Genomic DNA, 57671 nt, shown 5'->3' on the forward strand with positions numbered 1-57671 from the left:
ATCACAGGTATCACGCGTGGAAAACGCATCGTAATCATTCCTCTCTAAAAATTAAATCAATCTCTATTCTTGCATAATATGGCAGGAGAAAAAACCTTCGGAAGTCCTAATCTGCTTTCATTATAGTAGATTTGGAGAGGAAACAGGGGTAAAATAAATAAATAATATAGATATAAATATAGATAAAGTAGGAGGCGGGAAGGTGGAGATTGAATCCGTACTATCTTTGGTTAAATCAATAAACCGGGCATTTCCCCCGGATGCTTCGATTGCGATTGCCGATCAGTCAAAATTTGTTTACTATCAGCCCAGCCTGAGGATTGATTTAAAAATCAAACCGGGCGATACGATACAGGAAGGGACATTAACCCGTCAGGCACTGGAGCGGGGAGCCGACGTGTCAAAATATGTTGATGAAACGGTTTTTGGTGTCCCCTATTATGCAACAAGTACACTCATTATCGATCGGAATGGAACGGAAGGATGCATCACGACGATTTTTCCTCCGGGGCATAGGGGAGACGAAGCCCGGCCCCTGCGTCATCAATTTTTAATCGGGAAAGGCGAGGACCGGTGGATTCCGATTCCTTTTCATGAAATCTTTTTTATCGAATCGCAAAACGGGAAGACGTTTCTTCATACAGAACGCGGTGTTTATATGAATAAATACAGCTTGCTGGAATTGGAGAGCGTCCTTCCTTTTGACCGGTTTATCCGCTGTCATAGAGCTTATTTGGTGAATGTTGGCGCCATCTTAGAAATCCATCCGGACTTTCACTCTACCTTTGTCATTATTACGGCGGACGAGAAGCGGAGCCGCGTGCCGGTAAGTCAGAAATACGCAAGTTCTTTTCGACGGTTCATGGGCTTTTAGGGAGGGGGCAGCAGCCCGCCTCCTTTTTTGTTGTTGTTTAATGTAAGGGCTTACCTTTCGAAAATGCTGTTTTATCCCTGATTTTTCTGCTTTATCGGGATTTAAAGGATGTGGGAAACATGTCATGATATTGTCATAATTATAAAAGTTTAATAAAGACAAGATATGGTCGGGAGGTTGTTTGCATGTTATCCAGACGTTTACGAGATAAAAGATTAGAGAATCGGATTGTATCAGCGGAAGAGGCGGCAGCCTGGATTAAAGACGGCATGACGCTTGGGCTTAGCGGTTTCACGCAGGCGGGGGATGCAAAGGCGGTGCCGCGGGCGCTTGTTGACCGCGTTAAAAAAGAAAATATACAACTTAAAGTGAACGTCTATACAGGGGCTTCCTTAGGATCAGAAATTGACGGCCTTATGGCGGAAGCGGGTATTATTAACAGACGCCTTCCTTTCCAGGCAGAGAAGAGAATGCGCGGAAAAATCAATCAGGGAGAAATCTTATATACGGACCAGCACTTATCCCACACTGCTGAACTCGTTCGTTCCGATGTATTGCTCCCTATTGATATTGCAATCGTGGAAGCGGTTGCAATTACGGAAGAGGGCGAGCTTGTTTTAAGCACGTCTGTTGGTAACACGACTGTGTTTGTGGAGAAGGCGAAAGAAGTAATCATTGAGTTAAATCTTGCTCAACCGGAAGCGTTTGAAGGTGTTCATGATTTGTATTTTCCGGGTCCACAGGGGGAACGCGGCCCCATCCCACTGCAAAAAGTTGATCAGAAAATTGGAAGCCAGACACTATCTGTTCCGGCGGAGAAAATTAAAGGAATTGTCATAACAGAAGAAAAGGACGTTACGTCGTCCATTGTTCCGCCTGATGAAGAAACGGCGATGATGGCTAAGCACCTTATCGGCTTTTTGCGTAACGAGGTTAAAGCGGGCAAGCTTACTAACAAACTCGCTCCTTTACAGTCAGGAATCGGTTCCATTGCAAATGCGGTATTACACGGGTTTCTCGATTCCGAGTTTACTGATTTAGAGGTATACTCTGAAGTGCTGCAAGATGCAGTGTTTGACCTGCTTGATGCTGGTAAAGTACGGTTCGCTTCCGGATGCTCCATTATCCTGTCGCCGGGCAAAATGAAGAGCGTCCTGCCTAATTTTGAGAAATATCGGGAACAGATTATCCTTCGTCCGCAGGAAATTACAAACCACCCGGAAATTATTCGCAGGCTTGGCTTAATCGCAATTAACACAGCGCTTGAAGTTGATATATATGGGAATGTGAATTCTACGCATGTCATGGGTTCAAATATGATGAACGGAATCGGCGGTTCCGGTGATTTTGCGCGGAACGCAAGGCTTGGAATTTTTGTAACGAAATCGATTGCCAAGAACGGAAACATTTCTAGCGTAGTGCCGTTTATCTCTCACGTCGATCATACGGAGCACGATGTGGATGTGATTGTGACAGAGCAAGGGATTGCTGATTTACGCGGCCTTGCACCGCGTGAACGCGCGGCGCTCATTATTAACAAGTGTGCCCACCCTTCGTATCGCCAGCAGCTGATGGAGTATTTTGAGGAGGCGTGCCAGCGAGGCGGACAAACGCCGCATGTACTTGAGAAAGCCCTTTCCTGGCATATCCAGTATGAAAAGGAAGGCACGATGCTTCAAAAACAGACGAGCTATTTAGGAGTATAATGAGTGACCCTGCCGGACGGCAGGGTTTTTTCTTTCTTGAACCGATGTTTAGCTGTTTTCCTTTACGGATGTTTCCTGTATAGTTGAAGGGATGCAAGCTTTCATAGGAGTTAGATATACAATGACAGAAAATAGAGAAGAAATCGAAGGAATTGGCCATGTTCCCCGCGGCGCGGGCCAGGCGGGAATTCCGCGCGCCGGTATCGCAGCCGATCTTACATCGGAACAACTGGTGCATGATGATGAGGCCGACGCCTTCTTCTTTCGCACCCTTGAGAAGAGAAACATCCGATTGAACGGTTCGCAAATTGACGCCGTTCGCTCCGTTGACGGCCCGGTTTTAATTAATGCGGGCGCGGGGAGCGGCAAGACGACTGTGCTCACGTGCCGAACCGCCTATCTTCTGCTCGTTAAACGGGTGCCTGCGAAGAATATTGTACTTGTCACGTTTACCCGGCAGGCGGCAAAGCAAATGAAGGACCGGCTTTTAATGATTCCGGGGATAAGCGAAGCGATGGTCCGGCAGATGATTATCGGAACGTTCCACTCCCTTGCCCGGACGATTTATTTTCATAAACTGGCGGAACCTCCCCGCATTATGAGCGAGAAACAGAAGGAATTCCTCATTGGGCAGATTACAAAAGAAATGGCGCTTGGGGAGCAGTACGAACCGGAAACACTGCTTGCCTTGCTTGCCCACCTTAAGAATCATTTGCTTATTGCAGGGGAAGAATGGGAAACAGAAGAAGTAGAGGGGCTAAAGGACGATGCCAGGCGTGTACTGCGCAAGTATGAGGCCTATAAACGAGCGAACCATTTAATCGATTATGAAGATTTAATTACAGGGTGCATTGAAACACTTGAGAAATATCCGGAATACCTCGCTGCCCTGCACCGGCGCATGGGCTACATACTGGTTGACGAATACCAGGATACAAACCATGCGCAATACCGGATGGTCCACATGCTGTCTTTGGAGTCGAATTTGTGCGTCGTAGGTGACCCGGATCAGGCCATTTATGGATGGCGCGGAGCGGATCCGTCGATTATTCTCCGGTTCCCGGATGAACACCCGGGCTGCAGCCGGATAACGCTTGATATTAATTATCGTTCACCTTCCGGGGTGGTTGGACTTGGAAATGAGGTCATTAAGCACAATAAAAACCGTTTTGAAAAGGAACTAAAGGTGCTGGACGGAGAAAAGAAGCTTCCGCTGTACTGGAATCCCCGCTCGGTTGAAAGAGAGGCGGAGGACGTTCTCGCACTCATCCGCGAGCTATCGAAGGAGTATGATTACCATAACATTGCCATCCTGTACAGAACGCACAGTACCGCGCGGACTCTATACGAAAAGCTTCTCATGAATGACATTCCATTTACGACGCACCGGGACGAGCCTACCTTTTATGAACTGGCTACCATCCGGCCGGTCATTGATTTTATGAAGCTATCGGTCGATCCGTACAATGAACAGGCACTTGAAAGCATTCTTCCGTGTCTTTATATCAGTAAAGCGCGTTACTTAAAGGAAATTCAAATTATAGCGATTCAAAAAGGAGTTTCGTACCTGGATGCCATAGAGTATCTGGATGCGCTCCCTTCCTTTCAAAGACGAAGAGTGAAAGAACAAATCTCCTGGCTGAAAAGCATTGGCCGTCTCTCCCCGCTGCAGGCGATAAAAGAAATCCGGAACGACGCAGGCGGCGGCTATGATAAGTTTCTGGGAAGCGAGCAGAACGGAGCCGTAACGTATCACAAAGAGCTTTTGCGGGATGATTTGTATGAGCTCGAAGAAGCAGTAAAGCCGTACAAAACGGTTCCGGAATTTCTTGCTTATGTACAGAAGATTATTGTCGAGAAAGAAATGCGCCGGCAGAGCAAGCAGCAGGTACAGGATGGGGTTGTTCTACAGACGATCCACAGCGCCAAAGGCCTGGAATATCCGGTCGTCATCCTCATCGGGGCGATTGACGGGGTCCTGCCGCATAGCATTGCGGTTACGCCAGAAGACAAGCCTGATTTCTGGCTTCATAAACCCCAGGATAACAAGCTTGAGGAGGCAATGGAAGAGGAGCGAAGGCTTTGCTATGTAGCGGTGACACGCGCGAAAAAGCAACTGTATGTCAGTTCGCCGCAATTTTTTCGCGGAAAACCCGTAGCGATCTCGCCGTTTATCCTTGATGCTTTTCGCCCCCAGCCGGAAACGTCGTCCCGTTTGTCGAATGCCAAATAAATACGTAGGAGGAAGGGCAGGATGAGCCTAGAAGCAGGCACGAAAGTGCAGATGAAAGTAGAACGGAAAGCACCGTTCGGTTATTTTTTATCGAGTGGAGACACGGATGTGCTCCTCCACGAGAGCGATACAGAAGGGGAAGTGGAAATCGGTGATACAATTGATGTGTACTTGTATCACGATCACCAGGACCGGTTAGCCGCAACCCAGCATACGCCGCATGTACTGCTCGGTGAGTTTTCCTGGCTTGAAGTTGTCGACATCCACCCGAGAATGGGGGCTTTCTTAAACAACGGAATGCGCAAAGATCTTCTTTTGCCGGCAGATCAGCTTCCCGAAATAAAAGACAAGTGGCCGCGCGCCGGGGACCGGGTATACGTCCAGCTCGAACACGATAAGCAGGGCCGCATGCTTGCCGTGCTGGGGAAAGAGGAGGATTTCGAGGAGATCACCCACCCTGCACCTGCTGACCTGTTTAATCAGGATGTCACGGGATATGTATATAAAATTATAAAAATCGGCGCTTTTTTGCTGACGGAAGGGCAGCACCTCGGCTTTCTCCACAAAGACGAAACGACGGAACCGCTTCGCGTGGGCCAGAAGGTAACTGCACGTGTTTCGCGGGTCCGGGAAGACGGGCGAATAAATCTGACGATGAAGCAGCGCAAGGAAGTGAGCTACAGCCAGGATGCGGAAACGATTTACGTGTACTTGCAAAACCGAAACGGACGGATGCCTTATACGGATAAAACAGAGCCGGATATTATTAAGCAGAAATTCGGGATTAGCAAGGCCGCATTTAAGCGGGCGCTCGGAAAGCTGATGAAAGAGAAAAAAGTATACCAGGAAGATGGCTGGACGATTATTACTGAGAATAAATAAAAGAGAAGCACCCATCTGCACAGTTCAAGTGTGCAGATGGGTGCTTTTTTTAATACTTTTTTGTAAGATAACAATATTTTTATGTTTGAAATACGACATAAAAGGGTAAAAAGCTACGAACGATATAGTGTGTAAAAGAAAGGGCGGTAAAATACATAGTACGGCAGAGGAGGAGAAACCTTGGCTCATAACGGTTATAACAAGATGAGGAAGTGGGAACGCCTGTCCAATCTTCAAACGCGGGTCCAACAAATGGAAGCGCTTCCCGGAGCGGAGAAAAGCGCGTCAGAGAAAACGATGCTTGACCTTTTACGGGAAGGGGAAACGGTTGACGTCCATTCTATCCATGTCGGTGTTTCCTGGAAACAGGCAGATGAATTGAACCGGGAGATTGTGCGTCTGTCAGCTTATGATGTATATAAATAAAGGAAGCCTGCGTAGAAACATGCGCAGGCTTTTTTTGTTGAGAAAGTGTATGTTTTTCTTATGGTTCAACAAAGGAAAAGCTGGGTAAATAGGGAGGGAAAACGTAGAAATTGAAGCAGAAGGGATAGATGAACATGATTCATGGGCGTTTACTTTACTTCAATAAACATTCCGTCGTCCCGCAGGAAGAGCGGTACGATAACTCCATGCAGCCAGGGGAAGTGATTACTTATACACTTTCTGAAAAAGAACTGGCTAAATACAGGCAGCTTCCGCCTGTCTCCGGTAAAAAAGCAATTTCTCTCCCTTACCGCAGAAAATAACGACTAATAAATAAAAAAGCCCTCTCTTCCAAGTTGGAAAACGAGGGCTTTTGTCATGCGATTCTGGATGAATTACGTTTTAATGCGAGCCGGAAAACAGCATTGGCTCAAGAAGATACAAAACAACGGTTGCAGCTGCCAGCGCGGTGCCCCAGGCAGTTAGCTTCATGTCTCGCTTGTTTCCTTTATTCGGTTGGGGCAGCAGCCCGAGGATGATGAGAATAAAAGACATGAGAGCAGCAACCGACAGAAATAAAAACAGGGTAGTTCCCGACATAGTAAAAACCCCTTTCGCCCTAGTGATAACTAATTATATTAAATATACCTATGGAAGAGTATGGATGTCAAAAAAGTTGTATGCTTTTTTTTCAAAAAATAGTGGAAATTTTTTTATGCATATACTAAAATAAATATCAGAACATTTCATATTCATTTTATTTTTTTTATTTAATATGAATGAGCATTCATTCAAGTGTGATTCGTTAGCGATCCATACAGAGCTTACATAAAAAAATATTCTTTCGCATCTCGCTCTATGATTGAATTTCTCGTTCATAAAATATAGGAAAATAAGGAGGTTGCATGATGGAGAGGAGTATTCAGAAAGCAGCTGTATTAGGCTCCGGAGTTATGGGAGCCGCTATTGCGGCCCACCTCGCGAACGCAGGCATTCAGACGTATTTGTTCGATATCGTTCCGAATGCCCTAACAGAGCAGGAAGAAAAGAAAGGGCTTACACTTGAACATCCGGCGGTACGCAGCCGTATTGCTGTAGAAGCAAAAGCCCGCCTTTTAAAAACAAAACCAAACCCGCTTTTTTCCAAAAAGAATGCTGACTTCATCATTCCGGGAAATCTTGAGGATGATTTATCCAGGCTAAAAGAAGTGGACTGGATTGTTGAAGCGATCGTAGAAAACCTGGAAATTAAGAAGCAGCTATGGGCGAAAGTAGAACAGAACTGGACGGAAGGCACAATTGTAAGCTCAAATACGTCGGGCGTTTCCATTAATAAAATGGTGGAGGACAGAGGCGAAGCGTTCCGCAAACATTTCCTTGGGACACACTTCTTTAACCCTCCGCGCTACATGAAGTTACTGGAGATTATCCCTGGAAATGATACGGACAAAAATGTTATCGCTTCCATAAAAGAGTTTGGCGAGAGAAAGCTTGGCAAAGGCGTTGTTCTTGCCAAGGATACGCCAAATTTCATTGCCAACCGCATCGGCACGTACGGCTTAATGGTTACGCTTGACGAAATGGTAAAAGGCGGCTGGACGACGGAAGAAGTAGACGCGATGACAGGTACTGTCATTGGCCGTCCGAAAAGCGCTACGTTCCGTACACTCGATATGGTTGGATTAGACACCTTCGTGCATGTGGCTGGAAACGTGTACGAGTCTGTTGAAGAATCCGAAGAGAAATCAACGTTTGCGATTCCGAATATGCTCAAGAAAATGGTAGAGAACCGCTGGCTGGGAGACAAAACGGGTCAGGGTTTCTATCAGAAGAAGAAAACAGCTGCAGGCAGAGAAATCCAGGCGCTTGATTATAATGAATTCACTTATGTTCCGCTGCAGAAAGTAAAGCTGGCGGCGGTCGAGCAGGCGAAAGCGGCGGGTGGCCTTAAGAAAAGGCTGCAGGCGTTAGCGTACAGCCCGACAAAGGAAGGCCAGTTCACCTGGAATGTGATAAAGAAAGTATTGATTTATTCAGCAAACAAAATTCCGGAGATTGCAGACGATGTAGTAAACGTCGACCGTGCGATGAAATGGGGCTTCAACTGGGAGCTTGGCCCGTTCGAAACGTGGGATGCGCTCGGTGTTGCCAAATCGGTTGAAAGAATGAAGCAGGAGGGAGACACCGTTCCGCAGTGGGTTGAAGATATGCTCGCCTCCGGAAAGACATCATTCTACGAACAGAACAATGGGATTACGTATTTCCACGCGTTAACAGGAGAGCGGCAGGAGGAAGAAACAGCCCGCCAGGTGTTGAAGCTGAAAACATTCAAGGAGCAAGGAAAAACGATCATTTCCAATTCCGGTGCCAGCCTCATTGATATCGGCGACGGAGTAGCCTGTCTGGAGTTCCACTCACCGAACAACGCAATTGGATTCGATATTGTAGACATGCTGTTTAAATCGCTTGAGGAAGTCGAAAAAAATTATCGCGGACTCGTCATTGGCAACGATGCGAAGAACTTCTGCGTTGGTGCGAACCTTATGATGATTCTTATGGAAGCACAGGATGACAACTGGGATGATATTAACTATCTCGTTAGTCGCTTCCAGCAGGCCTCCCTTGCTTTGAAATATTCGAAAAAGCCGGTTGTATCTGCACCGTTTGGCATGACGCTGGGCGGAGGTGCGGAAGTGTGCCTGCCTACAGCGAAAATTCAAGCGGCGGCGGAAACCTACATGGGCCTTGTCGAAGTTGGCGTCGGCGTTATCCCGGGTGGCGGCGGAACAAAAGAAGTCCTTCTGCGGGCCACCCAGGCAGCGGATGCTGTTGACCCGAAAGCGGATTTGCAGCCGTTCGTTAATAAGGCGTTTGAAGCGATTGCGATGGCAAAGGTGTCAACAAGCGGGGAAGAAGCCCGTGACCTCGGATACCTCCGGAGCGGTGACGCCATTTCTATGAATCGCGACCACCTTCTGTATGATGCGAAGCAGTCCGTCCTTGCGCTTGATATGGCCGGGTATGTACCACCGCCAAGGCAGGCGAAAGTCCGCGTCGTCGGTGCGGATGGAAAAGCGGTGCTGAAGCTTGGGGTGTATTCGATGAGACAGAGCGGATTTATCAGCGACCATGATCTTAAAATTGCAGGAAAACTCGCGCACGTACTCACAGGTGGGGATGTAACGCGAAACACATATGTAACGGAGCAATATCTCCTTGATTTGGAAAGGGAAGTCTTCCTAAGCTTATGCGGGGAACCAAAGAGCCAGGAAAGAATGCACCACATGCTGACCAAAGGAAAGCCATTACGCAATTAGGAGGGAGAGAACGAGATGAGAGAAGCGGTCATTGTATCAGCTGTGCGAACAGCTGTAGGGAAAGCGCCGAAAGGAATATTGAAAAATACAAGGCCTGAGGATCTGGGTGCGGCAGTAGTAAAAGAAGCTCTAAACCGTGCGCCCGGTCTCACGCCGGAAATGATTGAAGATGTAGTCATCGGCTGTGCCATGCCGGAAGGGGAGCAGGGCCTTAACGTTGCCCGGATTATTGCTATACATGCAGGGCTTCCTACAACGGTTCCGGGATTCACCATCAACCGGTTCTGCTCTTCCGGCCTGCAGTCGATTGCGATTGCAGCGGAGAAAATTATGTGCGGGTTTGCCGACGTTGTCATCGCAGGCGGTGTGGAAAGCATGAGCTATGTGCCGATGACCGGATACAAACCGGCTCCGCACCCGGATATTGTTGAGAATTATCCGGAGATTTATATTAGCATGGGGCATACGGCGGAAAATGTCGCCGAACGATTCAATGTGTCACGCGAAGATCAGGATAGCTTTGCTGTAGCGAGTCATCAGAAAGCGGCTCGCGCCATCCAGGAAGGCAAATTTAAGGAAGAAATTGTTCCGATTGCGGTCAAAGAAAAATACCTGGACGGCAAAGGGCGGCTGCAGGAAAAAGAGTTTATTTTTGATACCGATGAAGGGGTACGCCCGGAAACAACGGTAGAAGTGCTCGGCAAGCTGAAATCCCCGTTCCGCGTTGGCGGCAAGGTAACAGCAGGTAACGCATCCCAGACGAGTGATGGGGCGGCAGCTGTCGTTGTGATGTCAAGGGAAAAAGCAGAAGAGCTTGGCCTCAAGCCGCTTGCGATTTTCCGCTCCTTCACTGTCGGTGGCGTAGACCCTGATATTATGGGTGTCGGCCCGATCGTCGCGATTCCAAAAGCGCTCAAGCTTGCCGGTATTACACAGGATCAGGTTGATTTGTTTGAAATTAACGAAGCGTTCGCTTCCCAGGCTATCCAGGTAACACGCGAGCTTGGCATCAACATGGAGAAAGTCAATGTTAATGGGGGGGCGATTGCGCTCGGACATCCGCTTGGCTGTTCAGGCACGAAACTGACGGTATCGATTATCCATGAAGCAGCACGCCGCAAAGCTAAGTATGGCGTTGTGTCGATGTGTATCGGCGGCGGCATGGGGGCAGCCGGAGTATTTGAATTCGTTCACTAAGATTTCTATCTTTTTTAATAAATATAAGGAGGAAACAAGAATGAGCGTACAGAAAACAATGCCAAAAGGCGGACAATTTTTATTGGAAGAGACAGACGTAGATGCTGTATTCACCCCGGAGGATTTCAATGAAGAACAGCAAATGATTGCGAAAATGACAAAGGATTTCATTGAAGGGGAAGTCGCTCCCCACCATGAAGAAATTGAGAAGCTCGACTATGAGCTTACCGTAAAACTTCTTCGTCAGGCCGGTGAACTTGGCTTGTTGAGCGCCGACGTTCCGGAAGCGTTTGGCGGAGCAGCCCTTGATAAAATCAGTTCCAGCCTGATTGGGGAAAACATGGTTCGCGGCGGTTCATTCTCGCTCAGCCATGGGGCTCACGTTGGTATCGGAACCCTTCCGATTGTGTACTTCGGTACAAAGGAGCAAAAAGAAAAGTATTTACCGCTCCTGGCTACAGGGGAAAAGCTTGCGGCTTACTGCTTAACCGAGCCTTCCTCCGGTTCGGATGCTATGGGGGCAAAAACGACGGCCATTCTGAACGCGGAAGGCACCCACTACGTATTAAACGGAACCAAACAATTTATTACAAACGCAGGCTTTGCGGATATCTTTATTGTATATGCACAAATCGACGGAGATAAGTTCAGCGCCTTCATCGTTGAGAAGGAGCTCTCCGGCGTTAGCACAGGTCCGGAAGAGAAGAAAATGGGCATTAAAGGTTCTTCTACCCGCCCGCTTATCCTTGAAGACGTTCATGTTCCGGCAGAAAACCTGCTTGGCGAAATCGGCAAAGGCCACCAAATCGCTTTCAATATTTTAAACATCGGCCGCTACAAATTAGGGGTAGGTACAATCGGCGCTTCCAAGTGGGCGATTGAACTGGCAACCAAATATGCAAAAGAACGTAAACAGTTCAAAACGCCAATCGCCAGCTTCCCGCTCATTCGAAACAAAATTGCCGACATGGCGATTCGCACGTACGTAAATGAAGCGTTAACCTATCGTACAGGAGCATATCTGGATGCCGCGGTAGAACATTTAAACCTTGATGATTATGCGGGGCCAGAAGCTGCCAGGGTAATCGAAGAGCACGCTATCGAATACTCGATTGTAAAAGTGTTTGCTTCTGAAGCACTCGATTTTGTAGCGGACGAAGGAGTGCAAATTCATGGTGGATACGGTTATATTGCTGAATATCCGGTCGAGCAAATTTATCGTGATTCCCGCATTAACCGTATTTTTGAAGGAACAAATGAAATCAACCGCCTGTTAATTCCGGGTACACTGCTGAAGCGTGCAATGAAGGGACGCCTCCCGCTGATGGAGAAACTTCAGACGCTGCAGAAGGAATTGACCGGTTACATGCCTCCGATGGATTTGACAGAATCTACAGAAGTGCTTGAAACGGAGAGCAAAATGCTGGAGGCTGCGAAGAAAGCATTCCTGATGGTAGGTGGCACGGCTGTACAGAAATACATGAATAAAATCGAGCAAGAGCAGGAAATTCTAGAGAACCTCTCGAACATTATCATTGCTGTTTATGCAATGGAATCCGCGCTGCTTCGCGCTAAGAAAACAGCCTCCCGCAAAGGGGAAGCCGTTGCACAGCAGCAGATTGATATGACACGCGCTTACTTCCATGACGTGTGGTCAGACATTGAGAAATGGGCAAAAGAAGCGCTTGCTGCCACGAGTGAAGGCGACATGCTGCGCACACAGCTTTCCATCCTGAAGAAGCTGCTCCGCGTGAATCCGGTAAATACGATTGCGCTAAAACGCGAAATCGCAACCCGTATCATCGATGCGGAACAATACGTTGTAACTTCTAAATAACAATCAGGAGCGGACAGGCGAACCGTGTAACGCCAGTCCGCTTCTCCTTTTGTCATCGGTTCAAATTTTACAGGAAAAGGGTGGTAAGATGACATTAATCAAAAATTTGCAGCGTGGTGCCCGGCAGCATCCGGATGCAATCGCTTATTTGTTTGAAGATCAGTCGGCAACGTACGGCGAGTTTTACCAGTCTGTAAAAAACACGGCAGTCAATTTGGCCGGGCAGGGAATTGGAAAGGGAGACACGGTGGCCCTGCTGCTCGGGAACTCGCCGCACTTTCTCATTACATATTATGGAGCTCTTCTCGCGGGAGCAGCGGTTGTACCGATTAATCCGATTTATACGCCGCATGAAATTTCGTTTATCCTACAAAACAGCCGCACGAAATTAGCGGTGGCGGCGGCTCCTTTGCTTCCGGCTTTCGAAGCGCTTCACGGCAAGCTGCCTGATTTGCAGCGTGTTGTGCTCATTGGCGGAACATCAGAACACGATTGGACAATGCCGTATGAGGAATTGATAGCGCATTCAATTGCAGATTTCGAAGCGCCTGCCCTGGAAGAGGATGACATTGCTGTCATTCTATATACGTCCGGTACAACCGGGGTGCCAAAAGGCGCGATGCTAACGCACCAAAATCTTGCATCGAACGCCGATTCTATCGCCCAGTATCTGACGGTGAATGCCGAAGATCGTTTCGTGACGGTCCTGCCAATGTTTCATGTATTCTGCATGACTGTCTGCATGAATGCACCCATTGCCATTGGCGCATCCATGATTATTATTCCGCGATTCAGCCCAACAGAAGTCGTACGGATGATAAGAGAGAAGCATGCTACCGTATTCGTCGGCGTTCCTACGATGTATAATTTTATTTTACAAACACCGGGCGTTACACCCGCTGACTTAGATTCACTTCGGATTTGCATCTCCGGGGGAGCATCCCTCCCTGTGGCCCTGCTGCACAATTTCGAGGAGAAATTTAATAAGAAAATATCGGAAGGCTACGGTTTGTCTGAAGCTTCCCCGGTAACGGCGTTTAACCCGGTGGATGGTGTCAGAAAGCCAGGCTCGATCGGTGTTGATATTCCCGGTGTGAGAAATAAGATTGTAGACGAAGAAGGAGAAGAACTTCCGCGCGGACAGGTTGGCGAGCTTATCGTCCAGGGACCGAACGTGATGAAAGGATACCTCAACCTTCCGGAAGAAACAGCCATGACGCTGCAGAACGGATGGCTCCATACCGGTGATATGGCGTATATGGATGAGGACGGGTATATTTTTATCGTCGATCGCAAAAAAGACCTCATTATTGTCGGCGGTTACAACGTATACCCAAGAGAGGTTGAAGAGGTACTGTACCACCATCCGCAAGTCGTGGAGGCGGCGGTTATCGGCGCTCCTGACGAAAACCAGGGAGAAATCGTTCAGGCCTATGTTGTGAGGCAGGATGATTCCCTGACGGAGGAAGCGCTCCGGGAGCATTGCCGCAGCGAGCTGGCCAAGTACAAGGTACCGCATTCTATTGTGTTTATAAAGGAATTGCCTAAGAATACAACCGGCAAAATTCTTCGCCGCGCTCTCCGTGATGTTATTGCCAGGTAAAAGAAACAGAAAATAGAAAAACACCGCAAGCAGCGCTGCGGTGTTTTTCCGTGTTCAGAATTTAAATCTGTTGAAAAGCCTCTACGATTCGAGTATGTTCCGGATAATTGTCTGCAGTAAAGTGCTTTTCAACCCAGGCCATCATTTCATGGCGTCCGTTAAACACGAAAGTGTCCTCGCCCCATTGCGTAGAAATCTCACGGACCGTAATTTTTGCACCTTCCATTTCAGCCGTTATCATATTCCAATTGTCTTCTTTATAAATGGTAATTATTTTTGCCATCTGCTCGTTTCAAACCTTTCACGTACGGATATTTGTTCCTTATAAGTGTATCCATTGACGGGAGAAATTTCAACTGATACGATCAACAATATAGACAGCCATACTATTTTTAAAAAAGGTGAAATCCATTGGTCAACCACCCACCACGCGTCCATTATCAACAAGGTCAAACCCATGGCTATCATGATGTGAGGTGTTTTGTCTTCGCAAGGGACCATTATACTTGTCAATGGTGTAAAAAGAAAAACAAAATCCTGCAAACCCATCATATTGTTTATCAATCTAACGGAGGAACAGACCGGGCAGATAACTTGATTACCCTGTGTACGGATTGCCATACCCAGGAAAACCATCAACCGGGGCAAATCCTATGGAAATGGATGCAGGAAGGTAAAAAGCTTCCTGCTTACAAGGAAGGCACGTTTATGAATGTGTTTCGCAGGAGGGTATTTAAAAAATACCCACAAGCCAAAATAACCTATGGTTCAATAACAACACCCCATCGAAAAACATTAGGCTTAGAAAAAACGCATTTTAATGATGCCATTGCCATCACAGGCATTCAAAAGATAAAGGAGAACCCAAAAGGCCTTTTCTTGATCAAGCAATTCCGCAAGAAAAAACGTTCCCTGCATGAGGCGACAGCAAGGAAAGAAGGAGGGAGACTTCTTACTAAAGATGTTAAATAAAACCCAAATTCGCCGGGTGCTGGATACGTTTGCCGAAATGTTTCCGGATGCCCATTGCGAGCTGAACCACAGCAATCCATTCGAGCTTACCATCGCCGTTCTGCTGTCCGCACAGTGTACGGACGCGCTCGTAAACAAGGTTACCCCCCATCTGTTTGCGAAATATAAAACACCGGAAGATTACCTGTCCGTCCCGCTTGAAGAATTGGAACAGGATATTCGAAGCATCGGCCTGTACCGCAATAAAGCGAAAAATATTCAGAAGCTGGCCCGTATGATCATCGAAGAATACGGCCGCGAAGTTCCGCAGGAGTACGATGAACTTGTGAAACTGCCGGGTGTGGGAAGAAAGACGGCGAATGTTGTCGTGTCAACTGCATTTGGCGTTCCGGCCATTGCGGTCGACACCCACGTAGAAAGAGTGTCCAAAAGATTGGCAATCGCCCGGTGGAAAGACACGCCGCTTCAGGTTGAAGAACATTTGATGAGAAAAGTCCCGCGGGAGGAGTGGTCGATTACTCACCACCGCATGATTTTTTTCGGACGCTACCATTGCAAGGCCCAAAACCCGCAGTGTCCGGTGTGCCCCCTGCTCGACTTGTGCCGGGAAGGGCAAAAACGGATGAAAGGGAAATAATAAAGGTGACTTGTTAGAGCGGCAATCCATTGATATATAGGGGATTGGCGCTTTTTTGTGCCTCTTTGTTGTCATAAAAACGGGAAATGGCGAATAGGCTAGATTGTCCCAATAAACAAAAATGACAGGCAAGGAGGAAACAAAAACATGATGAAACCGATGAGTCTGAAAAAATACATATGGATGCTATGTGCGATTGTAACGGGGATATTATTCATTCTGCCGCCTGATAATGCTGCTGATATGGCTCTCCTTGAAGAAACGTATGCCAAAAATGTGGACAAGACTGTTTCGACGGACCGCACGGTGTTCTCTACTGTAGATTTAGCAAAAGAAATGGACAAGGAAAAGCGGCTCCAAAATTTATATAGTTTCGAAGAAAAGAAAAGAGCGGACGAGAAAAAAAGAAGAGAAGAGAAAAAAATAATGAGGCAGAAGAGCGGTGAACATTATTGGCTCGCAAAAATTATTGAAGCCGAAGCACAGAACCAGTCTTTCCGCGGCAAGGTGGCGGTGGGAAGCGTCGTGCTCAACCGTGTGAGAAGCGGAGAGTTTCCCAGGACAATAAAAGGCGTCATTTTTCAGCAGTATAGAGGGCACTATCAGTTCCAGCCGGTCGCAAACGGCCGGATTCACAGAGTCAGCGTATCGAAATCATCTGCGCTCGCCGCTGCTGAAGCACTTAACGGAGTGGATCCGACACATGGTTCGCTATATTTTTACAACCCAAAAATCGCGCGCAGTAAATGGATTCGGACACGTTCTGTAAAGATAAAGATTGGTGATCACAGTTTTGCGGGATAATCGGGAAGGGAATGTCGTTGCATTGGAAGAATGAAGAAGGTAAGGTGTTTTTGGGTAATATAAAATATAAAGTCAATGGAGGAGGAAAGTTATGAATTCAACAATCCCACAGCGGAACGAGATTCCAGAGGAATATAAATGGAATTTAGAAGCGATATACCCTGACGATTCTTCATGGGAACAGGACTTCCATAAAACCGAAGAGTTAAGCCGAAAAGTTAGCCAATTTAAAGGGAAGCTAGCCGAATCCCCACAACGGTTGCTCGAATGCTTGAATTTAGATACTGAAGTAAGCTGTCTTATGGAAAAGGTATATGTATATGCGGCTATGCGAAAAGACCAGGATACAAGGGATTCCAAGTACCAGGGGTTAGTACAGCGGGCAGGCAGCTTAAGTGTTAAAGTGAATGAGGCCACTTCATTTATCGTTCCGGGAATTCTGCAAATTCCAGACGAAACGCTGGAAAACTTCTATGAAAGCGAACCGGAGCTGCAATTTTATAAAAAATACCTGAATAAGATTTTGCGAAAGAAAGGTCATATTCTCTCAGCAGAACAAGAAGAGCTTCTTGCACGAACGGGTGAACTTGCTTCTGCACCACAAACGATATTCGGTATGATAGACAATGCGGATATGAAGTATGGAAAAGTAATTGTGGATGGGGAAGAAATTGAACTAACAAAAGGACGCTATGCCCAACTGTTAGAAAATCCGGAGCAAGAAGTACGGAAAAAAGCTTTTGAGACGTTGTACGAATCTTATAGCCGTCAAAAAAATACAATCGCAGCGACTTTAAATGCCAGCATCAAAAAAGATGTGTTTTATGCCCGGACAAGAAAGTACCCTTCAGCGCTAGAGGCGTCTTTGCTTGATGATAATATTCCTGTTTCTGTTTATACAAACCTGATTACGACGGTTAAATCCCGATTAGATTCTATGTTCGAATACCTTAAGCTTCGTAAAGAGATGCTGGGAGTCGAAGAATTACATATGTATGATATATTCGCCCCGTTAGTTTCGGAAACAAAAATGGAGATCCCTTATAAAGAGGCTTATGAAACCGTTAAGAAGGGTTTGGCTCCGCTGGGAGAAGAGTACTTAGCGGTATTGGATGAAGCCTATAACAGCAGATGGATTGACGTTTATGAGACGGAAGGGAAACGGAGCGGAGCTTATTCATGGGGCGCTTATGGGACACATCCTTATGTATTGCTCAATCATCAAGATACGTTAAATGACATGTTTACGCTGGCTCATGAACTCGGCCATTCGATGCATTCCTACCTTTCTGACAAGAACCAGCCTTATTTGTATGCTCAGTATACGATTTTTGTCGCAGAGGTTGCTTCTACTGTAAACGAAGCGTTATTGATGAGATACTTGCTCGAACATACGGATGATAAGAACACCAAGATGTACCTTATGACACATTTCCTAAATCAGTTCCGCAGCACTTTGATTCGTCAAACACAATTTGCCGAGTACGAGAAAATCACACATGAGATGGTTGAAAAGGGCGAATCGCTCACTGCCGAGGAATTCTCTGCTGAATATTTGAAGCTTAACCGCGAATATTACGGCGAAGGGATTATTCATGATGAGGAGATCGCACTTGAGTGGAGCCGCATCCCGCATTTTTACAACGCTTTTTATGTTTATAAATACGCAACTGGCTTTTCAGCGGCGATTGCTTTATCGAAAGCGATTTTGGAGGAAGGAAAACCCGCCGTGGAGCGTTATTTAGAGTTTCTGAAATCAGGGGGTTCCGATTATCCGCTTGAGTTGTTAAAGAAAGCAGGCGTGGATATGACTACGTCCAAACCAATTGAAGATGCACTCGATGTTTTTGCGCAGTACGTGGAAGAACTCAGAAAACTGCATCAAGAAAAGTAAAAGTAAAACAGAATAAGCCGCATCAGAAAGGCGTGTTCATCATGCCTTTCTTTTTTTGCGCCATTTTTGAAGAAAGATATACCAACATAGAAAAATAGTGCTAATGTCCGAAAACAATTCCATTTTCCTTGCGTCTAACCATGTTGAGTGAGTCCAAGCAAAAGCGCCGCAGTTAGTTTGCAATCCATCGGGAGGTAGGTGTGTCACAGGCAACTAGAGAAGCAAGGGAGCGAGGAAAAATAATGAAAAGAAAAAATCTACTGCTGTGGTCACTGCTCTTTATACTATGCTGGGTAGTGCCGACCGCGGTACAGGCTGCATCGGCTCCGATTAAGCTTGTTGTGAACGGAAGCTATGTAACGCCTGATGTCCCACCCCAGGTTGTGAAGGAGAGGACGATGGTGCCGATTTCTTTCCTGGGAAAAGCGTACGGTGTAGACGTCCAGTGGGATCAAACAGAGAAGACGGTAACAATTGACAATGGCAACGGAAAGAAAATCGTGATGAAACCAGGACAAACAAGTGCCTATGTAAATGGCAGCCCGATTACACTGGCTCAGGCTCCGCTTATTATCCAGCAGCGGACGTTTCTCCCGCTTCGTATTGTAGGAGAACTCCTCGATGCGACGATCGGATGGGAAAATACGACCAAGACGGTTGTCGTTAACCAACCGCAAAGCATGTCCATCAATGGAAGCACTTTGCCAAGTACTCCTATCTTTCAATTACCTGCAGGCTATTATGTGAACATTAATAACGTTGCAAAGCCTCTTGGGTATGAGGTTAAGCAGTCGGCAGGAAAATTAGTATTGGAGCAGGGTACGGAAAAATACACGATTAGCCAGGCGGCCGGCAACCAATCTGACGGTTACCGGATGATCGAGACTCAATATGCGATTTCTCCAGAGTATCTTTCACGAATGATTAATGCAACTTCCGGTTGGAATCAAAGCCATACTGCATTCGCTTTGGACAAGCTGCAGAAAATAACAGGCTTTACTCAGACGGATGATGAAATTACAATCCGTTCTGAAGGAAAGATGTCATATTCTCACTTTTATTTGGACGATGGGAACCATGTTGTTATTGACTTCAATCATGCGGTTAAGGATTCTTCTGTCCAGAATCAGGAGTTTACCTCTCCGCTGGTAAAGGGAATTCGTTTTGGCCAGCAGGAATCACCGGATCGGGTACGTGTAGTGCTCGATTTGACAAAGAAAGCGGGCTATACGATTTCCGCTGTAGATGGTGAAACGAAAATCACGGTGAAAGAAGAAATTTTAACACCAGTCCCAGCACCGGTTCCAGCGCCAGCGCCTGTTCCGCAGCCAGCGAACAGCGGGAAATTTGTCATCGTGCTTGACCCGGGACACGGCGGAAAAGATCCGGGAGCGAGCGGAACAATTGGAAACCATGAAAAAGATCTCGTTCTTGCGATTGCGAAGAAAACGGAAGCAATCTTGAGCCAGAACCCGAACTTTAAGGTTATTATGACGCGCACAGGCGATACGTACCCGACTCTCCAGGAGCGGGCTGCGCTGGCAAACAACTTGAAAGCCAATGTTTTTATGTCCTTCCACGCGAACGCTGGTCCTTCCACGGCCCATGGAACGGAAACGTATTACACAACTCCTCAAAGCAAGGAGTTTGCCTCCATTCTTCACAAGCATTTGCTTAAAGCAACCGGCTTCACGGATCGCCATTTGCGCACAGCGAATTACTACGTTATCAAGAACACAAAAATGCCATCCACTCTTATTGAGATCGGGTTCCTGACGAATTCGGCTGATAACGCAGCAATGTTAACTCCTGCCCTGCAGCAGCGGGTCGCTGAGGAAATGGCAGCCGGCATTACAGAATACTATAACAAGCACCACTAGCCTTAAAACAGGAAAGGTTCCTCGAAAAACGGGAGGAACCTTTCTTTTTTTTGTGTAATTGAATACTATAGAAGGGACGAACTGAATTGTGGAAGGAGCACCAGTAGATGATTTGGCAGCGGATACGCCCTTTTCTTTTTATTACGGTTGGCAGCTTTTTATATTCCATTGCCGTAAATATGTTTTTTGTAAGCAACCGGCTTGCCCAGGGCGGAGTAACAGGGATTTCCCTTTTGCTGCACTACCTGTTTAATACTCCTGTCGGATTGCTTATTATCTTAATGAACATTCCGATTTTTATACTTGGCCTTGTTGTGCTGGGCCGGGGGTTCCTCATCTTAAGTGCATACGGTATGCTTGCCACTTCTATCTTGATTGATCTCACTTCAAGCTGGAGCGTTCACCCATTCCAAAACGTAATTCTGGCACCCCTATACGGTGGAATCATTGCCGGTGCGGGCATTGGCCTGATTTTTCGGGTTGGCGGGACATCCGGCGGGGGCGACATTATCGCACGCGTGCTGCAGCGTAAGTTCCGCAATATCGACTTAGGCAAATTTCTGTTTGGAATTGATTTTACGATTATCGCGATTTCCGGCTATGTAGTCGGGATTGAGAAGGCGATGCTGACGATTGTTGCCGTCTATGTAAGCTCACGGGTCGTTGATTTGCTCTTATCCGGATTGCAAAAGCAAAGAAGCGTTATTATTATTTCCGGCAAGCCACAGGAAATCACGGCGGAAATTCAGCGAAAACTCGTCCGGGGTGTGACGATGCTCCGCTCGATGGGCGGGTATTCAAAACGGGAGGGAGAGGTTTTGCTCGTTGTTGTCCAATTATATGAGATGGACAAGGTGCGGCAAATCATCCGTGAAATTGACGACAGAGCTTTTATTTTGGCGCTGGAAACAAAAGAAGTACACGGAGAAGGGTTCAGCTTCCCATCGCCTGCGCGCAGCCATATTGAATCGTAAGAAGTTTCAACTGGCTCAATCGGTGGTATTATGTCGGAAGTTAGAAGTGCACCTTTTGCAGAAGCTCCTTGTTTTTCTCGCAAAATGCGATAAGATATACAATGGTGAACACAGGATTGAATAGTGGTTCATTATAGAATAAGGGAAAGGAAGACAGACTGTGTTATTTCCTAACTCAAAACAGATCGAGCAGGTACCTTATACGAAGATGTCTACGCCGACGGCAGCGCCATTGCTGCTGCCCCGTATTTCGAATCGCTGGGCCCGCGCTTGCCTGTGGACTGCCACCGTATTTTGCTTTCTTCTTTTTATTAGCCTTTTATGGTTTTATTTTACTCCACAGGGGACAAAGCTTCGCGGCATTGTAGCCGAAGCTGTGTATACTTCTAAGCAGACGAAATACACCTGGCTGCTCGTTGGGCCAAGCGGTGTGGCAAAAATCAAACAGAGCTACCAAAGGCAGGCCGAAACGAACCATCTCGTTAAACAGGATATGAGTCTCGTCCACATTGCCGCAGCGAAGCTGGGAGCACCGATGACCCCGTCTTCCCTCGTTAAGATTGAGGACATTAAAGGTCCAACCTACGTAGGAAAGGTGATGTATGTAAAGGACCCGCGCTATATTCATGTTGTGGCAAGCCATAGCCCTGACGGTGAAAAAGTCAGCAATATAGCGGCAAGAACCGGTGCGCTTGCGGCTGTAAACGGCGGCGGCTTCTTCCTCACAGAGAAGAAGGAGAACATGGCCGGGCCAGAATACGAAAATATAGAGCGTATCATGCACCCGTTCGGCCTCATTGTCAGCGAAGGAAAACTCGTCATCGGAGACCCGACAACACCGCAGGATATCGTTGGCTTTACAAAGCAGGGTGTGCTTATTAGCGGCCGTTACACCTATGAACAAATGAAGAAGCTTGATATTGCGGAAGCCGTCAGCTTTCTGCCCCGGCTGGTTGTGAACGGGAAGCGGATGATTACAGAAGGTGATGGGGGCTGGGGCGTTGCTCCACGAACCGCCATCGCCCAGAAGGCAGACGGAACGGTCATGGTGCTTGTCATTGACGGCAGGGCGATACACAGCTTTGGCGCAACCCTCAAAGATGTGCAGGAAGAGCTGTTAAAGCGGGGAGCGGTAAACGCGGTAAACTTAGATGGAGGTTCTTCCTCCAGCATGTACTATAAAGGAAAAATCATTACAACGCCTTCGGGGTTTGTCGGTGAGAAGCCGATACCGAATGCCTTTCTTATTTATAACCCGTACCTGGAGAAGGGTAACGTCGTATATAAGCCAGATGAGAGCCAGCCTCGTTCCTAACGCGGCTGGTTTTTCATTACCCAATTTTCAGGATAAGGGAAGGAGAGATTTTGATGAAAAACGGGACCTTGTTGTCAAAACTGCCGCTGCCCGCATCCCGAAACGATGTGGAGCTTTATCATATTACATATGCATCGCAAAACAAGATTGTGGCCGGGTATCTCGCTTTTCCAGCTGCACACAAGAAATGCCCCGTCATCGTCTATTGCCGGGGAGGGATACACAGGGTTGGCATGGTGCAGACGGATTGGATTGAACAGATGGCTTCCTGCGGCTTTGTTGTGCTTGCCCCTTCCTACAGGGGGAATGAAGGCGGGGAAGGGCACGAAGACTTTGGCGGAGAAGATCGCCATGACATATATGATATGATTCCTCTCGCTTCCACCCTGCCGAACGCGGATGAAAAGAAAATCGCGGCCGTCGGTTTTTCCAGAGGGGGAATCGGCGCTTTTCTTGCGGCGATTGAAACGCTTCACATTGGGGCGGTTGTCTCCTGGGGGGGAGTAACAGATTTGCATCTTACGTACGAAGAGAGGGTTGATTTAAGGAGAATGCTGAAGCGTGTGGTTGGCCACCCGGTGAAGGAGGCACACGCCTATCTTGCCCGCTCACCCATTCATTTTGCCGAGTCGATCCAGTGTCCGGTACTTTTTATTCACGGTAAAGAAGACGAACTAGTGAGCACCCGGCATGCGGATAGATTGGCGGCTCGTCTCGAAAGGCTGGAAAAGCCGTTCGAGTACTGGTATTATCCTCGCTTTGGACACCATTTTCCCGCGCCTTATCATTATGCAACGATTAATGAAATGTGCGGCTGGATTCATAAGAACTTAGAAGGTTGGCTGAACGTGGAAACCATCATGAATTAATGGAGCGAAAAGGGAGATACTATACAATGTACCAGTTGCAGCAGGGAACGGTTCTCAAAAACGCATAATATTACAACAATTACTGGTCGGAAAATTTGTGTGTTAAAATCCGCATTTCGGGGTAAATACTAATCATACCACACAGAATAGGAGGCAACAAGTTATGGGATTTCTTTGGTCATTAATTATTGGTGGATTAATCGGTTGGTTAGCGGGTGCAATCATGGGTCGGGACATTCCCGGTGGAATTATAGGTAATATTATCGCCGGCTTCATAGGTGCCTGGCTCGGTACAGCGATTCTGGGAGACTGGGGTCCGCACATAGCAAGGTTTGCGATTATACCCGCGATTATCGGTGCCGTTGTTCTCGTCTTCATCGTAAGCTTCATCATGCGAAGCATGGGACGCAACCGCAACCGCCACTAAAAATGTTTCACTTCTTCGTTGACAATTAAAGAAGGAAAATGAAGGGCGCCCAATCACAAATTATGTGGTTCGGCGCCCTTTTCCCGTCTTTATGAATGGACCTTTGTTTGTATATAATGAAACATTCCTTTGGCGTTCATTTGAATGTCAAACTCGAATGCCTGCCGCACCGGATGGTTTGACGGAACCCCCATTTTTTCTAATTCATAATGGAAGAACTCGCGCAGCCTGGCAGCCGTATGCTCCCATGTCGGTTCTTCAGCAAAGGCCTCCCTGGCGATGCGATCGTAGGCCGCTGTCCTCTCGATGTTTTTCTCAATGACTTTCCGCGCATCGCTGTGCCGGCCATAGTGGGTAATGAAAAGCTGTGTAAGATCGAGCTTTAAGAATTTATGAAGCGTTGCCAGCATCGCTTCTGGATTGAACTGCGTTGGGGAAGAGGAAGGTGCATAGAAGTCGAATCCAAGTTCCTTCTGCAGCTTCGGAAAAGAAATGCCGGCAGCATCGCCGCTAAAAAGTCCCTTGCTCTGTGGATCGTATACTGCATAATGGTGGTACGCGTGTCCGGGGCTGTCGATAAACAGCAATCTGCGGTTCGGGCCGATTTCTATCTCCATCCATCCCCGGCGATGATAACACGCTCGGCGGGAATTGGCACAATAGGAGCAAATAATGATTCGAACGCTTCGCCGTATACTTGTTTTGCGCTTGCGATTAATTTGGATGGATCAATTAGGTGCTTTGCCCCTTTCGGGTGTATAATAATTTTTGCGTTGGGCAATTTTTCAAGAAGCAGACCCGCACCGCCCGCATGATCCAGGTGGATGTGTGTTACGATAACATATGTAACTTCTTGATAGGCTACTCCTAGCTTATCAAGAGCAGAGAGAACGCAGGGGACCGAAACGCTTGCCCCCATTTCAACGACTGTTTTTTTATCGCTATTAATGAAGTAACCTGCCGAACGAGCATCCGTTTCATCGCTTACGAGTTCAACCTGGTAAATCTCATGGCCGAGAGAAACGATATCTTTTGTGTTCAATAGTTTATCCCTCGCTTTTTTGATTTTTCTAAAATTACTATAACATAATTAAGGAGCTACATATGAGTAAAGTTGAAATTATTGCGACCTCAACATTTGGCCTTGAAGCCGTAGTGGCGCGGGAAGTAAAGCAGCTTGGCTACGAGAATGCGAGCGTTGAGAACGGGAAAGTCACGTTCACCGCTGACAAGCTTGCCATCTGTCGCGCGAATCTATGGCTTCGGACCGCGGAACGAATCCGCCTGAAAATCGGGGAGTTTAAGGCGGTCACATTTGACGAGCTGTTCGAGAAAACAAAGGCGCTCCCGTGGGCGGAATGGCTTCCGGTCGATGCTGAATTTCCGGTCGAAGGGAAATCAGTGAAATCCACGCTGTTTTCTGTTTCCGATTGCCAGGCTATCGTCAAAAAGGCAGTTGTTGAGAGCTTGAAGAAAAGCTACAACAAATCGTGGTTTGACGAGAATGGCCCGCTTTTTAAAATCGAGGTTGCTTTGCATAAAGATATCGCCACGCTCACGATCGATACCTCAGGGGCCGGGCTGCACAAAAGGGGGTACAGGCGGTTAATTAGCGGTGCCCCGCTGAAGGAAACGATGGCTGCCGCCATGATTCAGCTCTCCTACTGGAATCCAGACCGGCCTCTGCACGATCCGTTTTGCGGTTCAGGGACCATTCCGATTGAAGCCGCTTTAATCGGGCGTAATATCGCTCCCGGGATGAACCGGGAGTTCGTGTCGGAGGACTGGCCGTCGATCCCGAAGAAGCTCTGGCAGGAGGCGCGGCGGGAAACACATGATCTGGCGAAATATGATCGGCCGCTTGAAATTACAGGCACAGATATCGACGGTGACATTATTATTGTTGCGAGAGAGAATGCCGAGGAAGCGATGATGGAGGACGCCGTCCGGTTCCGCAGGCTGCCGGTTTCCGGGCTGCGTGCAGACGAACAGTATGGCTGCATTATTTGCAATCCACCTTATGGGGAACGGCTTGGTGAGAAGAGGGAAATCGAGCAGCTTTATAGAATGATGGGCAAAACGTTCAGCGCGATGGATACGTGGTCGTATTATATCCTCACTTCGTATCCGGAGTTTGAAAGCCTGTTTGGGAAAAAAGCCGATAAAAACAGAAAGCTGTATAACGGAAATATTAAAAGCTACTATTATCAGTATTATGGTCCGCGGCCGCCGAGGAAAGAGGCCTGATAGCACGACCAGAATGGAACGTGAACCATACCCTGCACCCACTCTTTGGATTAACCCTAAAATAAAAAAGATTGATGACTTTACAATGGATGATTTTCAACTTGTTGAATATAAGTATCATCCTTCTATTAAAATGGAAGTGGCAATTTAACATCTGACAATAGTCAAAATATAAACAAAAACAGCCAGCTGGGTTTCATTTCAACTGGCTGTTTTGTATGTTTATTATTGTGGTGGCATTGCGGTTGAAGGATTTGCTTTAAGCGCATCAGCTAGATCTTTATCTTTAATATCAACTTTATCCTTCTTCACTAAATCATCTAAAATAGGTTGAAGTGGTTTTGCCTTTTGTCCCATCAGCTCACGACGGATATTTTTTTCCATATCGGCATATGGTGTTACACGTTTTTCGGTTACTTTAATGATATGGTAGCCGTATTTACTTTTCACAGGATCACTAATCTTTCCAATGGGAAGAGAAAATGCCACTTTTTCAAATTCAGGTACCATTTTACCCTTTCCAAAAAAACCAAGGTCTCCACCTTTTACTGCGCTTCCTGTGTCGATAGAATACTGCTTGGCAAGAGTTGCGAAATCTTGTCCACTTTTTAACTTTGCCTCAACTTCTTTGGCAGCTTTATCATATTTTATCAAGATATGAGAAGCGTGAACTTCATCTTTTCTCTCTTCATACAACTTTTTCACATCAGCATCTGCCACTGTCACATCTTTTGTAACTGCTTTGAACTGTAAGAGGTTTTGTCGAATTTGTTCTTTTAGCTGGTTTTCATCTTTTATTCCATGTTGAGTTAAAGCTTGTTTAAAAGCATCATCGCTTGGAAAGTTCTTTTTCACTCTCTGGACTTCATCGTTAACCTCTTGATCCGTAACCGGGAAATTTTTTTCAAGAACTTTTGTATAGATCATGTCCCGGAGTACCTGATTTCCATCCTTATTTTTAAGTTTGTTGTAAAGTTCATCCTTCGTAATCTGTCCAACGCTTGTATCTACAACTACATTGTTTCCACTTGCACTGGCTGTATCTGTGTTGTTTGTCCCACATGCTGTCAGCGAGAATACAGAACAAGCGGTTAGAATTAATAAAGTAACTTTTTTCATTTTTTCCTCCGCATTAATTGATCGTCTTCTTAAAAATACAGGATAGAAGTTGATTATAGAGGAAAAAAGTGAAAAATTGATGAGAAAAAATGAGATGGTTGAAAAAGGAAAAATCTATGTTTATCCCTCTTTTACCTTCCCTTCGGCACGCAGCCGATCCAGTTCATTTTCATTGACTGTAACTTCTTCTATTTTAGTTTTAACAATTGGGGTGACTGGCAATCCTTTTGTTCTATGACGTATAGATTTAGCAAGATTTTCGGCGTCCAATTTGGCCTGGTTCCTCGTAAACCAATATTGATTGGATTGCTCAACGATGCTTTCTTTTCCGTTCGGATAGATAGCGACTACAAAATACAAACGGGTGTACCACATAATACTCACTTCCTTCCGTTCAATCATCTACTCCGTTATATTTATCTTCAATATCACGACATTCTAATGCTCCCAATAAAAAATTTTACCATGAAGTGTCATGTTTTAGGGTATGCGGACGGCATCCGCTGCCTCTTTAGAGGAGAGAGGAGAGTCCGCTTTGCCTTTCCCCTGACTATAGCGAATCATCGCATACAAAAAGTGTGGCGTATCCCTGACCTTCTACTCCCAAAAGAAAGAGCTGCCCGCATTAAAAAAGGCATGTGAAGAGTATAAGACCGTTCATTCGCAGGTCCTGCAAAACGTGGTCGAACGTTTGGATAAGGCATATCAAGCCTTTTTCAGACGGGTAAAACGTGGCGAAAAGGCAGGATTTCCCCGCTTTAAGGGAAGGAATCGTTACCATAGTTTCACCTATCCTCAATCGGGTTTCTCCCTCGAAGGCAAATACATTACGCTATCCAAAGTCGGAACCATTCGCATCAAACTCCATCGCCAGGTGCAGGGTATCATCAAAACGTGCACAGTTCTCGCCAAAAATGGACGGTATTACGTTTGCTTGTCCTGTGAAGAAGAACCAAAAATACAAGCAACAGGCGGAAGTGTTGGCATTGATCTGGGCGTGCGTCACCTGGCCATCACATCCGATGGTGACTTTCATGATGCACCGAAATATCTGCGTAAAAGTGAACGGCAGCTAAAGAAATTACAGCGGATTGTATCCAGACGAAAGAAAGGGTCAAACCGTCGGAAAAAGGCAGTCGCATTGCTTGCGAAGAAGCATGAATACATTGCAAACCAACGCAGAAATAATGCGCATCGTTGTCCTTCCTGTGGCTTTGAATGTGACAGGGACATAAACGCCGCCAAAAACATTCTCAAGCGGGCAGTACAGCAACGGCAAAACGTGTCGTAAGACACGCCTGGCTAGGAACTAGCCTTCGTGGAGAGTACGGCGTTGGTCGGCTCGATGAAGCGAGAAGCTCTCCAATTTATTGGAGGGAGGTTCACTTTGTATCAAGGTTGTACTTCTTCAGGCGGTTATAAAGCGTAGCTCTCGATACACCAAGCAATTGAGCGGCTGCCGACTTGTTTCCATACGTTGTCTGCAACGCTTCGATTAACTGGTCGTATTCGCTCGCACCCGAGGCCGCAGGATAAGGCATAGCGGGCTTCGAAGGTTTAAATACAGGCTGGTGCACAAAGCCGTCCGGCAAATGTGAAGGTTCGATCCGTTCCTGATCGGTTAAGATGATGAGCCTTTCAATCATGTTGCGCAGCTGGCGGATATTTCCCGGCCACTGGTGCTGGAGAAACAGGAGGACGGTCTGGGAATCGAATTCCGGAACCGGCTTATTGTACTTGGCCGCGAACTCTTTTAGAAAAACCTGAATAAGCTCCGGAATATCCTCCCGCCTCTCCCGCAACGGGGGAACATGGACCGAGACGACATTCAATCGGTAGAACAAGTCCTGGCGAAATTCACCCGCCTGCACCATTTGCTCCAGGTTGCGGTTCGTTGCGGCGACGAACCGGACATTCGTCAGAACCGGCTCATGCCCTCCAACGCGGTAAAACTGCTTTTCCTGCAGGACGCGCAGCAGCTTTACCTGCTGATCGAGCGGCAATTCGCCAATCTCATCGAGAAACAGGGTGCCACCTTCGGCAACGTCAATTTTTCCTTTTTTTCCTTCACTTACAGCCCCTGTAAATGCTCCTTTTTTGTAGCCAAACAACTCGCTTTCAAACAGGGCGGCCGGGATTGCGCCGCAGTTGAGAGCGACAAAAGGCTTGTCCGCCCGGGGGCTTGCCTTATGAACGGCTTCTGCAAACAATTCCTTCCCAACCCCGCTTTCTCCGGTAATCAGAAGGGTAGCATCTGTACGCGCTACTTTTTGCGCCAACTGCACGGCGTGATAAATGGCGTTGCTGTGTCCTTTTATTTTGTGGAACGGCTGATCCTGTTGATCGGAATAAAACTCCTTTTCCAGGTCATGCAGGTGGGCTGTCGTATTGGAAAGCTCGTCGTGCAGGCGGACCACATCGCTAATATCTTTCTCCGCAGAAATACAGCCGACAATTTGCCCATCCCGCATGACGGGTGAAGTGTTAACAAGAACGTGTATCCCTTCGCGTGGCTGATTGTAATGCCGGGAGACAGAAGAGGCATCATGCATGCTTTTTAAGAGCATAAGCGCTTCTTCCTTAAAGTGGGACGTAATATGCTGGCCCAGTATTGCGTCCTTCGAAATGTTATACATATTAACTGCTTGTCTATTCCAGCCCATAACGATTCCGTGCCCGTCGACAATCGTTATGGAATCATCTACAGTCTCAATCAGCGTTTGATAGAATGAAATCGTTTGCTTTAACGCTTGATTAAGCGAGTTTGCGAGAGTGGAGGCCGGAATGTATCCGCACGGCTTCCCATCCGCATCGCTTACAATAACAAGTTCCGAGACTTCGGAATCCTCGGATAAGTAGTCCATCAAGCGTACAGACATTTTTTCTTGTGCAGCATCAGGCAGCTCGGCACCTTCCGGGAGAGGCTGCATAAGTTCACCGAGCGTAGGATTGTAAAACGGATAACGGGGCAGTATAGCGGATCACCAGTCTTTCTTTTTTACATTAGTGTTTAAATTGTAAAGACGAATCGACAATATTGTATAAAAATTGACAACTTCATTATACAAAGGGCAAAAGAAGATGGCAAGAAACAAGGCGCCGCGAAGAGTGAATTGGTTGGCATATTAATTGCTTAATAAAAATCTGTAATATAACAATAATTTGTAATACCCTTTTATTTTCAAAAACGTGTACAAAAGAATTTTTTTAATTTATAATTCGCTTAGCTTTATAATTGTCGAAATAATCGTTTTATTATTCCAATTATTTACTTATTTATCTAAGCGTTCACACTTGAAAGGAGGGGAGTTTGGGAGAGGGAGCGCCGGCAGGCTATAAAATATAATCTTTTACAAATAGGGGTCAAGCAATGAAACACACATTAAAGAAAATTGGAATTAGCACTGCGATATTGAGTATGGCTGTATTAAGCGCTTGTGGCGGAAATGCGCCGGCAGGTTCTTCCTCAGCCGGTTCTGCGGGAGGATCATCAGGCGGCGACATTCTTGTAGGGTTACAGTTTCCGTTAAGCGGAAACGAAGCGAAGATGGGTGAAGACATGAAGCACGCCGCGGAGATGGCTGTTGAGAGCATTAACGGTGCGGGCGGACTAAACGGAAAGAAAATTAAACTTATCGCGGAAGACGACGCGTGTGATCCGCAAACGGCAACAGCAGCTGCGAACAAACTTGTGTCGCAGGGTGTAACGGCTGTGGTTGGCGGTTATTGCTCCGGAGCCACGATTCCTGCAACGGGCGTATACCACCAGAATGGCATCCCTATGGTTGTAACAGCGGCGAACGCGAAGAAAATTGCTGACCAGAAGTTTCCTGAAATCTTTATGATTAACGGAACAACGGTTCACCAGGCTGCAGTGGCAACTGACTACATGATGAAGAAAAATAACGGGAAGAAAATTGCAATTATTCATGATAACTCCGGCTACGCGAAGGATCTGGCGGAGCGTACAAAAGCGGAAGTGGAAGCGGCAGGCGGACAAGTTGTCGTATTTGATGCAGTAAACCCGGATGAAAGTGATTTCTCTTCTCTCGTATCCAAACTCAAGCAGGCAAAGCCCGACGCAACCTACTGGACTGCCTACTATAAAGCGGGCGGATTGTTTATTAAGCAATTCAAACAGCAGGGCGTATCCGGCATTATCGGTGTTGGTGATGGCTCAAACGACAAAACATTAATTGAGATCGCCGGAAAAGATGCTGCGGAAGGCACGTTCATCACAACGAGCCCAACAGCGGAATTCCTCCCTGAAGCGAAGAAATTCCTTGATGACTATAAAGCCAAATACAACGCGGAACCAGGTCCATATTCCGCGCTTGAATACGATGGAATCAATGTGCTGGCAGATGCAATTAAGCGTGCGGGTTCCACTGACAAGCCAGCTATCATAGACGCATTAAAGAAAACCGATTTAAAGACGCTCTCCAGCCAGGTTTCATTCTCTGAAGAAGGAACGCTTAAAAAATCTAACTTTATTGTACTTCAAGTGAAGAACGGCAACTTTGCGGCAACAGAATAAATAATGATTATTACCATACTGAATGCGCGGTAGCAAGCTGTGCCGCGCATTTTTGTATGGAAAAGGAAGGAGCGGCTTTATGGGGTTACACTTATCCATAACAACGGACATCTTTGTCCAACAGCTAATTAATGCGCTAATTGTCGGTTCGTTTTATGCGCTCATTGCCCTGGGTTATACGATGGTTTATGGAATTATTAAATTGCTTAACTTTGCCCATGGGGATCTGTTTATGGTTGGAGCGTATATCGGTTATACGATTCTTGCTCTTATGACGGGTACCGGCGGAAGTGTCTTTGGTATTATCGTCGCTTTCCTGGTGGCGATGATTGTAACTGGCTTTCTCGGGATGGGCATTGAGCGGGTTGCCTACCGCCCTCTTCTTAAAGCGCCCCGGCTCTCCATTCTTATTACAGCCGTAGGGATGTCGCTTGTGCTGGAAAATGCGGTGTTGGCCGGATACGGGGCAAAACCGCAAATTATGCCGATGACCCTGCCGATAACTGGGTTCACTGTTTTAGGAACGAAAATCACCTACGCACAGATTGGAATTATTCTCGTTTCAGCATTGCTCATGTGGGGACTGCAGCTGTTTATCCACCGGACAATCTATGGGAAAGCGATGCGTGCGATCGCCATCGATCAGACAGCCTGCAGCTTAATGGGCGTCAATGTAAAGAAAGTCATTGCCCTCACGTTTTTTGTCGGGTCCTTTCTCGCTGCCGCTGCTGGGATGATGCATGCCGCGTATTATGGAAATATCACCTTTATGATGGGCTTTATTTTCGGTTTGAAGGCGTTCACTGCCGCTGTTATCGGAGGCATCGGGAACATTCCGGGAGCGATGCTCGGTGGGCTGATGCTCGGTGTGCTTGAGACGATCGGAACGTATGTCATCGGAAGCGAATGGAAAGATGTATTTGCCTTTATTATTCTTATTCTTCTTTTAGTATTGAAGCCGACCGGTATTTTAGGCGAGAAAGTAACGGAGAGGATGTAAGCGATGGAAAATGCAGTGAACCAAACCGTTGCCAAAAAGAAAATGAACTTAAAAGGAAAAGGATCTGTTCTTCTGCTCCTGCTTGCTGCGGCCGTTTTTTTTCCTTTCTATGCAGGTCCTTACTGGCTTGATGTCGGCTTTCTGGCCGTATTTTATATTGTACTCGGGCTCGGATTAAATATCGTTGTAGGCTACGCCGGCCTGCTGGATCTTGGCTACTCGGCTTTCTTTGCCGTCGGCGCCTACACAACCGGTATTTTAATGACACAGTTTCAGATGAATTTTTGGCTGACCATGATTATCGGCGGCGTATTAGCGGCCCTGGCCGGAATTATCATCGGTGCCCCAACACTTCGCCTGCGCAGTGACTACCTGGCGATTGTTACGCTCGGTTTCGGGGAAATCGTGCGCATTGCAGCGAAAAACTTAGAGTTCACGGGAAGCGCATCCGGCATCTATGGAATCTTAAGCCCGTTCCCGGCTCCGACCCAGATTGGCGGGGTGATGATTAACAACCTAAGCTATTCATTCTGGGCGATTCTCCTGATGGCTGTTATTGCCATGTTTGCTTCCAAGAGGCTGGCCCACTCAAGAATCGGCCGCTCCTGGGCGTACATTCGGGAGGATGAAGACGCGGCGGAAGCGATGGGGATTAACCGGGTTCGTTCAAAGCTGGCCGCCTATGCAACAGGCGCTACCTTCGGCGGGCTGGCCGGTTCTGTTTTTGCGGTCAAGATGACGGCAATTGCGCCTGAGAGCTTTAGCTTCATGCAATCCGTTATGATCCTGCTCGCCGTAATTCTTGGCGGGGTTGGACGTATTTCCGGCATTGTCATCGGTGCTGTGCTTGTCATTGTGCTGCCTGAGTTTTTGCGTGATTTAGATAATATTTTCCACTTTGGTATCGAGATTGACAGGTACCGTTTCCTCGTATTCGGGATTGCCCTTGTGTTCTTAATGATTTTCCGTCCACAGGGATTGTTGCCTGAAAAACAAGAGAACGAGAATTAGGCGGAGGTTGGATAATATGGATATCGTACAAATAAAAGACCTTCACCTGCAATTCGGCGGATTGGTAGCTGTAAATAACCTGAGTTTCACGATTCCCGATAATACGGTAATGAGTGTAATCGGGCCGAATGGGGCAGGGAAAACATCACTGTTTAATATGATTACTGGTTTTTACCAGCCGACGCGCGGACAGATCATTTTTAACGGCACAAATATTGTAGGGAAAAAGCCAAGCCAGATTACAGGGCTGGGCATGGCGCGGACGTTCCAGAACCTGCGCGTTTTTCCGAACCTTTCGGTGCTTGAAAATGTAATGTCCGGCATGCATTCGCGAACGAAGCAAGGGATTTTCGGGGCGCTTTTCCGCACGCCGGCTCAACGAAGGGAAGAAGAACTCATTCGCAGCGTGGCGGAAGAATGCATCCAGTTTGTGGGAATGGAACATTACATGCACCGAACAGCGAAAAATTTGCCGTATGGCGCACAGCGTTACCTTGAGATTGCACGGGCACTGGCGATTCAACCGAGAATCGTGTTTCTTGATGAACCTGCAGCCGGCTTCACATACAATGAAAAACTGGATTTAATTAATCTTATCGGAAGAATTAGGGATAAATATCGCATCCCGGTCGTTCTCATCGAGCATGATATGGGGCTTATAAACAAGGTGTCCGAGAAAATTATCGTGTTAAATTATGGAGAAAAGCTGGCGGAAGGCACGCCGGATGAAGTGCTGAATAATCCTCTTGTTATTGAAGCGTATCTGGGTAAGGAAGAGGAGGACGAAATAATATGAGCACCGTTCTTGACATAAAAAATATACAGACGTACTATGGGAAAATTCAGGCTGTAAAAGACGTGAATATCTCGGTAAAGCAAGGCGAAATTCTTGCGCTGCTGGGCGCTAACGGTGCAGGGAAGAGTACGATTTTAAAGACGATATCCGGCCTTGTGCGGCCTTCGGAAGGCTCGATTCATTTTATGGGGGAAGATATTACGCGCAAAGATGCCCATGTGATTGTAGAAAAGGGGTTAATCCATGTGCCGGAAGGCAGGCGTGTATTCGGGGCGTTAACCGTAACAGAAAACCTGGAACTCGGCGCATTTACGAAAAAAAGCGACAAAGTGAAAACACATAAGAACATCGAAATGGTGTTTGAGATGTTTCCGCGCCTGGCAGAACGCCGCAGGCAGATGGCCGGAACGCTGTCCGGAGGCGAGCAGCAAATGCTGGCTATTGGCAGAGCTTTAATGTCGGAGCCGAAGCTGTTAATGCTGGACGAACCTTCTATGGGGCTTGCGCCGATTATTGTTATTGAAATTATGAAGATTATTAAGCGGATTAACAGGGAAAACAACACAACGATTCTACTTGTCGAGCAGAATGCCAAAGCGGCTTTGAAATTAGCGCATCGGGGCTATGTATTGGAAACAGGAAACATCACGCTTGAAGATTCAGCCGAATCGCTGCGGACAAATGACAGTGTCATTAAAGCCTACCTGGGTGCACACTAATGGTCGATAGACAGTGTCTTTACAGTTATACAAAAACGTACGGATTGTTATACAGTTATACAATTGTGTCTAATGGAATGTAAGTTTGTTTGTTCATACGCCGCATCATAAAGCGGAATTGTGCTTAAGTAATATTGGCACGATTTTTGCTTTAAGAATAGTTTGAGAGTAAGGAAGACAACGATCCAGAGGAGGAAACGAAATGATTCCATACAAACCAGAGCCATTTACAAATTTTAAAGAGGAAGCGAACGCCAGGGCCATGCGTGAAGCGCTCGAGCAGGTTCAGCAGGAGCTAGGGAAAGATTATCCACTTATTATTAATGGTGAGCGTATTGCGACAGAAGGCAAAATCACATCGATAAGCCCATCTGACAAAGACCTGGTAGTAGGAACCACGGGCAAAGCAAGCAAGGAACAGGCAGAACAGGCCATGCAGGCAGCGCTGGAAGCGTTTAAAACATGGAAAAAGGTGAGCCCGGATCAGAGAGCACGCCTGCTTTTTAAAGCGGCCGCTATCTTACGCCGTCGTAAGTTCGAATTCAACGCATGGCTTTCTTATGAAGCAGGGAAAAGCTGGCCTGAAGCCGATGCGGATACAGCAGAAGCGATTGACTTCATGGAATACTACGGGCGCCAGATGATGAAGCTCGGCGAGCGCCAGCCGCTCGTACGCATTACAGGTGAAGACAATGTGCTCGAATACATTCCTCTCGGCGTTGGCGTTGTGATTCCGCCGTGGAATTTCGCGCTTGCCATTATGGCTGGCATGACAACAGCGGCTGTCGTAGCCGGAAACACAGTCGTCCTCAAGCCTGCGAGTGCAACACCGGTTGTTGCCGCCAAGTTTGTCGAGCTGCTGGAAGAGGCCGGCATGCCGAAAGGTGTTGTCAACTTCGTACCGGGAAGCGGCGCGGAAGTAGGCGATTACCTCGTCGATCACCCGCAAACACGCTTTATTTCCTTCACAGGATCGCGTGAAGTAGGGCTGCGTATTTTTGAACGTTCCTCTAAAACGAATGAAGGACAAATTTGGATGAAGCGCCTCGTTGCCGAGATGGGCGGAAAAGACTCCATCGTTGTGCACAAGGATGCCGATTTAGAGCTTGCAGCTGTAAACATCGTAAACTCTGCGTTCGGATTCTCCGGTCAGAAGTGCTCCGCATGCTCGCGCGCGATTATTCACGAGGACGTGTATGATGAAGTACTTGATCGCGTTGTAGCGTTAACAAAGGAGCTTAAAGTCGGCAATGCGCAGGATCCGTCCATTTACACCGGGCCGGTTATCGACGAAAGCGCCTATAATAAGATTCTTGAGTACATTGAAATCGGAAGCAAGGAAGGCCGCATTGCTGCTGGTGGGGCGAAAGCTGAAGGAAACGGTTATTATATCCAGCCGACTGTCATCGCTGATGTTGCGCCGGATGCCCGTGTGATGCAGGAAGAAATTTTCGGGCCGGTCGTTGCGTTTGCTAAAGCGAAGGATTTCGACCACGCGCTTGAGATTGCCAACAATACAATCTTCGGGCTTACCGGATCGGTGTTTACAAAAGACCGTGCATTAATCGAGAAAGCACGCGAAGAGTTCCATGTTGGGAACTTGTATTTTAACCGCAAGTGCACAGGCGCGCTCGTTGGTGTCCACCCATTTGGCGGATTTAACATGTCCGGTACCGATTCCAAAGCCGGCGGCCCTGATTACCTGTTACTCTTCACGCAATCAAAATTATCCTCGGAGGCTCTTTAATTTAAGAAGCCCTGAAAGCGGTAAGGTGGTATAAACGATGATTGAACCAGCTATGAAGAATTTTTTCCTGTTCCTTTCTCAGAACAAAGCGTTAAACCAGGCGGCTAAGAAATGGGGGCTCCGTTTTGGAGCCAGCCGTTTTGTCGCCGGGGAAACAATCAAGGACGCGATTACGAAAGTACGGGAACTGAATAAGCAAGGGTTGTCATGCACCCTCGATCACCTCGGTGAATTTATATTCAGCCGGGAAGAAGCGATCGAATCCGCGGACTACTGCATTAAAACGCTGGATGCGATCCATGAAGCAGGTGTGGACAGCAACCTGTCTCTTAAAATGACGTCGCTCGGCCTTGATATCGATTTAGAGCTTTGCAAGAGCAACATGCGCCGGATTCTTGATACGGCGAAAAAATACGGCAACTTTGTGCGTATCGATATGGAGGATTACAGCCACTGCCAGGTTACCCTCGATATTTTGCGGGAACTGCGCGAGGAATACGACAATGTAGGAACGGTGATTCAGGCGTACCTATACCGGGCGGAGCAGGATATTGAGGACTTAAAAGGGGTTCCACTACGTCTCGTAAAAGGAGCGTATAAGGAGTCTCCGGAAGTTGCCTACCCGGAAAAGAAAGACGTAGATGAGAACTACAAGAAAATCATCAAACAGCACCTGTTAAATAAAAGCTATGCGGCCATCGCTTCGCATGATGATCAAATTATCGCTTATACGAAGCAGCTCGTGAAAGAGCATAATATTCCGAACACCCAGTTTGAATTCCAGATGCTTTACGGTATCCGTACGCAATCCCAGGTGGATTTGGCGCGGGAAGGGTATAAAATGCGCGTATATGTACCGTACGGCAACGATTGGTACGGATATTTCATGCGCCGTCTTGCTGAAAGGCCTGCCAACGTAGCATTTGTAGTAAAAGGCATGGTGTCTAAATAAAATGAAGAAAGAGCATACGGGAAATTCGTATGCTCTTCTCTATGTTAAAACGCACTGTTTATTTTGTCTTTAAAAGCAATTGCTGCATCCGGTCAATCTGTCTGCCGGTCATCTGCAAAACACGGCTGTAAGCAGCGGATTCTCTTTGATTTAAATTCATTTCAATTTCCAGTAAATCGTACAGTGCTTTATATTTCTCCTGAACCTGTTTAATGAGCCTGCATTGGTTTTCCTTCATAATCGGAGCCCCCCCTTCTGACTGCGATAAACGTAGCGGCATTGTTGCTCCAATTATTCATGGATTAAAACCAGGATGCTTTACGCGAATGTTCCTGTACTTGTCCTTATTATAGCATAAATAGATCCAAAATTTTCAATTCGTAGAAATATCGTTCAAAAGGCTCAGGCAAGAGCATACGCGGCTCAAAACAGGCTGGATCGGGAGTGAAAAGATGAAAGGCCCAGTTTAGTGATCCCCATGATTTCCTCTGCTTGGGTTTGTAATAACGAAGCCTTCCTGCGGAAGGTATACATAATCAATTTTTACTCCGTCAAGCAAATCCTGTGACTTGTCCAGCAAAACGTCAATTTCTTTATCAGTATGAACGATTTCGTCATTGTCGCCCGGTGTGTCAAGATCGAGCCCGTAGTGGGCGTGGCTGCCGTGCGAGTGGGTAATAACGACGCGCAGTATTTTGCCCTGCGAATCCTCTTCGCTCATAATTTCATTAATTTTCTTTGCAGCGTTTCTTGTGATTTTGCAATTCATTGTAATTCCTCCATCTTCTTGTTTGATTCTTGAGACATATCTCCATCATATGCTACAGCCTATGCCTGTTTCAACTTCAAATAGGTTTTTCTTGGACTTTGGGACCTTACGGTCCCACTTTATGACTTTAAAGCAACATATAGTTTCTTATACGATAAAAAAAGAGTCCCACGGGGAAGCGGGACTCATACGAAAAGAGGCGTGCCCTTACGCTCGGTGAAGGGCATTGGAATAAGGCTTATGCTTATTTTTAGCATACAAATTTACTATGAAAAGAGTATGTAGGCAGTATTAAGAATTTATGAGGGTTCCCGTGCAGTGTACCTATGAGACCCTTTCATACGTTTTTATGTGAAAGGGAGTAGTATCAATAAAAAGAGCCCTTAAGGAAAAAGGGCTGTCAATGAATGAGCCACAATAAGCTGTGGCAACAAAATTGGAGATCAATCCAATAGAAATGGTATACGATAAATATGTATTTTTTATTGATTTCATATTAAAATTCGATGAAGATTAAAACATGTCACAAATGCTTTCTTCTCAAGGAAAGGAAAAAGTAGTTTTTCGCACCTAAAATCGCTATGATACAAGAGTGGGAAGAAATCGCGAATGGGAGGAAGAACAGTGGAAATAATTGAACAGAGAATAGGTGCGTTGCTGACGAAAGTAAGGACTTCAAGTCCCCTTGTACATAATATGACAAACGAAGTAGTAACAAACTTTACGGCGAACGGTTTACTGGCGCTTGGCGCCTCGCCCGTTATGGCTTATGCCCCGGAAGAAGTGGCTGACATGGCCAGGATTGCAGGGGCTCTTGTCCTTAATATGGGGACGTTAACATCTGAATTAGTCGAAGCGATGATTATTGCAGGGAAGTCGGCAAATGAGCACGGTGTGCCGGTTGTGTTTGATCCGGTAGGGGCCGGGGCAACGCCCTTCCGCACGGAGACAGCAAGGCGGATTGCCGGGGAGCTGAAGCTTTCTGTTATTCGGGGCAATGCGGCCGAAATTGCCAATGTCGTTGGGGAAGCATGGGAAATTAAAGGTGTAGATGCCGGTGAGGGCAAGGGGGATATGGAATCTCTCGCTCGCAGGGCATCTGAGGCGCTCGGCACTGTCGTGGCTATTACTGGCAAAGCAGATGTCGTCGCTGATGGATCAAGGGTATTCGTCATACATAACGGAGATGAGATGCTGACGAGAATTACCGGGACGGGATGCCTGCTTACCTCTATCGTCGGGGTCTATGCGGCTGTGGAGAAGGATTATGCGGTGGCAGCGGCGGCAGCCCTGTCCACATACGGAGTGGCGGCAGAATTGGCCCGCCAGACCGTTTCAGCACCTGGCTCTTATCAAATCGCGCTACTGGATGCGCTGTACAGTATGGAGGAAACCCAGGTAAGAGAAGGGGTTCGCATTCTCGAAAGATAGACAACGGAGGAAGACGATCATGAATAACGAATGGAAAGACAAACTGGATGTTTATCTCGTGATGGGGATTAACGAAGTAAATGGCAAATCTGCCATTGAGATTGCTGAGCAGGCGATTGCAGGGGGCGTCGGCACTATCCAACTGCGGGAAAAGAACGCACCGCTTCGCGATGTAATGGCGGTTGGCAGAGAACTGCGGGCACTGTGCAAACAGCATGAGGTGATGTTCGTAGTAAACGACAGGGTGGATGTAGCTTTGCTGCTGGAAGCAGACGGCGTGCATGTTGGACAGGATGACCTGCCGGCAAGCGAGACGCGCAAGCTCATAGGCGAAGATATGTTTATCGGCGTATCCGCTTCTTCTGTTGAAGAGGCGCAGTGGGCTATCGTCCAGGGTGCAGATTACCTCGGGGTGGGCGCGATTTATGCCACCGGGAGCAAAGCAGATGCGGGGGAGCCTGTCACGCCCAGGTTAATTAGCAAAATCCGCTCCTTCTCAAACCTTCCGATTGTAGGCATTGGCGGGATTACAGCCGAAAACAGCAGGGAAGTTATTAAACATGGGGCAAGCGGCATCGCGGTCATCTCGGCTATTGTAGGCCAGCCGAATCCCGGACAGGCAGCCCGGCAATTGAAGGATATCGTGGCCCAATCACAAAGGTAACAGGCAGATGCTTTTTGTATTTAGAAGAACGCTGGCGCAGCCATCCAAAAATCCGGATGGCTGTTTTACATATTTAATGAAATAATACATATTAAAAGCGAACATATATTCTGCATTTAGTGTATAATAAACAAAGGGAATCCGTGCGGCGATCCGGTTGTATATTGCTTTTCATGGAAAAAAACAGTACAGTTTATGAGAGAAAACAGGGGGGAAAGCTTTGAGTCATCAAAATCTATCAGTAGCTTATAGCGACGATGACATCCGCGTATTAAAAGGACTGACGGCTGTCAGGGTTCGGCCGGGGATGTATATCGGATCGACCGGGAGCCGCGGGCTGCACCATCTCATCTGGGAAATTATCGATAACTCCAAAGATGAGGTACTTGCGGGATATTGCGATACGATTAAAGTTACTATTCATCCTGATCGGAGCATCAGCATTGAAGACAACGGGCGTGGAATTCCGACCGGGATGAATAAAGATGAAGGAATTCCAACACCTACGGTTGTGTTTACCGTTCTGCATGCCGGGGGAAAGTTCGGCGGTGGGGACGGATATAAGAAATCAGGCGGCCTGCATGGCGTGGGAGCAAGCGTTGTCAACGCGCTCTCCGAGTGGCTGGAAGTTGAAATCTACCGCGACGGAAACATATATAGGCAGCGCTTTGAATACGTGGAAGAAACCGGCCCGGATGGCCAGCCGCAATTTAAAGCGGGACATCCGGTTACCGGACTTGAAATCGCAGGCCCAACGAGAAAGACAGGCACGAAAGTAACCTTCATGCCCGATGCCAGAGTGTTTGGCGATATAAATGTCCAGTACGAAGTACTGCGGGAGCGCCTGCGCGATAACGCCTTTCTTTTGAAAGGGGTTACCATTCACCTTAATGACATGCGTCCCGGAGCCCCGGAGAAGGAAAGCTTCCATTATGAGCAGGGGATTAAGGCGTTTGTCGGCTTTTTAAATGACGGCAAAAATACGCTCCATGACATCTTCTATTTTGAAGGTGAGAAGGACAGCGTAGAAGTTGAGCTCGCTTTCCAATACAACGATAATACATCGGAAAATTTGCTGTCTTATGTGAATACGATTCCGACGATTGACGAAGGAACGCACGTCTCCGGTTTCCGCAATGCATTTACGAAGGCATTGAATGACTATGCCCGCAGGAACAGCATGCTGAAAAAGAACGACAAGAATTTGACGGGAAATGATTATCGGGAGGGACTCATGGCGGTCCTTAGCATCCGCATGGATGATCCGCAGTTTGAAAGCCAGACGAAGGACAAGCTTGGCAGCGAAGAAGCCCGATCCTCTGTTGAGGCCATTGTCAGCGAGAAGATGAGCTATTTCCTTGAGGAAAATCCGGATATCGCCAGGCTTATGATTGAGAGAGCGATTGAATCACGCAGAATAAAGGAAGAGATTAAGAAGGCGGCAGAAGCGCTGCGCAACCCGAACAAGAAAGGCAAGAAGAAGGGAAAGCGCACGATTAGCGATAAATATACACCGGCAAGCAAAAAAGACGCAGATCGCAACGAGTTATTCATCGTTGAGGGTGACAGCGCCGGTGGTTCTGCAATTAACGGCCGGGACCGTAATTTTCAGGCTGTGCTCAGCCTGCGGGGAAAACCGATTAATGTAGAGAAGAAAAAGATCTATGAAATTATCGGCCCGAATGGAAATGAAGAAATCAACACGATTGTGGAGGTGCTTGGCACCGGTATTGGAGATGACTTCAATGCTAATCAATGCGCGTTCCATAAAGTTATTGTTATGACCGATGCAGATTATGATGGGGCGCACATCCAAATTCTACTGCTGACGCTTTTCTATCGCTATTTTCCCGAATTGATTAAGCGCGGCAGGGTGTTCATCGCACAGCCTCCGCTTTATAAGGTACACAGACCGGGCAAGAAGGGCCAGGATATTGTTTACGCGTGGACAGAAGAGGAAAAAGACATGGCACAGAAGAAGTTCGGCAAACAGGCGGAAATCCAGCGGTATAAAGGGCTCGGAGAAATGAACGCCGAACAGCTGTGGGATACGACCATGAACCCGGGGACGCGCAAGCTAATTCAGGTTGATTTAGAAGAAGCGGCAGAAGCGGAACGTATTGTAACCATTTTAATGGGGGATAAAGTGCCGCCCCGCCGTGAATGGATCGAAAGCAATGTAAAATTTGTGATGGAGGAGGAATAGAGAGTAGATGTCACTGCCTCATGAAGATTATTTGCAGATGAGTGTGCGGGACGTGTATCGCTCTCGTTTTAGCGATTACGCACGCTACATTATTTTATCAAGGGCCATCCCGGATGTGCGGGATGGTCTTAAGCCCGTACAGCGCAGGGTCTTATATTCCATGTATAAGGAGAAAAACACGCCGGACCGCTCCTACCGTAAATCGGCGAAGACGGTCGGCGATGTAATGGGAAACTACCACCCGCATGGCGATTCATCGATTTATGAAACGATGGTCAACCTCGTTCAGCCGCACAAGATGCGGGAACCTTTAATTGACGGGCACGGACACTGGGGCACGGTCGACGGCGATAACGCTGCAGCGATGCGCTATACGGAAGCCAGGCTGATGCCGATTGCGATGGAAATGGTGCGGGACATTGAGAAAGAAACCGTTGAATTCATTTCCAATTATGACAATACGACGAAGGAACCCGTTGTCTTGCCGGCACGCTTCCCGAATCTGCTTGTAAACGGGGTTACAGGAATCTCGATTGGCTTTGCGACAGAAATTCCTACGCACAACTTGCGCGAGGTTATTGACGGAACGATCGCAATGCTAAATCAGCCTGATCTTTCACTTGATGAATTGATGAAATACATTCCGGGGCCGGATTTGCCCGGCGGCGGCATTATTCAAGGTAAATCGGAAATCCGTAAAGCGTACGAAAAAGGAGCCGGACGGATTATGATCCGGTCCAAAACGATGATTGAGCAGGGAAAACAGGGGCGGCATCTTATTGTCGTCAATGAAATTCCGTATACGGTCAAGAAAAAAGCCCTTGTGACACAGATTGAAGAAGAAATCCTTGAGAAGAACGTGGACGGTCTGCTTGAAGTGCGCGATGAAACGGATCGTGAAGGGCTGCGCGTTGTAATGGAAGTCCGCAAGGATGCAGATATCGACGGCATTTTAAACTATTTGTTCAAGAAAACCGATCTGCAAATTTCCTACAACTTCAACATGCTCGTCATTGCGGACACACGCCCGCAGCAGCTTGGGCTGCAGAGGATTCTATCATCCTATATTGCCCACCAGAAAGAAGTTATCACCCAGCGTACCCGCTACGATCTGGATAAGGCGGAGAAGCGCCTGCATATTGTTGAGGGAATTGTTAAGGCCATCTCGATTTTACGCCAGGTTATTGATACGATTATGGACTCTGACGGCAGAGAGGACGCGCGCACCCGCCTGATGGAACAGTACGACTTCACGTACGAGCAGGCGGAAGCGATTCTTGATATACGGCTCCATCAGCTGACAAGGCTTGATATAAAGAAGTATGAGAAAGAACAAAAAGAGCTGGAGAAAAAAATCTCCACCCTGCAGGGGATACTGCAGAGTGAGAAAAAGCTCAATAAAGTGCTGGAAAAAGAATTAACCGAGATTCGGGACAAATTCGGCAGTGACAGGAAAACACTGCTCCAGGATGAGATCGAAACGATTGAGGTAGATATTTCGATAACGGTTCCGTTTGAAGAGGTTATCCTTACGATTACAGAAGACCAGTATATAAAGCGCACTTCCCTGCGCTCCTTTAATAGTTCAGGCGCATCGATTGAAACGTGCGGGATTAAAGAGGGAGACAGGGTGCGCAGTTTCTTCCGGACCGATACGATCCGCCAGTTGCTGCTGTTTACGAACGACGGCAACTTCTATCAGCTTCCGGTGCATGAGATACCCGACGGCAGGTGGAAGGACATCGGAACAAGCCTCGTCAATGTTGTGGCGCTTGCGAAAGAGCAAAAAATCGTCCAGGCATTCCCTGTTGAGTCATTGGAGGAAATGAAAGAATCTTCCTTTGTTTTTATTACGAAGAATGGAATGATAAAACGCACGAAAATCGAGGAATACAGCACGAACCAGAAAAAGCGGGGGATTGTTGCAGCCAAAGTAAAGGAAGACGACGAAATTGTAAATGTCCACATTTCCGGGGACAAAGACGACTTCTTCCTTGTCTCCTCATCGGGGCTCGCCATTCGTTTCCCGGCGGAAGAAGTGCCGCTGACCGGGCGCAATACGGCAGGGGTCCGGGGAATGAAAACGGACGAGGGCGAGCATATCGTATCTTCTTTTGTTCTGCACCCGTACGATGAAAGAATACTTCAGGTTCTCACCCGCGAAGGGATCGTAAAACGTACGGCTGTAAGCCAGTTTACTAACCAGGGAAGAGGCGGCAAGGGAATTTTAATTATTCGGCGCCGCAAGGTTCAGCCGCATGAGGTCATTGCAGCCATCCTTGAAGAAACCTTCCAGAAGACGCTTCTTGCGCAGACGAACCAGGGCCGGCAGGTGACGCCCGATTGGGAGGCATACAGAACGCAGCTTTCCGCAAACGACCAGGGTTCGATTGGCCGGAATATGCTCAATCTTGCCGCAGGGGAAGAAGTGATATCGCTGCATACGGAGGCACGGGTTGAGGCCGAAAAAGAAGAGGAAGCCGGCTAAGCAAAGAAGTGTACCTTTTTATCGAAAAGGGAATAATATGATAAAGAATAATAGGTTAACATTCATAATCGGTGCAAAGTTCTTTATTATTTTATCTGTTTCATGTATAGTAAATGTATAGTAAATTCTTTTAGGGGGAACATTTTTTGAGTAACATCGCTGTCGGCAATATTATAGAAGGTACCGTGGTAGGAGTTCAATCTTTTGGCGCTTTTGTTAATATCGGCGAGAACAAGCAGGGGCTGGTGCACATTTCTCAGATCGCTTCTTCATACGTTGAAGATATTAACCAATTTGTCAAAGTAGGCGACAAAGTTTCAGTAAAAGTCCTCGAGATTAAGGACGACGGCAAAATCTCCTTAACGATGAGAATTAATGAGGAGAAGAAAGAGGAACGTCGCCCCTTCAAAAAGCGTGATGACAACAGGCCAGGAGGCGGACGCGGCGGACGTGATGACCGTCGTGGCGGACGCGGTGACTTCGGTGGAAAAGAAGACTTCGAATCCATGATGAAGAAATGGATGAAAACAAGTGAAGATAAGATGGGAGATCTCGGGAAGCGCGAAAAAAGACGTTAATCCGGATCGAACCTTACCATGGCAAACAAACCACTCTGAGCCCTCAGAGTGGTTTTTCTACGCTTGTCTCAGCAGTACAAGCCTCATATCGTTTGTGCTATAGTATATAAGGATGGCTGCGTTCCTATGCAGCCGGCAAAGGAGGAATCGGACGTGCAGTTGTACCACGTTTTGGGAGCGAAGCAATTTACACGGAGTGCGCTTGATGAAATTTTCGAAATCAGCGGCAGTATGGAGCGGATAGTGGAAAAAGGGGGAAGTGACCGGTATAAAAACAAGGTTATGACTACCCTTTTTTTTGAGCCGAGTACACGGACAAGGCTGTCTTTTGAATCTGCTATGTCACGGCTGGGCGGCAAAGTAATTGGAACCGAGAACGCGGCTCAGTTCTCTTCGACAATTAAAGGAGAAACCCTTGAGGATACGATTCGGGTCGTCTCCGGCTACAGTGACATTATTGTTATGCGCCATACCGAGATTGGTGCCGCAGAGAGGGCGGCAGCGGTTGCGACCGTTCCCATTCTGAATGCGGGAGACGGGGCGGGAGAGCACCCAACCCAGGCACTGCTTGATTTATATACCATTAAGAAGGAAATTGGACGGCTTGATAATCTTCATGTCGTTATGGTTGGTGATCTTGCCAACGGCCGTACCGTTCATTCGCTGTCTTACCTGCTTGCTAACTACCAAAACATCCACATTTCTTTTACGGCGCCTGAGAACGTTCAAATCCCGCCTTATGTAAAGAAGTATCTTGATGATAAAGGAATTACATACGAAGAAGAATATGATTTAACAAGGGCGGCCAGCACGGCGGACGTCATTTACCAAACGCGGATCCAGAAGGAGCGGTTTACGTCGCTTGATGAGTACGAGAAGGCATCCGGCAAGTATATCATTGACGCCGAACTGCTCGGTGTTATGAGAAAAAAGAGCATCATTCTACACCCACTGCCGCGGGCAGGAGAAATCTCCGTTCAGGTGGATGAAGATCCGCGTGCCGCTTATTTCAGGCAGGCACAAAACGGCCTGTACGTTCGGATGGCGCTCATTGAAAAATGTTTTTAAATAGAGAATACGCGGAAAGAGGGGGCGAAAGCCTCCTCTTTTTCTCATACTTTGGCTGAAATAGGTAAAAACTAGAACAGAAAAGCAGCAAATGGGAAAGGAGCGCTCATTACATGCGCCAATACCGGGTTTATTTGATGGCCGCAGCCATCTGTGCTGCTGTGCTGGGCGGGGTTTCCATCCCTGTCCGCACGGCTTCTGTTTCGCAGCCTGCACCAGATCAAAGTCCGCTTCTGGACAAAAAGAACGAGCAGCAAGACACGTGGGATGTAACAAAGCTGTATCCTTCACGAACTGCATGGAAAAACGACGTAGACAAAATTAGGGCCTCCATACCCCGGGTAGAGGCTTATAGAGGAAAGATCAGCTCGTCAGCTGCAACTTTGTATGAATTGCTGGCGAAAAATGAAGACATATCCAGAACACTGGAAAAGGCATATTTGTATGCACACCTTCAGTTTGATACAAATACGGCAAACCCGGAATACCAGAAAATGGTTGATGAAGTCAGGCAGGTATCGCATAAGCTCGGGGTTGCGTCTGCTTATATTACGCCGGAAATTATCGCGATCCAGGACAAGCGGCTGGAAGGAATGTTTGCAACTGATAAGCGGCTGCTGAAATACAGGCGCCATCTGCAGGAAATAAGAAAAGAGAAAAAACACGTTCTTTCAAACAGTGAAGAGCGCATCCTTGCACTGACAGGGGATGTGGCGTCCGTCCCTGCGCAAACGTATCAATATTTCGTTGACTCGGATTTGACATTTCCAGACATCTTAAATTCGCAGGGCAAGAAAATCCAGGTTACGCGGGCCAACTACACGACTCTCATGGAAGACGAGAACCGGCAGGTCCGCAAGCAGGCGTTTTTTGCAATGGGCAACACGTATAACCAGTTCAGGAATACATTCGCTTCACTCCTGCAGGGAGAAGTAAAGCAAAATATTTTGTATGCTCGCGCGCGAAATTATCCGTCAGCGCGTTACGCATCTCTTCATTCAGCTGAAATTCCTGAAAAAGTATATGATGATTTAATCGCCACAGTAAACAAAAGAATCGAGTTGCTTCATAAGTATACGAACCTCCGTAAAAAGGTGCTCGGGATAAAAGAAGTGCATAAATACGATTGTACGTACCGCTTGTCAGAGGCGGTAACGAGCAGTATTCCATCGAAACCGCAAAAAAAATGGTGCGTGAAGGGCTGCGTCCCCTGGGCGGGCAGTACCAGCAAACGCTGGGTGAAGGGTTTTCGAACCGCTGGATCGATGTGTACAGCAGGAAGGGAAAAACAGCGGGTGCTTACCAGACGAGCGCATACGGGTATCCGCCGTATGTACTGCTCAACTACCAGGACAGACTTGATGACGTGCTTACCCTCGCACATGAGATGGGCCATGCGATGCATTCTTACTACGCGGACAAAAATCAGCCGTACCTTGATGCGGGCTACGATATTTTCGTCGCTGAAGTCGCATCTACTGTAAATGAATCGCTTCTGCTCAGGCAGTGGATTGAGCAGGCAAAAGACAAGCGGGAGAAAGCCGCGCTTCTCAACCGTTACCTTGATATGTTCCAGGGCACGCTTTTTGTCCAGACGCTCTTCGCTGAATTTGAAGCGAAAATTCACGAGAAAGCTGAAAAAGGAGAGGCGCTGACTGCGGACGATTTATCCAGGCTGTATTCTGAACTCACGCGCAAATATTATGGAGCGGATATGGCGATGGATCCGGTAGTAGGCATCGACTGGGCCCGCATTCCCCATTTCTATAAAAATTTCTATGTATACCAATACGCAACCGGTTTTTCTGCGGCAACCGCTCTCGCCGACGGCTTGTTGAAGGGCGGGAAAAACAAGCAAGAACAGTATTTGGCGTTTCTAAAAGCGGGGGGCTCCAAGCCGCCGCTGGATGTCCTGGCAAAAGCGGGAGTAGACCTGCGTGACCCGGGCGTTGTGTCGAGAGCGCTCGATGTGTTTGAGCACTCGCTTGTTGAATTTGAAAAGCTCGCCACTGAGCTGGATAAAGAGCAGCAAGGATAGGCAAATAACCAATTTTGCCCAGAGGAAGGGCATTCGCCCGCAGAAAAACATATGTTATGTAGTGAAGAACAATCAAGCAGAATGCGAGGCGATAACAATGGCACACGAACATGGGGGAGAGCACCTGCACCGCCCGGCTGCACACGGCAGCAGCTATGGGCATCACGGAGGGTTTGGGCATTCCGGAGTAGGAAGTTTGCTGCCCTTTCTCTTCTTAACACCGTTCCTTTTCGGAAATTATGGGGGAGGGGGATATTACCCAAGTTATCCGACCTATCCGGCGTACCCGACTTACCCCGCATATCCGCCGTATCCGGGTACTTATCCATATTACGGGGGCTACAACAACTATCCTACCTATTAAAATAAATAGGGCAAAGAAAATCCGGCAGCTCATTGAATGAGGCTGCCGGGTTTTTTGCCGTTTCTATGCTTGAACCTGGTAGTAGCTCGGATAGTTTGCTTCATAAGCGGAGATTTTCTCGTCCTGCAGGAGGGTGATGGCGATATCATCAAGCCCTTCCAGGAGGCATTCGCGCCTGTAGCTGTCGACTTCGAATGGAACCGACAATCCATGCTCATCACTGATTGTATTATTCTCAAGGTCAACGGTAAGCTGGTAGCCCTCGTAAGCCGCAGTGTTTTGGAACAGCTGCTCTACGGTTTCCTCCGGCAAAGCGATCGGGAGAATTCCGTTTTTAAAACAGTTGTTATAAAAGATATCGGCAAAAGAAGGGGCAATCACAACTTTGAAGCCGTAATCGAGCAGCGCCCACGGAGCGTGCTCACGGGAAGAACCGCACCCGAAGTTATTGCGTCCCAGCAGGATGTTAGCCCCTGCATAACGCGGTTTGTTTAATTCAAAATCAGGGTTGGTGTTGCCCTGCTCGTCAAAACGCCATTCGTAGAAGAGAAACTCGCCGAAGCCGCTCCGTTCAATCCGCTTTAAAAACTGTTTCGGAATGATAGCATCGGTATCAACGTTTACGCGATCGAGCGGTGCTGCTATACTTGTAACTTTCTTAAACGGTTCCATATGTTTTTCCCTCCGTCTCTTTTACTTCCCAGGTGCGAACGTCAGTGAAATGGCCGGCAATCGCCGCCGCCGTAGCCATCTCAGGGCTGACAAGGTGCGTCCGTCCACCGCGTCCCTGGCGTCCCTCAAAATTCCGGTTGGAAGTGGATGCACAGCGTTCACCTGGTGAAAGAACATCCGGGTTCATAGCGAGGCACATGCTGCAGCCCGGCTCGCGCCATTCAAAACCGGCCTCGATGAAGATGTGGTGAAGCCCTTCTTGCTCCGCCTGCTCCTTTACCATCCCGGAGCCTGGAACAACAATAGCGCTTACCGTCGGAGCAACTTTATAGCCGTTCGCAATTTTTGCTACCGCCCGCAAATCTTCAATCCGCCCATTCGTGCATGAACCGATAAACACTTTATCAATGGCGATTTCAGAAATGGGTGTGTGCGGCTCGAGCCCCATGTAGGCGAGGGCATTCTGTGCTGCTTTCTGATCGTTTACGGATGTGAAATCTTCTACGGCAGGGACAATGCCGCTAATGCCGGTTCCCATGCCAGGGCTCGTTCCCCATGTAACCTGTGGTTCAATGGAAGCAGCCTCGATGACAACGCGTTTGTCGTACTGGGCGCCTTCATCCGTAGAGAGCGCTCTCCATGCTTCCACTGCTTTTTCCCACTCTTCCCCTTTAGGTGCAAACCGGCGGCCTTCAAGGTAGGCAAAGGTTGTCTCATCCGGTGCAATGAGTCCAGCTCTCGCACCGGCCTCAATCGACATGTTACAAACGGTCATGCGTTCTTCCATGGAGAGGGCGCGAATGGCTTCTCCTGTATATTCAATAACATATCCGGTCGCAAAATCAGTGCCCCATTTCGCGATAATGGCAAGGATAAGGTCCTTTGCGGTAACGCCGAGCGGCAGAGGGCCGTCCACATGAACTTCCATTGTTTTTGCTTTTTTCTGCTGTAAACACTGGGCAGCAAGAACGTGTTCGACTTCACTTGTGCCGATTCCGAATGCTAGAGCGCCGAATGCCCCATGTGTTGACGTGTGGCTGTCGCCGCAAACGATCGTTTTCCCAGGATGCGTTAAGCCAAGTTCAGGACCCATTACATGGACAACGCCCTGTTCCGGGCTGTTTAAATCGTAAAGGGTAATCCCGAATTCCCTGCAGTTTTCTGTTAGTGTTTCGATCTGCTGCCGTGAAATCGGATCTTCGATAGGGAGGGAGCGATCAGTTGTCGGGACATTGTGGTCCGCAGTAGCAAATGTTAATTCGGGTCTTCGAACCCGGCGGCCGCTCAGGCGAAGCCCTTCGAACGCCTGCGGTGATGTAACTTCATGAACGAGGTGCAGATCAATATATAGAAGGCTTGGTTTGTTTTCTTCTGCATAAACCACGTGGTTATCCCAAATTTTTTCAAACATCGTCCGTGCTTTCATGCAATTCTCCCCTTTTGCTTTATGAATAATTATCATTTTTAGAATCTTTATATATGTTTTAACATAGAAAACGTAAATGTACAAAGATATAATATTTATAAAAGGTATAGGAATCACCTATAATGAAGCTGGGAGGAATGGATATGGAACTGCGCCAATTGCTGTATGCGGTGAGGATAGCTGAGGAACAGAGTTTTTCAAAAGCGGCCGAGAAGCTTCACCTGGCACAGCCTTCGCTAAGCCAGCAAATCGCGAAGCTGGAAAGAGAGCTGGGGATTATATTGTTTGAACGATCAACGAATACACTGAAGCTAACCTATGCGGGTGAGCGTTTTTTTGAATCAGCCGTGAAAATCCTGGACCAGGTGGAACAGCTGAAAAAAGAGATGGAGGATGTAGCCGAGCTGAAGAGGGGAACACTTACAGTCGGCAGCCTGCCGATTACCGGCACACACATCCTGCCGCTTGTCCTGCCGATTTTTAAGAAAAACTACCCTGGTGTCGAAGTGAAGCTCATTGAGGAAGCGACGCGGACACTGGAGCAGCTGACGGCGCGCGGTACAACCGAGATGAGCCTCCTCACCCTGCCGGTTCAGGACCCGCATCTTGAATGGGAGGAGATTTGGCAGGAGGAAATTTTTCTCGCTGTCCCGCCCGATCACCCGTTAAGCGGGGAAAAGGAAGTTGCCGTAAAAGAACTGAAGAATGAAGCCTTTATTATGTTGAAAAAAGGCCAGGGCTTTCGCACCCTGGCCGCAAAGTGGTGTGAGGAAGCCGGATTCACACCACGTGTTGTATTTGAAAGCAGCAACATTGAAACGGTCAAGTCGCTGGTTGCTGCCGGAATGGGGATTGCCTATGTGCCATCGATGATGACACGGCACCAGAAAGCCGGCCTGTCGCCCGCTTACCTTTCCCTGCGAAATCCCCGGCCGTTCCGCACGCTTGTCATGGCCTACCGGAGGGGACGGTATCGCTCGCAGGCCGGACAGGCCTTTCTTAAAACGATAAAGGAGGTCCTGTCGCAGACTATGGAAGAATCGAACCTGAACTGGTAACCTTTGCTTTCAGCGATAAAGTATCCATGAAGCGAAGAAATTCCGCTTTTTCTTTTTCCGGCATCAGGAGTGGCTGCCCGTTTAAGATGCGGGCAGGCACGAGAGAAGCCCCGATTTTTTTGTTTTGTACGGTTACTTGCAAGATGGCGGTTTGATTTGAACGGTCTGTTCCGTTCTTCGTAAAGACGAAGTTGCCAAGCGAATAAGCGATTAGCTTTCCCTTATACCATTCCACAGGCTGCATGATGTGAGGGTGGTGGCCGACAACAACGTCTGCGCCCAAATCAATCAATGTATGGCCCATCGATGTTTGGTAAGCCTCTGGTTTGGTCATTCTTTCCTTGCCCCAGTGAATGAAAACAACAACAATGTCCGCCTTTTTGCGGGCTTCTTTGACCTTACTGTACATGAGCTTCGTATCGTACGCGCTTGCCAGGCCCGGTTTGCTGCTTGTCGCAAACCAGGAGGAGCTGGGGAGAACCCGGCTGTAATTGAGGAATGCGACCGTTTGGCCGTTCTTCTTAATATAGCGGATGGCGGTTGCCTCGGCTGCATTTTTTCCGCCGCCGGCGTATGTAACATGCTGGGCCGATAAGTATTTCATTGTATCGAGGAGCGAGGCTGTACCGAAATCAAGCGAATGATTGTTCGCCAGTCCCACGATATCATAGCCGGCATTAGCCATTGATTTTGCCATCGCCGGGCTGGAACGGAACGTATACTGCTTTGATTGTGCAGTTCCGCCTGTTGTAAGGGTAGTTTCCAGGTTCCCCATGGCGATATCTGCTTTTTCCAGCACAGGCTTTACTTTAGCAAATGGGTACGCAATCCCGTTTTTGTTAATTTGTGTAGCTACCGTCCCGGTAAACTGCATATCGCCTGTGAAAGCCATGGTAATCTTGCCGTCGTCTGCAGCTGCAGTGGGTGTGCTGCTGCTCTGTGCCTGCGCTGGTTCGTTTTGATTTAACAATGCGCTTGTAAGAAGCAGGGTGCTCGCCAGCCCCAGCGCAATAAGTGAAACGCGTTTTTTCTTTTTTGTTACTTTCATGATACTGCCCTCTCCCTTTCCTTGGTTACAATCTGGCTGAAAACGCTTCGCCCGCATTATTTGACGCATGGTGAAGGCGTTTTTGTTCCAGTGATCTGGAAAATTTTCTGGTAAGATTAGGTTTAGGGTGGGCAATGCGCCTGCTTCTAGCAATTAAGTATGGTCGCTGTCCCATTTGCATAGTAAGATAAGGGAGAAGAAAGGGGGGAAGGCAATTGTTTTACTTTGTACTTACATTCCACTTGCTTGCCGTCGCAGCAAAACTTGCTGTCCTGTTCCTCATCCCCGGCTTGAAAAGTGTAGAACAGACGAAGCGTTTTCTCGGCATCTACCGGAAGACGGACCGCTATGCGGATATTGTCCTGTGGGCTACGGGGCTTGGCTTTTTCTTCGTCACCTCGTTTCAATATTTAATGCAGATGTGGATGCTTGTCTCCATGCTTCTTTATATGTTTGTTTTCTATATGCTGAAGCGTTTCTTAATGAGAGGATTGACAGAAGTAGCGGAAAGCAAAAAGCTGCATGCGGAGAAAGAACTGAAATCGCTGCGTTTCCAGAATCTATGTGTGGGGCTTTTCTCCATTTTCATCATGGGGTGTATTGCTTTTATGATGATAACAAAACCCTTCTAGAAAATAAAAGGCGCCGGTTCATTGTGGGTGAACCGGCGCCTTTTCGTGAGGCCAGAAGAAAATATAGTTTTATACAAAATTTTCCTATTCGTACAGCGGCAGGATTGTGTATAATGGAGGAAGGCTGCTGCTTAGTTCACCCATTCGGCAACGATTTGTTTTGCCTCGTCAAGCTCGTTCTCATGAACATAAATCGCTGCACTCTTATCGAGAGAAACAGAGATTCCACGCTCTTCCAGGCGCTTTTTCATGGCCTGCAGGCGAAAATCGTTTCGATCAAAAAACACAACGACCCAGTCTTTTTCTTTTCTTGGGGAAGTACTCATTATTTCGCGTAGTTTTTTTAGCATCGTATAGTCACCACCTAAGAAGTTAATAGAATAATTCAACTGCTTGTAAATAGAAGGACAAGTATATCATTCGGAAATAACATGCGGTTTCTGACCCTATGTAGAGCTCATTATTTTATCCCATTCATCGTCTCATGTTTTCCCGGACGAATCAATGTGCGAAAAGTGGCAATCCTACCGGGACCTGGTTCTTATGGGGAGAATACAAGTAAAAGGGACAATTTCCAATTACATGCAATATTTGCACTGTTAAATTCATGTAGACTTGATAAAATTTATAGTAAGAAGTTTTCCTACATAGACATAGAAATCAATTGGAGGTATTGGAATATGGCAATGAAAGCAACCGGAGTTGTTCGTAAGGTAGATGAACTGGGAAGGGTAGTTATTCCTATTGAGCTAAGACGCAACTTAGGCATTGCGGAAAAAGACGGCTTGGAAATCTTCGTTGATGATGAGAAAATTATTTTAAAGCGTTATGCTCCTGCCTGCATCTTCTGTGATTCAGCTGACAATATTACAAGTTATAAAGGACGCAACATTTGCAGCGGCTGCCTTACTAACCTTAGAACAATCGAATAGAAGCGAAACAAATAAAAAAACAAGCCGGCGTGCACTGGCTTGTTTTTTTATTTGTTTATTTTTTATTTGTATGGAAAAGCGCTGCATGCCTTAGAGACGGCGTCCTGCGCGCTGCTATTCAGTATTATCCTTTTTGTCTTTCCGTTTGTCCTGCATTTTTTTGTATTCTTCCATCAGCCTGCGGAGCACTTCATCCGACACTTCGACAAAACAATCCAGCTCCCTCATCGTAACAAGGCACTGGCTTGCGCCGTCAATCGTTGTAAAGCGAAATAAAATTTTACCGCCTGGAAGCACGTTCGCTACTTCCCAGATGAATTTTGTTCCTGTTTTGTATCGTTTTCCCCGTCCGTAAACCGGATGAAAGGGACGGAAATTCTCCACCACCCACATGATGTCCCCTCCTATCAATGCCAGGCATGCGACTCTTGCACTATCCTAATTGCATTGTATGCATAGGAGGGGAAAGGAGGAACACGCGCAGCGAAGGAGCGGGTTTACCTTGTAAAGAAAACTTGGCTAGCGCCAAGCCGCAGGCGCTGGCGATCGCCTTAGTTGCCCTTATGTAGATAAGAAAGTTATACTTTCTTATCTACCAAAAAAGCGGCGGACGGCATTCAAATCTGTTTCCAGAGGGGCGGGGGGAAGGCTGGCTAGAATTTGGTTTCCATATCGTTTCTTATGAATGCGCGAATCAAGAATAATGACCATCCCCCGGTCGCTGCGTGTTCGGATGAGCCTGCCGAATCCCTGTTTTAGCCGGAGGATGGAGAAGGGAAGCATGTATTCAGCAAAGCTGTTCCGGTTAAGCTTTTCAAGCCGTTCGGTCCTTGCCCGGGTTAGCGGATCGCTTGGTACAGGAAACGGCAGCTTAGCGATAACCACGCAAATCAGGTCCTCTCCCGGAACATCTACGCCTTCCCAGAATGATTCGCAGCCGAACAGAACTCCGTTTGTGTCGCTGCGGAACTGCTGCAGCATTTGTTCGCGGGACACATCCGGGCTGTGCAGGATACCCGTCAGCCCGTGTTTGTCCAGCCAGGGCTGCATTTCCTCATAAACGCGGTTCATCTGCGTATACGAAGTAAACAGGAGAAATGTACGGCCGCGTGTCGCCGCCACAATTTCCTTCATCGCTGCTGTAAGAAAAGCTTCGAAATTCTGCTCGGTCGGGGCGGGCACGTCATCCGGAACGAGCAGAACAGCCTGCTCTTCATAAGAAAAAGGGCTGGGCGTCTCCATTGATTCATAGTCATCGATTCCCATACGCCCGGCTACAAAGGAAAAGTCTCCCTGCGTTGTCAGGGTAGCGGACGTCATAATGACGGTTTTATCGCTGAATAGATCCCGCCGCAGCAAATCGCTTACATCAATCGGCGCCGAATACAGGTGCAGCAGGGAAGCCCATGCCAGGTCATCGCGTACGGTGCCTGCCTCCTTCGTTTCTTCATACGCCGCCCACGTTGCCCATTCTTCCGGCGATTGATTCAACAGCACATGGGAGAGCATGGCGTCCATTTGTTCGATTTGCGTAATGTAGCGGCCCATGCCGATGACCGTCTCGCTCTCGCCCTCCTGCAGTTCAAGCTGCTTTCTTTTATCTATGAATGCCTGCTTCCACTCTTTAAAGTAGATTTTATATTCATCTGTATCCGTCACGCTTTTCTTCAGCAAGTATTCATTCTGCGGGCGCTCGGCCAGCGCGCGTGAAAGGGGCGCAAACAGCTCAGCCAGCCGAATCGTTATCCGGACCCGAATGCCTTCAATTTGCTGGTGGAGCTGCGGGTCATCGATTTGCTTCGCCCAGTGGGCGCGCCTTCTTAGAAAACGCTGGAACAGCTTGTCGATTTCATCGATGCTTACATGGTACGTATACTGCTTTGTTACCTGGTCCTCCACACGGTGTGCCTCATCCATGATGACTGCATCATAGGCAGGGAGAATGCTGGCCCCCTGATTGCGTAAAATAAGATCGGTGAAGAACAGGGCGTGGTTGACGATAATGACCTGCGCATCCTGCAGCTTTTTGCGCGCATTCTGGATGAAGCATTCTTTATGGAAGGGGCTGTTTTTACCCATGCAATCCTCGCCGTCCCCCTGAATCGCGGAGAAAACAGCGGGGGAGAGCGGAAAAGGAATTTCGTCACGATCGCCTTTCCTCAGGGAAGGAAGCTTCTGTTTTAAGCGTTCGAGTTGTGCCGCCTCCTTCTTTTCCTCCTTAAGTGTTGCATCGATCAGCTCCTGAAATCTTCGCTTGCAAATATAGTTGCCCCTGCCTTTGGCGAGCTCGTAACGGAAGTCTTCCGCCAGATCGGGCGCCAC

Annotated in this window: 56 protein-coding genes and 2 pseudogenes (2 of these 58 cut by a window edge); 42 read left to right on the plus strand and 16 right to left on the minus strand. The window is 47.5% G+C overall.

Translation table 11 applies throughout. The features are described from left to right. Window positions 1-29, minus strand: the 5' end (the start) of a protein-coding gene (locus MBEAL2_RS03845; protein ID WP_052947426.1) for a GerMN domain-containing protein. 607 nt of this gene lie to the left of the window's left edge; 29 of the gene's 636 nt are visible here — the first part of the coding sequence; its start codon is at window positions 27-29; its stop codon lies beyond the left edge, outside the window. A gap of 173 nt (window positions 30-202) precedes the next feature. On the opposite strand from MBEAL2_RS03845, the gene MBEAL2_RS03850 reads away from it, so the two are divergent. The 6 genes from MBEAL2_RS03850 to MBEAL2_RS03875 all read left to right on the plus strand — a co-directional run bounded on the left by MBEAL2_RS03850 (window position 203) and on the right by MBEAL2_RS03875 (window position 6444). Beyond that, a complete protein-coding gene (locus tag MBEAL2_RS03850; RefSeq protein ID WP_047151019.1) occupies window positions 203-874 on the plus strand; it encodes a LytTR family DNA-binding domain-containing protein in 672 nt (223 codons plus the stop codon). A 185-nt stretch (window positions 875-1059) separates the two neighbouring features. After that, the gene (gene scpC / locus MBEAL2_RS03855; protein WP_047151020.1) at window positions 1060-2580 is read left to right on the plus strand and encodes a succinyl-CoA:acetate CoA-transferase ScpC; all 1521 of its coding nucleotides are present in this window, start codon (window positions 1060-1062) and stop codon (window positions 2578-2580) included. A gap of 121 nt (window positions 2581-2701) precedes the next feature. Then, complete coding sequence (locus tag MBEAL2_RS03860; protein WP_047151021.1) at window positions 2702-4813, plus strand: ATP-dependent helicase; 2112 nt, start codon at window positions 2702-2704, stop codon at window positions 4811-4813. Between the two features lie 21 nt (window positions 4814-4834). Continuing rightward, the gene (locus MBEAL2_RS03865; RefSeq protein WP_047151022.1) at window positions 4835-5695 is read left to right on the plus strand and encodes a CvfB family protein; all 861 of its coding nucleotides are present in this window, start codon (window positions 4835-4837) and stop codon (window positions 5693-5695) included. Between the two features lie 180 nt (window positions 5696-5875). Continuing rightward, entirely contained in the window at window positions 5876-6121 is a 246-nt protein-coding gene (locus MBEAL2_RS03870) for a hypothetical protein (protein ID WP_047151023.1), read from the plus strand. Between the two features lie 128 nt (window positions 6122-6249). After that, window positions 6250-6444, plus strand: a complete 195-nt coding sequence (locus MBEAL2_RS03875) for a hypothetical protein (protein ID WP_047151024.1) — start codon at window positions 6250-6252, stop codon at window positions 6442-6444. A gap of 79 nt (window positions 6445-6523) precedes the next feature. Here the strand turns inward: MBEAL2_RS03875 and MBEAL2_RS03880 are convergent, their stop codons facing one another. Beyond that, window positions 6524-6721, minus strand: coding sequence for a hypothetical protein (locus MBEAL2_RS03880; RefSeq protein WP_047151025.1), 198 nt, complete (start codon window positions 6719-6721; stop codon window positions 6524-6526). Between the two features lie 308 nt (window positions 6722-7029). Between MBEAL2_RS03880 and MBEAL2_RS03885 the strand changes: the two genes are divergently transcribed. From MBEAL2_RS03885 to MBEAL2_RS03900, 4 genes are all read left to right on the plus strand, one after another. After that, window positions 7030-9438, plus strand: coding sequence for a 3-hydroxyacyl-CoA dehydrogenase/enoyl-CoA hydratase family protein (locus tag MBEAL2_RS03885; RefSeq protein WP_047151026.1), 2409 nt, complete (start codon window positions 7030-7032; stop codon window positions 9436-9438). 15 nt (window positions 9439-9453) lie between these two features. Then, window positions 9454-10635 (plus strand): acetyl-CoA C-acyltransferase, encoded by a 1182-nt coding sequence (locus MBEAL2_RS03890; protein ID WP_047151027.1) that lies wholly within the window; start codon window positions 9454-9456, stop codon window positions 10633-10635. A 40-nt stretch (window positions 10636-10675) separates the two neighbouring features. Further along, complete coding sequence (locus MBEAL2_RS03895; protein WP_047151028.1) at window positions 10676-12472, plus strand: acyl-CoA dehydrogenase FadE; 1797 nt, start codon at window positions 10676-10678, stop codon at window positions 12470-12472. Between the two features lie 88 nt (window positions 12473-12560). Then, the gene (locus tag MBEAL2_RS03900; RefSeq protein ID WP_047151029.1) at window positions 12561-14075 is read left to right on the plus strand and encodes a long-chain-fatty-acid--CoA ligase; all 1515 of its coding nucleotides are present in this window, start codon (window positions 12561-12563) and stop codon (window positions 14073-14075) included. A 61-nt stretch (window positions 14076-14136) separates the two neighbouring features. Here the strand turns inward: MBEAL2_RS03900 and MBEAL2_RS03905 are convergent, their stop codons facing one another. Next, complete coding sequence (locus tag MBEAL2_RS03905; RefSeq protein ID WP_047151030.1) at window positions 14137-14358, minus strand: hypothetical protein; 222 nt, start codon at window positions 14356-14358, stop codon at window positions 14137-14139. Between the two features lie 188 nt (window positions 14359-14546). On the opposite strand from MBEAL2_RS03905, the pseudogene MBEAL2_RS32620 reads away from it, so the two are divergent. The 10 genes and pseudogenes from MBEAL2_RS32620 to MBEAL2_RS03950 all read left to right on the plus strand — a co-directional run. Further along, window positions 14547-14699: pseudogene (locus MBEAL2_RS32620) on the plus strand (HNH endonuclease); the annotation flags it as partial. Between the two features lie 84 nt (window positions 14700-14783). Further along, the gene (locus MBEAL2_RS32625) at window positions 14784-15047 is read left to right on the plus strand and encodes a hypothetical protein (protein WP_236692685.1); all 264 of its coding nucleotides are present in this window, start codon (window positions 14784-14786) and stop codon (window positions 15045-15047) included. Continuing rightward, window positions 15037-15684: an endonuclease III gene (gene nth / locus MBEAL2_RS03915; RefSeq protein ID WP_047151031.1), complete on the plus strand. Its 648-nt coding sequence runs from the start codon at window positions 15037-15039 to the stop codon at window positions 15682-15684. The genes MBEAL2_RS32625 and nth overlap by 11 nt, the downstream gene beginning before the upstream one ends. Before the next feature lie 147 nt (window positions 15685-15831). After that, the gene (locus MBEAL2_RS28850) at window positions 15832-16488 is read left to right on the plus strand and encodes a cell wall hydrolase (protein ID WP_052947427.1); all 657 of its coding nucleotides are present in this window, start codon (window positions 15832-15834) and stop codon (window positions 16486-16488) included. Window positions 16489-16579: 91 nt separating this feature from the next. After that, window positions 16580-18382: an oligoendopeptidase F gene (pepF, locus tag MBEAL2_RS03925; protein ID WP_047151032.1), complete on the plus strand. Its 1803-nt coding sequence runs from the start codon at window positions 16580-16582 to the stop codon at window positions 18380-18382. A 200-nt stretch (window positions 18383-18582) separates the two neighbouring features. Continuing rightward, complete coding sequence (locus MBEAL2_RS28855) at window positions 18583-20262, plus strand: N-acetylmuramoyl-L-alanine amidase (protein WP_052947429.1); 1680 nt, start codon at window positions 18583-18585, stop codon at window positions 20260-20262. Window positions 20263-20369: 107 nt separating this feature from the next. Next, the gene (locus tag MBEAL2_RS03935) at window positions 20370-21236 is read left to right on the plus strand and encodes a YitT family protein (RefSeq protein ID WP_047151033.1); all 867 of its coding nucleotides are present in this window, start codon (window positions 20370-20372) and stop codon (window positions 21234-21236) included. Between the two features lie 160 nt (window positions 21237-21396). Further along, the gene (locus MBEAL2_RS03940) at window positions 21397-22551 is read left to right on the plus strand and encodes a phosphodiester glycosidase family protein (protein WP_052947431.1); all 1155 of its coding nucleotides are present in this window, start codon (window positions 21397-21399) and stop codon (window positions 22549-22551) included. Window positions 22552-22604: 53 nt separating this feature from the next. After that, window positions 22605-23420 (plus strand): alpha/beta hydrolase family protein, encoded by an 816-nt coding sequence (locus MBEAL2_RS03945; RefSeq protein ID WP_047151034.1) that lies wholly within the window; start codon window positions 22605-22607, stop codon window positions 23418-23420. A gap of 163 nt (window positions 23421-23583) precedes the next feature. Continuing rightward, entirely contained in the window at window positions 23584-23847 is a 264-nt protein-coding gene (locus MBEAL2_RS03950; protein WP_047151035.1) for a GlsB/YeaQ/YmgE family stress response membrane protein, read from the plus strand. 89 nt (window positions 23848-23936) lie between these two features. Here the strand turns inward: MBEAL2_RS03950 and MBEAL2_RS28860 are convergent, their stop codons facing one another. Continuing rightward, window positions 23937-24464 carry an MBL fold metallo-hydrolase gene (locus MBEAL2_RS28860; protein WP_052947433.1) on the minus strand — a complete coding sequence of 176 codons (528 nt, stop codon included), beginning with the start codon at window positions 24462-24464 and terminating at the stop codon, window positions 23937-23939. Further along, window positions 24455-24889 (minus strand): MBL fold metallo-hydrolase, encoded by a 435-nt coding sequence (locus MBEAL2_RS28865; RefSeq protein ID WP_052947435.1) that lies wholly within the window; start codon window positions 24887-24889, stop codon window positions 24455-24457. Before MBEAL2_RS28865 ends, MBEAL2_RS28860 begins: the two co-directional genes overlap by 10 nt. 62 nt (window positions 24890-24951) lie before the next feature. Between MBEAL2_RS28865 and MBEAL2_RS03960 the strand changes: the two genes are divergently transcribed. Both MBEAL2_RS03960 and MBEAL2_RS30000 read left to right on the plus strand, forming a co-directional pair. Beyond that, on the plus strand, window positions 24952-26094 hold the full coding sequence (locus tag MBEAL2_RS03960) for a THUMP domain-containing class I SAM-dependent RNA methyltransferase (RefSeq protein ID WP_047151036.1): 1143 nt from the start codon (window positions 24952-24954) through the stop codon (window positions 26092-26094). A gap of 13 nt (window positions 26095-26107) precedes the next feature. After that, complete coding sequence (locus tag MBEAL2_RS30000) at window positions 26108-26245, plus strand: thymidylate synthase (protein ID WP_236692674.1); 138 nt, start codon at window positions 26108-26110, stop codon at window positions 26243-26245. Window positions 26246-26319: 74 nt separating this feature from the next. Here the strand turns inward: MBEAL2_RS30000 and MBEAL2_RS03965 are convergent, their stop codons facing one another. Beyond that, window positions 26320-27213 carry a peptidylprolyl isomerase gene (locus MBEAL2_RS03965; RefSeq protein WP_047151037.1) on the minus strand — a complete coding sequence of 298 codons (894 nt, stop codon included), beginning with the start codon at window positions 27211-27213 and terminating at the stop codon, window positions 26320-26322. 120 nt (window positions 27214-27333) lie between these two features. Further along, on the minus strand, window positions 27334-27588 hold the full coding sequence (locus MBEAL2_RS03970; protein WP_047151038.1) for a hypothetical protein: 255 nt from the start codon (window positions 27586-27588) through the stop codon (window positions 27334-27336). A 214-nt stretch (window positions 27589-27802) separates the two neighbouring features. Between MBEAL2_RS03970 and MBEAL2_RS03975 the strand changes: the two genes are divergently transcribed. After that, window positions 27803-28504, plus strand: coding sequence for an RNA-guided endonuclease InsQ/TnpB family protein (locus MBEAL2_RS03975; protein ID WP_269082440.1), 702 nt, complete (start codon window positions 27803-27805; stop codon window positions 28502-28504). Window positions 28505-28595: 91 nt separating this feature from the next. Here MBEAL2_RS03975 and MBEAL2_RS03980 read toward each other — a convergent pair whose 3' ends face one another. Next, window positions 28596-30143 carry a sigma-54 interaction domain-containing protein gene (locus tag MBEAL2_RS03980; protein WP_047151039.1) on the minus strand — a complete coding sequence of 516 codons (1548 nt, stop codon included), beginning with the start codon at window positions 30141-30143 and terminating at the stop codon, window positions 28596-28598. 440 nt (window positions 30144-30583) lie between these two features. Here MBEAL2_RS03980 and MBEAL2_RS03985 point away from each other — a divergent pair, with 440 nt between their 5' ends. From MBEAL2_RS03985 to MBEAL2_RS04015, 7 genes are all read left to right on the plus strand, one after another. Next, window positions 30584-31750 carry a branched-chain amino acid ABC transporter substrate-binding protein gene (locus MBEAL2_RS03985; RefSeq protein WP_082129749.1) on the plus strand — a complete coding sequence of 389 codons (1167 nt, stop codon included), beginning with the start codon at window positions 30584-30586 and terminating at the stop codon, window positions 31748-31750. A 79-nt stretch (window positions 31751-31829) separates the two neighbouring features. Next, complete coding sequence (locus MBEAL2_RS03990) at window positions 31830-32750, plus strand: branched-chain amino acid ABC transporter permease (RefSeq protein WP_047151040.1); 921 nt, start codon at window positions 31830-31832, stop codon at window positions 32748-32750. A gap of 3 nt (window positions 32751-32753) precedes the next feature. Further along, window positions 32754-33761 (plus strand): branched-chain amino acid ABC transporter permease, encoded by a 1008-nt coding sequence (locus MBEAL2_RS03995; protein WP_052947439.1) that lies wholly within the window; start codon window positions 32754-32756, stop codon window positions 33759-33761. A gap of 16 nt (window positions 33762-33777) precedes the next feature. Further along, window positions 33778-34557 (plus strand): ABC transporter ATP-binding protein, encoded by a 780-nt coding sequence (locus MBEAL2_RS04000; RefSeq protein WP_047151041.1) that lies wholly within the window; start codon window positions 33778-33780, stop codon window positions 34555-34557. Further along, on the plus strand, window positions 34554-35276 hold the full coding sequence (locus tag MBEAL2_RS04005; protein ID WP_047151042.1) for an ABC transporter ATP-binding protein: 723 nt from the start codon (window positions 34554-34556) through the stop codon (window positions 35274-35276). The genes MBEAL2_RS04000 and MBEAL2_RS04005 overlap by 4 nt, the downstream gene beginning before the upstream one ends. A 202-nt stretch (window positions 35277-35478) precedes the next feature. After that, entirely contained in the window at window positions 35479-37023 is a 1545-nt protein-coding gene (gene pruA / locus MBEAL2_RS04010) for an L-glutamate gamma-semialdehyde dehydrogenase (RefSeq protein ID WP_047151043.1), read from the plus strand. Window positions 37024-37063: 40 nt separating this feature from the next. Continuing rightward, entirely contained in the window at window positions 37064-37975 is a 912-nt protein-coding gene (locus MBEAL2_RS04015; protein ID WP_047151192.1) for a proline dehydrogenase family protein, read from the plus strand. A gap of 58 nt (window positions 37976-38033) precedes the next feature. Here the strand turns inward: MBEAL2_RS04015 and MBEAL2_RS04020 are convergent, their stop codons facing one another. Both MBEAL2_RS04020 and MBEAL2_RS04025 read right to left on the minus strand, forming a co-directional pair. Then, window positions 38034-38213, minus strand: a complete 180-nt coding sequence (locus tag MBEAL2_RS04020; RefSeq protein ID WP_047151044.1) for a hypothetical protein — start codon at window positions 38211-38213, stop codon at window positions 38034-38036. Window positions 38214-38441: 228 nt separating this feature from the next. Next, window positions 38442-38744, minus strand: a complete 303-nt coding sequence (locus MBEAL2_RS04025) for a HesB/IscA family protein (RefSeq protein WP_047151045.1) — start codon at window positions 38742-38744, stop codon at window positions 38442-38444. A gap of 630 nt (window positions 38745-39374) precedes the next feature. On the opposite strand from MBEAL2_RS04025, the gene thiM reads away from it, so the two are divergent. From thiM to MBEAL2_RS32200, 9 genes and pseudogenes are all read left to right on the plus strand, one after another. After that, on the plus strand, window positions 39375-40175 hold the full coding sequence (gene thiM, locus MBEAL2_RS04030; protein ID WP_236692680.1) for a hydroxyethylthiazole kinase: 801 nt from the start codon (window positions 39375-39377) through the stop codon (window positions 40173-40175). 19 nt (window positions 40176-40194) lie between these two features. Continuing rightward, window positions 40195-40839: a thiamine phosphate synthase gene (thiE, locus tag MBEAL2_RS04035; RefSeq protein WP_052947442.1), complete on the plus strand. Its 645-nt coding sequence runs from the start codon at window positions 40195-40197 to the stop codon at window positions 40837-40839. 220 nt (window positions 40840-41059) lie between these two features. Next, window positions 41060-43045 (plus strand): DNA gyrase/topoisomerase IV subunit B, encoded by a 1986-nt coding sequence (locus tag MBEAL2_RS04040; protein ID WP_047151047.1) that lies wholly within the window; start codon window positions 41060-41062, stop codon window positions 43043-43045. A gap of 7 nt (window positions 43046-43052) precedes the next feature. Next, window positions 43053-45533 (plus strand): DNA topoisomerase IV subunit A, encoded by a 2481-nt coding sequence (gene parC, locus MBEAL2_RS04045; protein WP_047151048.1) that lies wholly within the window; start codon window positions 43053-43055, stop codon window positions 45531-45533. Window positions 45534-45679: 146 nt separating this feature from the next. Then, a complete protein-coding gene (locus tag MBEAL2_RS04050) occupies window positions 45680-46111 on the plus strand; it encodes a S1 RNA-binding domain-containing protein (RefSeq protein ID WP_047151049.1) in 432 nt (143 codons plus the stop codon). A gap of 126 nt (window positions 46112-46237) precedes the next feature. Further along, entirely contained in the window at window positions 46238-47179 is a 942-nt protein-coding gene (gene pyrB, locus MBEAL2_RS04055) for an aspartate carbamoyltransferase (protein WP_047151050.1), read from the plus strand. A gap of 494 nt (window positions 47180-47673) precedes the next feature. Continuing rightward, window positions 47674-48303 (plus strand): annotated as a pseudogene (locus MBEAL2_RS32630) (M3 family metallopeptidase); the annotation flags it as partial. Between the two features lie 62 nt (window positions 48304-48365). Then, the gene (locus MBEAL2_RS28870) at window positions 48366-49217 is read left to right on the plus strand and encodes a M3 family metallopeptidase (RefSeq protein ID WP_152667687.1); all 852 of its coding nucleotides are present in this window, start codon (window positions 48366-48368) and stop codon (window positions 49215-49217) included. A gap of 97 nt (window positions 49218-49314) precedes the next feature. Further along, window positions 49315-49581 (plus strand): hypothetical protein, encoded by a 267-nt coding sequence (locus tag MBEAL2_RS32200; RefSeq protein WP_152667688.1) that lies wholly within the window; start codon window positions 49315-49317, stop codon window positions 49579-49581. Between the two features lie 63 nt (window positions 49582-49644). Here MBEAL2_RS32200 and leuD read toward each other — a convergent pair whose 3' ends face one another. Continuing rightward, window positions 49645-50253 (minus strand): 3-isopropylmalate dehydratase small subunit, encoded by a 609-nt coding sequence (gene leuD, locus MBEAL2_RS04070; protein ID WP_047151052.1) that lies wholly within the window; start codon window positions 50251-50253, stop codon window positions 49645-49647. Beyond that, window positions 50240-51679: a 3-isopropylmalate dehydratase large subunit gene (gene leuC, locus MBEAL2_RS04075; protein WP_047151053.1), complete on the minus strand. Its 1440-nt coding sequence runs from the start codon at window positions 51677-51679 to the stop codon at window positions 50240-50242. Before leuC ends, leuD begins: the two co-directional genes overlap by 14 nt. Window positions 51680-51822: 143 nt before the next feature. On the opposite strand from leuC, the gene MBEAL2_RS04080 reads away from it, so the two are divergent. Then, window positions 51823-52737 (plus strand): LysR family transcriptional regulator, encoded by a 915-nt coding sequence (locus tag MBEAL2_RS04080; protein ID WP_047151194.1) that lies wholly within the window; start codon window positions 51823-51825, stop codon window positions 52735-52737. On the opposite strand, the gene MBEAL2_RS04085 is transcribed toward MBEAL2_RS04080, so the two are convergent. Then, window positions 52709-53785 carry a CapA family protein gene (locus MBEAL2_RS04085; protein ID WP_052947448.1) on the minus strand — a complete coding sequence of 359 codons (1077 nt, stop codon included), beginning with the start codon at window positions 53783-53785 and terminating at the stop codon, window positions 52709-52711. The genes MBEAL2_RS04080 and MBEAL2_RS04085 overlap by 29 nt on opposite strands. A gap of 215 nt (window positions 53786-54000) precedes the next feature. Between MBEAL2_RS04085 and MBEAL2_RS04090 the strand changes: the two genes are divergently transcribed. Beyond that, window positions 54001-54417 carry a DUF2269 family protein gene (locus MBEAL2_RS04090; RefSeq protein WP_047151054.1) on the plus strand — a complete coding sequence of 139 codons (417 nt, stop codon included), beginning with the start codon at window positions 54001-54003 and terminating at the stop codon, window positions 54415-54417. Between the two features lie 131 nt (window positions 54418-54548). Here MBEAL2_RS04090 and MBEAL2_RS04095 read toward each other — a convergent pair whose 3' ends face one another. Continuing rightward, a complete protein-coding gene (locus MBEAL2_RS04095; RefSeq protein WP_047151055.1) occupies window positions 54549-54767 on the minus strand; it encodes a hypothetical protein in 219 nt (72 codons plus the stop codon). 330 nt (window positions 54768-55097) lie between these two features. Here MBEAL2_RS04095 and MBEAL2_RS04100 point away from each other — a divergent pair, with 330 nt between their 5' ends. After that, window positions 55098-55349, plus strand: a complete 252-nt coding sequence (locus tag MBEAL2_RS04100; RefSeq protein ID WP_152667690.1) for an AbrB/MazE/SpoVT family DNA-binding domain-containing protein — start codon at window positions 55098-55100, stop codon at window positions 55347-55349. Window positions 55350-55463: 114 nt separating this feature from the next. On the opposite strand, the gene MBEAL2_RS04105 is transcribed toward MBEAL2_RS04100, so the two are convergent. Beyond that, window positions 55464-55742, minus strand: a complete 279-nt coding sequence (locus tag MBEAL2_RS04105; protein WP_047151056.1) for a hypothetical protein — start codon at window positions 55740-55742, stop codon at window positions 55464-55466. Between the two features lie 195 nt (window positions 55743-55937). Then, on the minus strand, window positions 55938-57671 hold the 3' portion of the coding sequence (locus MBEAL2_RS04110) for an ATP-dependent DNA helicase (RefSeq protein ID WP_047151057.1). Its footprint extends 312 nt past the window's final position; 1734 of the gene's 2046 nt are visible here — the last part of the coding sequence; the start codon falls outside the window, past its right edge — the gene reads right to left on this strand; the stop codon is at window positions 55938-55940.

Origin of the sequence: Aneurinibacillus tyrosinisolvens, from assembly GCF_001015055.1 — a bacterium.
GTDB classification, from domain to species: Bacteria; Bacillota; Bacilli; order Aneurinibacillales; family Aneurinibacillaceae; genus Aneurinibacillus_A; species Aneurinibacillus_A tyrosinisolvens.

What these genes read in the sequence shown, in the direction of transcription:
- scpC (WP_047151020.1), top strand. Translation starts at nt 1,060, where the DNA reads ATGTTATCCAGACGTTTACGAGATAAAAGATTAGAGAATCGGATTGTA.
- MBEAL2_RS03860 (WP_047151021.1), top strand. Translation starts at nt 2,702, where the DNA reads ATGACAGAAAATAGAGAAGAAATCGAAGGAATTGGCCATGTTCCCCGC.
- MBEAL2_RS03865 (WP_047151022.1), top strand. Translation starts at nt 4,835, where the DNA reads ATGAGCCTAGAAGCAGGCACGAAAGTGCAGATGAAAGTAGAACGGAAA.
- MBEAL2_RS03875 (WP_047151024.1), top strand. Translation starts at nt 6,250, where the DNA reads ATGAACATGATTCATGGGCGTTTACTTTACTTCAATAAACATTCCGTC.
- MBEAL2_RS03880 (WP_047151025.1), bottom strand. Translation starts at nt 6,721, where the DNA reads ATGTCGGGAACTACCCTGTTTTTATTTCTGTCGGTTGCTGCTCTCATG.
- MBEAL2_RS03885 (WP_047151026.1), top strand. Translation starts at nt 7,030, where the DNA reads ATGGAGAGGAGTATTCAGAAAGCAGCTGTATTAGGCTCCGGAGTTATG.
- MBEAL2_RS03890 (WP_047151027.1), top strand. Translation starts at nt 9,454, where the DNA reads ATGAGAGAAGCGGTCATTGTATCAGCTGTGCGAACAGCTGTAGGGAAA.
- MBEAL2_RS03895 (WP_047151028.1), top strand. Translation starts at nt 10,676, where the DNA reads ATGAGCGTACAGAAAACAATGCCAAAAGGCGGACAATTTTTATTGGAA.
- MBEAL2_RS03900 (WP_047151029.1), top strand. Translation starts at nt 12,561, where the DNA reads ATGACATTAATCAAAAATTTGCAGCGTGGTGCCCGGCAGCATCCGGAT.
- MBEAL2_RS03905 (WP_047151030.1), bottom strand. Translation starts at nt 14,358, where the DNA reads ATGGCAAAAATAATTACCATTTATAAAGAAGACAATTGGAATATGATA.
- MBEAL2_RS32625 (WP_236692685.1), top strand. Translation starts at nt 14,784, where the DNA reads ATGAATGTGTTTCGCAGGAGGGTATTTAAAAAATACCCACAAGCCAAA.
- nth (WP_047151031.1), top strand. Translation starts at nt 15,037, where the DNA reads ATGTTAAATAAAACCCAAATTCGCCGGGTGCTGGATACGTTTGCCGAA.
- MBEAL2_RS28850 (WP_052947427.1), top strand. Translation starts at nt 15,832, where the DNA reads ATGATGAAACCGATGAGTCTGAAAAAATACATATGGATGCTATGTGCG.
- pepF (WP_047151032.1), top strand. Translation starts at nt 16,580, where the DNA reads ATGAATTCAACAATCCCACAGCGGAACGAGATTCCAGAGGAATATAAA.
- MBEAL2_RS03935 (WP_047151033.1), top strand. Translation starts at nt 20,370, where the DNA reads ATGATTTGGCAGCGGATACGCCCTTTTCTTTTTATTACGGTTGGCAGC.
- MBEAL2_RS03945 (WP_047151034.1), top strand. Translation starts at nt 22,605, where the DNA reads ATGAAAAACGGGACCTTGTTGTCAAAACTGCCGCTGCCCGCATCCCGA.
- MBEAL2_RS03950 (WP_047151035.1), top strand. Translation starts at nt 23,584, where the DNA reads ATGGGATTTCTTTGGTCATTAATTATTGGTGGATTAATCGGTTGGTTA.
- MBEAL2_RS28860 (WP_052947433.1), bottom strand. Translation starts at nt 24,464, where the DNA reads ATGGAGATAGAAATCGGCCCGAACCGCAGATTGCTGTTTATCGACAGC.
- MBEAL2_RS03960 (WP_047151036.1), top strand. Translation starts at nt 24,952, where the DNA reads ATGAGTAAAGTTGAAATTATTGCGACCTCAACATTTGGCCTTGAAGCC.
- MBEAL2_RS30000 (WP_236692674.1), top strand. Translation starts at nt 26,108, where the DNA reads ATGGAACGTGAACCATACCCTGCACCCACTCTTTGGATTAACCCTAAA.
- MBEAL2_RS03965 (WP_047151037.1), bottom strand. Translation starts at nt 27,213, where the DNA reads ATGAAAAAAGTTACTTTATTAATTCTAACCGCTTGTTCTGTATTCTCG.
- MBEAL2_RS03970 (WP_047151038.1), bottom strand. Translation starts at nt 27,588, where the DNA reads ATGTGGTACACCCGTTTGTATTTTGTAGTCGCTATCTATCCGAACGGA.
- MBEAL2_RS03980 (WP_047151039.1), bottom strand. Translation starts at nt 30,143, where the DNA reads ATGCAGCCTCTCCCGGAAGGTGCCGAGCTGCCTGATGCTGCACAAGAA.
- MBEAL2_RS03985 (WP_082129749.1), top strand. Translation starts at nt 30,584, where the DNA reads ATGAAACACACATTAAAGAAAATTGGAATTAGCACTGCGATATTGAGT.
- MBEAL2_RS03990 (WP_047151040.1), top strand. Translation starts at nt 31,830, where the DNA reads ATGGGGTTACACTTATCCATAACAACGGACATCTTTGTCCAACAGCTA.
- MBEAL2_RS03995 (WP_052947439.1), top strand. Translation starts at nt 32,754, where the DNA reads ATGGAAAATGCAGTGAACCAAACCGTTGCCAAAAAGAAAATGAACTTA.
- MBEAL2_RS04000 (WP_047151041.1), top strand. Translation starts at nt 33,778, where the DNA reads ATGGATATCGTACAAATAAAAGACCTTCACCTGCAATTCGGCGGATTG.
- MBEAL2_RS04005 (WP_047151042.1), top strand. Translation starts at nt 34,554, where the DNA reads ATGAGCACCGTTCTTGACATAAAAAATATACAGACGTACTATGGGAAA.
- pruA (WP_047151043.1), top strand. Translation starts at nt 35,479, where the DNA reads ATGATTCCATACAAACCAGAGCCATTTACAAATTTTAAAGAGGAAGCG.
- MBEAL2_RS04020 (WP_047151044.1), bottom strand. Translation starts at nt 38,213, where the DNA reads ATGAAGGAAAACCAATGCAGGCTCATTAAACAGGTTCAGGAGAAATAT.
- MBEAL2_RS04025 (WP_047151045.1), bottom strand. Translation starts at nt 38,744, where the DNA reads ATGAATTGCAAAATCACAAGAAACGCTGCAAAGAAAATTAATGAAATT.
- thiE (WP_052947442.1), top strand. Translation starts at nt 40,195, where the DNA reads ATGAATAACGAATGGAAAGACAAACTGGATGTTTATCTCGTGATGGGG.
- parC (WP_047151048.1), top strand. Translation starts at nt 43,053, where the DNA reads ATGTCACTGCCTCATGAAGATTATTTGCAGATGAGTGTGCGGGACGTG.
- pyrB (WP_047151050.1), top strand. Translation starts at nt 46,238, where the DNA reads ATGCAGCCGGCAAAGGAGGAATCGGACGTGCAGTTGTACCACGTTTTG.
- MBEAL2_RS28870 (WP_152667687.1), top strand. Translation starts at nt 48,366, where the DNA reads ATGGTGCGTGAAGGGCTGCGTCCCCTGGGCGGGCAGTACCAGCAAACG.
- MBEAL2_RS32200 (WP_152667688.1), top strand. Translation starts at nt 49,315, where the DNA reads ATGGCACACGAACATGGGGGAGAGCACCTGCACCGCCCGGCTGCACAC.
- leuD (WP_047151052.1), bottom strand. Translation starts at nt 50,253, where the DNA reads ATGGAACCGTTTAAGAAAGTTACAAGTATAGCAGCACCGCTCGATCGC.
- leuC (WP_047151053.1), bottom strand. Translation starts at nt 51,679, where the DNA reads ATGAAAGCACGGACGATGTTTGAAAAAATTTGGGATAACCACGTGGTT.
- MBEAL2_RS04080 (WP_047151194.1), top strand. Translation starts at nt 51,823, where the DNA reads ATGGAACTGCGCCAATTGCTGTATGCGGTGAGGATAGCTGAGGAACAG.
- MBEAL2_RS04085 (WP_052947448.1), bottom strand. Translation starts at nt 53,785, where the DNA reads ATGAAAGTAACAAAAAAGAAAAAACGCGTTTCACTTATTGCGCTGGGG.
- MBEAL2_RS04095 (WP_047151055.1), bottom strand. Translation starts at nt 54,767, where the DNA reads ATGCTAAAAAAACTACGCGAAATAATGAGTACTTCCCCAAGAAAAGAA.
- MBEAL2_RS04100 (WP_152667690.1), top strand. Translation starts at nt 55,098, where the DNA reads ATGGCAATGAAAGCAACCGGAGTTGTTCGTAAGGTAGATGAACTGGGA.
- MBEAL2_RS04105 (WP_047151056.1), bottom strand. Translation starts at nt 55,742, where the DNA reads ATGTGGGTGGTGGAGAATTTCCGTCCCTTTCATCCGGTTTACGGACGG.